The 57671-nt window shown below is 39.2% G+C and carries 63 protein-coding genes, 2 pseudogenes and 2 riboswitches (2 of these 67 running past the window's edge); of the genes and pseudogenes, 35 read left to right on the top strand and 30 right to left on the bottom strand.

Translation table 11 applies throughout. The features are described 5' to 3' along the window. On the bottom strand, positions 1-307 hold the start of the coding sequence (locus tag AA980_RS12625; RefSeq protein WP_024029891.1) for a Na+/H+ antiporter. It extends 1730 nt beyond the left edge of the window; the window shows 307 of its 2037 coding nt (coding positions 1-307); its start codon is at positions 305-307; the stop codon falls past the left edge of the window. A 310-nt stretch (positions 308-617) separates the two neighbouring features. After that, positions 618-806: a hypothetical protein gene (locus AA980_RS12620; protein WP_024029890.1), complete on the bottom strand. Its 189-nt coding sequence runs from the start codon at positions 804-806 to the stop codon at positions 618-620. 313 nt (positions 807-1119) lie between these two features. On the opposite strand from AA980_RS12620, the gene AA980_RS12615 reads away from it, so the two are divergent. From AA980_RS12615 to AA980_RS12605, 3 genes are all read left to right on the top strand, one after another. Next, a complete protein-coding gene (locus AA980_RS12615; protein WP_024029889.1) occupies positions 1120-1932 on the top strand; it encodes a VOC family protein in 813 nt (270 codons plus the stop codon). A 238-nt stretch (positions 1933-2170) separates the two neighbouring features. After that, positions 2171-2383: a hypothetical protein gene (locus AA980_RS28155; protein ID WP_024029888.1), complete on the top strand. Its 213-nt coding sequence runs from the start codon at positions 2171-2173 to the stop codon at positions 2381-2383. Between the two features lie 232 nt (positions 2384-2615). Further along, a complete protein-coding gene (locus AA980_RS12605) occupies positions 2616-3194 on the top strand; it encodes a hypothetical protein (RefSeq protein WP_024029887.1) in 579 nt (192 codons plus the stop codon). A 67-nt stretch (positions 3195-3261) separates the two neighbouring features. Here AA980_RS12605 and AA980_RS12600 read toward each other — a convergent pair whose 3' ends face one another. Further along, complete coding sequence (locus tag AA980_RS12600; RefSeq protein WP_024029886.1) at positions 3262-3852, bottom strand: guanylate kinase; 591 nt, start codon at positions 3850-3852, stop codon at positions 3262-3264. A gap of 580 nt (positions 3853-4432) precedes the next feature. Between AA980_RS12600 and AA980_RS12595 the strand changes: the two genes are divergently transcribed. Beyond that, a complete protein-coding gene (locus AA980_RS12595; RefSeq protein WP_024029885.1) occupies positions 4433-5071 on the top strand; it encodes a hypothetical protein in 639 nt (212 codons plus the stop codon). A gap of 100 nt (positions 5072-5171) precedes the next feature. Here AA980_RS12595 and AA980_RS12590 read toward each other — a convergent pair whose 3' ends face one another. Both AA980_RS12590 and AA980_RS12585 read right to left on the bottom strand, forming a co-directional pair. Continuing rightward, a complete protein-coding gene (locus AA980_RS12590; RefSeq protein ID WP_047771624.1) occupies positions 5172-6254 on the bottom strand; it encodes a branched-chain amino acid aminotransferase in 1083 nt (360 codons plus the stop codon). Between the two features lie 209 nt (positions 6255-6463). Next, complete coding sequence (locus AA980_RS12585; protein WP_024029883.1) at positions 6464-7642, bottom strand: MFS transporter; 1179 nt, start codon at positions 7640-7642, stop codon at positions 6464-6466. Between the two features lie 134 nt (positions 7643-7776). After that, positions 7777-7876: riboswitch (purine riboswitch) on the top strand. 62 nt (positions 7877-7938) lie between these two features. On the opposite strand from AA980_RS12585, the gene add reads away from it, so the two are divergent. Beyond that, positions 7939-8943 (top strand): adenosine deaminase, encoded by a 1005-nt coding sequence (gene add / locus AA980_RS12580; RefSeq protein ID WP_024029882.1) that lies wholly within the window; start codon positions 7939-7941, stop codon positions 8941-8943. 148 nt (positions 8944-9091) lie between these two features. On the opposite strand, the gene AA980_RS12575 is transcribed toward add, so the two are convergent. Further along, positions 9092-9619 carry a phosphatase PAP2 family protein gene (locus AA980_RS12575; protein WP_024029880.1) on the bottom strand — a complete coding sequence of 176 codons (528 nt, stop codon included), beginning with the start codon at positions 9617-9619 and terminating at the stop codon, positions 9092-9094. Further along, positions 9616-9888, bottom strand: coding sequence for a UDP binding domain-containing protein (locus tag AA980_RS28260; protein ID WP_152681147.1), 273 nt, complete (start codon positions 9886-9888; stop codon positions 9616-9618). Before AA980_RS28260 ends, AA980_RS12575 begins: the two co-directional genes overlap by 4 nt. Positions 9889-10222: 334 nt before the next feature. Here AA980_RS28260 and AA980_RS12570 point away from each other — a divergent pair, with 334 nt between their 5' ends. Further along, complete coding sequence (locus AA980_RS12570) at positions 10223-15787, top strand: metallophosphoesterase (protein ID WP_047771621.1); 5565 nt, start codon at positions 10223-10225, stop codon at positions 15785-15787. Positions 15788-15964: 177 nt separating this feature from the next. Here the strand turns inward: AA980_RS12570 and AA980_RS12565 are convergent, their stop codons facing one another. The 4 genes from AA980_RS12565 to AA980_RS12550 form a co-directional block, all read right to left on the bottom strand. Further along, positions 15965-16648, bottom strand: coding sequence for a DUF4386 domain-containing protein (locus tag AA980_RS12565; protein ID WP_024030603.1), 684 nt, complete (start codon positions 16646-16648; stop codon positions 15965-15967). Positions 16649-16686: 38 nt separating this feature from the next. Beyond that, complete coding sequence (locus tag AA980_RS12560) at positions 16687-16917, bottom strand: helix-turn-helix transcriptional regulator (RefSeq protein ID WP_024030604.1); 231 nt, start codon at positions 16915-16917, stop codon at positions 16687-16689. 2 nt (positions 16918-16919) lie between these two features. Further along, positions 16920-17366 carry a hypothetical protein gene (locus AA980_RS12555; RefSeq protein ID WP_024030605.1) on the bottom strand — a complete coding sequence of 149 codons (447 nt, stop codon included), beginning with the start codon at positions 17364-17366 and terminating at the stop codon, positions 16920-16922. Positions 17367-17511: 145 nt separating this feature from the next. Beyond that, a complete protein-coding gene (locus tag AA980_RS12550) occupies positions 17512-18582 on the bottom strand; it encodes a BMP family lipoprotein (RefSeq protein ID WP_024030606.1) in 1071 nt (356 codons plus the stop codon). Positions 18583-18840: 258 nt separating this feature from the next. Here AA980_RS12550 and AA980_RS12545 point away from each other — a divergent pair, with 258 nt between their 5' ends. Then, positions 18841-19293 carry an NUDIX hydrolase gene (locus AA980_RS12545; RefSeq protein WP_034724961.1) on the top strand — a complete coding sequence of 151 codons (453 nt, stop codon included), beginning with the start codon at positions 18841-18843 and terminating at the stop codon, positions 19291-19293. A gap of 48 nt (positions 19294-19341) precedes the next feature. Then, complete coding sequence (locus tag AA980_RS12540) at positions 19342-19680, top strand: DUF6054 family protein (protein WP_024030608.1); 339 nt, start codon at positions 19342-19344, stop codon at positions 19678-19680. 262 nt (positions 19681-19942) lie between these two features. Here the strand turns inward: AA980_RS12540 and AA980_RS12535 are convergent, their stop codons facing one another. After that, positions 19943-20287, bottom strand: coding sequence for a hypothetical protein (locus AA980_RS12535; protein ID WP_024030609.1), 345 nt, complete (start codon positions 20285-20287; stop codon positions 19943-19945). Positions 20288-20421: 134 nt separating this feature from the next. Here AA980_RS12535 and AA980_RS28255 point away from each other — a divergent pair, with 134 nt between their 5' ends. The 4 genes from AA980_RS28255 (at position 20422) to AA980_RS12515 (ending at position 24025) form a co-directional block, all read left to right on the top strand. Next, a complete protein-coding gene (locus AA980_RS28255; protein WP_407937462.1) occupies positions 20422-20691 on the top strand; it encodes a TOBE domain-containing protein in 270 nt (89 codons plus the stop codon). A gap of 300 nt (positions 20692-20991) precedes the next feature. Further along, a complete protein-coding gene (gene argH, locus AA980_RS12525) occupies positions 20992-22482 on the top strand; it encodes an argininosuccinate lyase (RefSeq protein ID WP_024030611.1) in 1491 nt (496 codons plus the stop codon). Between the two features lie 270 nt (positions 22483-22752). Beyond that, positions 22753-23748: a hypothetical protein gene (locus tag AA980_RS12520; RefSeq protein ID WP_024030612.1), complete on the top strand. Its 996-nt coding sequence runs from the start codon at positions 22753-22755 to the stop codon at positions 23746-23748. A 13-nt stretch (positions 23749-23761) separates the two neighbouring features. Next, complete coding sequence (locus AA980_RS12515) at positions 23762-24025, top strand: helix-turn-helix domain-containing protein (protein ID WP_024030613.1); 264 nt, start codon at positions 23762-23764, stop codon at positions 24023-24025. A gap of 89 nt (positions 24026-24114) precedes the next feature. Here the strand turns inward: AA980_RS12515 and AA980_RS12510 are convergent, their stop codons facing one another. The 6 genes from AA980_RS12510 to AA980_RS12485 form a co-directional block, all read right to left on the bottom strand. Further along, positions 24115-24897, bottom strand: coding sequence for a GNAT family N-acetyltransferase (locus AA980_RS12510; protein ID WP_024030614.1), 783 nt, complete (start codon positions 24895-24897; stop codon positions 24115-24117). Positions 24898-25095: 198 nt separating this feature from the next. Then, positions 25096-25860, bottom strand: a complete 765-nt coding sequence (locus AA980_RS12505) for a TatD family hydrolase (protein WP_328586719.1) — start codon at positions 25858-25860, stop codon at positions 25096-25098. A gap of 124 nt (positions 25861-25984) precedes the next feature. Further along, positions 25985-26800 (bottom strand): ABC transporter ATP-binding protein, encoded by an 816-nt coding sequence (locus tag AA980_RS12500; protein WP_152681146.1) that lies wholly within the window; start codon positions 26798-26800, stop codon positions 25985-25987. A gap of 2 nt (positions 26801-26802) precedes the next feature. Beyond that, entirely contained in the window at positions 26803-27564 is a 762-nt protein-coding gene (locus AA980_RS12495) for an ABC transporter permease (protein ID WP_047771617.1), read from the bottom strand. Further along, positions 27564-27854: a thiamine-binding protein gene (locus tag AA980_RS12490; RefSeq protein WP_024027310.1), complete on the bottom strand. Its 291-nt coding sequence runs from the start codon at positions 27852-27854 to the stop codon at positions 27564-27566. Before AA980_RS12490 ends, AA980_RS12495 begins: the two co-directional genes overlap by 1 nt. A gap of 11 nt (positions 27855-27865) precedes the next feature. Then, positions 27866-28861 (bottom strand): ABC transporter substrate-binding protein, encoded by a 996-nt coding sequence (locus AA980_RS12485; protein WP_024027311.1) that lies wholly within the window; start codon positions 28859-28861, stop codon positions 27866-27868. Between the two features lie 73 nt (positions 28862-28934). Continuing rightward, positions 28935-29044: riboswitch (TPP riboswitch) on the bottom strand. Between the two features lie 239 nt (positions 29045-29283). Here AA980_RS12485 and AA980_RS12475 point away from each other — a divergent pair. From AA980_RS12475 to AA980_RS12450, 6 genes and pseudogenes are all read left to right on the top strand, one after another. Then, positions 29284-30055, top strand: a pseudogene (locus AA980_RS12475) (isocitrate lyase/PEP mutase family protein). Between the two features lie 22 nt (positions 30056-30077). After that, positions 30078-30668 (top strand): bifunctional transcriptional activator/DNA repair enzyme AdaA, encoded by a 591-nt coding sequence (locus tag AA980_RS12470; RefSeq protein WP_024027313.1) that lies wholly within the window; start codon positions 30078-30080, stop codon positions 30666-30668. 24 nt (positions 30669-30692) lie between these two features. Then, entirely contained in the window at positions 30693-31175 is a 483-nt protein-coding gene (locus tag AA980_RS12465) for a methylated-DNA--[protein]-cysteine S-methyltransferase (RefSeq protein WP_024027314.1), read from the top strand. Between the two features lie 527 nt (positions 31176-31702). Further along, a pseudogene (tnpA, locus tag AA980_RS12460) lies at positions 31703-31954 on the top strand (IS200/IS605 family transposase); the annotation flags it as partial. 281 nt (positions 31955-32235) lie between these two features. Continuing rightward, on the top strand, positions 32236-32439 hold the full coding sequence (locus tag AA980_RS12455) for a hypothetical protein (RefSeq protein WP_024027316.1): 204 nt from the start codon (positions 32236-32238) through the stop codon (positions 32437-32439). Positions 32440-32545: 106 nt separating this feature from the next. Then, positions 32546-32767: a YdbC family protein gene (locus AA980_RS12450; RefSeq protein ID WP_024027317.1), complete on the top strand. Its 222-nt coding sequence runs from the start codon at positions 32546-32548 to the stop codon at positions 32765-32767. Between the two features lie 96 nt (positions 32768-32863). On the opposite strand, the gene AA980_RS12445 is transcribed toward AA980_RS12450, so the two are convergent. The 4 genes from AA980_RS12445 to AA980_RS12430 all read right to left on the bottom strand — a co-directional run bounded on the left by AA980_RS12445 (position 32864) and on the right by AA980_RS12430 (position 34448). Further along, a complete protein-coding gene (locus tag AA980_RS12445) occupies positions 32864-33223 on the bottom strand; it encodes a GIY-YIG nuclease family protein (protein ID WP_024027318.1) in 360 nt (119 codons plus the stop codon). Positions 33224-33280: 57 nt separating this feature from the next. After that, a complete protein-coding gene (locus AA980_RS12440) occupies positions 33281-33574 on the bottom strand; it encodes an RNA polymerase alpha subunit C-terminal domain-containing protein (protein WP_024027319.1) in 294 nt (97 codons plus the stop codon). Positions 33575-33647: 73 nt separating this feature from the next. Next, on the bottom strand, positions 33648-33830 hold the full coding sequence (locus AA980_RS12435) for an SE1832 family protein (RefSeq protein ID WP_024027320.1): 183 nt from the start codon (positions 33828-33830) through the stop codon (positions 33648-33650). A gap of 177 nt (positions 33831-34007) precedes the next feature. Then, positions 34008-34448: a cell wall hydrolase gene (locus tag AA980_RS12430; RefSeq protein ID WP_024027321.1), complete on the bottom strand. Its 441-nt coding sequence runs from the start codon at positions 34446-34448 to the stop codon at positions 34008-34010. Positions 34449-34673: 225 nt separating this feature from the next. Between AA980_RS12430 and AA980_RS12425 the strand changes: the two genes are divergently transcribed. From AA980_RS12425 to AA980_RS12415, 3 genes are all read left to right on the top strand, one after another. Further along, entirely contained in the window at positions 34674-35120 is a 447-nt protein-coding gene (locus AA980_RS12425; RefSeq protein WP_024027322.1) for a YaiI/YqxD family protein, read from the top strand. 161 nt (positions 35121-35281) lie between these two features. Further along, positions 35282-36217 (top strand): HPr(Ser) kinase/phosphatase, encoded by a 936-nt coding sequence (gene hprK / locus AA980_RS12420; protein WP_034723460.1) that lies wholly within the window; start codon positions 35282-35284, stop codon positions 36215-36217. 42 nt (positions 36218-36259) lie between these two features. Continuing rightward, entirely contained in the window at positions 36260-37057 is a 798-nt protein-coding gene (locus AA980_RS12415) for an ABC transporter substrate-binding protein (protein WP_024027324.1), read from the top strand. 130 nt (positions 37058-37187) lie between these two features. Here AA980_RS12415 and AA980_RS12410 read toward each other — a convergent pair whose 3' ends face one another. From AA980_RS12410 to AA980_RS12395, 4 genes are all read right to left on the bottom strand, one after another. Continuing rightward, complete coding sequence (locus AA980_RS12410) at positions 37188-37838, bottom strand: FusB/FusC family EF-G-binding protein (protein ID WP_024027325.1); 651 nt, start codon at positions 37836-37838, stop codon at positions 37188-37190. A 143-nt stretch (positions 37839-37981) separates the two neighbouring features. Next, positions 37982-38251: a CD3324 family protein gene (locus tag AA980_RS12405; protein WP_024027326.1), complete on the bottom strand. Its 270-nt coding sequence runs from the start codon at positions 38249-38251 to the stop codon at positions 37982-37984. A gap of 516 nt (positions 38252-38767) precedes the next feature. Further along, complete coding sequence (locus tag AA980_RS12400; protein WP_024027327.1) at positions 38768-40069, bottom strand: NCS2 family permease; 1302 nt, start codon at positions 40067-40069, stop codon at positions 38768-38770. Between the two features lie 249 nt (positions 40070-40318). Next, positions 40319-41662 (bottom strand): nucleobase:cation symporter-2 family protein, encoded by a 1344-nt coding sequence (locus AA980_RS12395; RefSeq protein WP_024027328.1) that lies wholly within the window; start codon positions 41660-41662, stop codon positions 40319-40321. A 312-nt stretch (positions 41663-41974) separates the two neighbouring features. Here AA980_RS12395 and AA980_RS12390 point away from each other — a divergent pair, with 312 nt between their 5' ends. Further along, positions 41975-42952, top strand: coding sequence for an aromatic ring-hydroxylating oxygenase subunit alpha (locus tag AA980_RS12390; RefSeq protein WP_024027329.1), 978 nt, complete (start codon positions 41975-41977; stop codon positions 42950-42952). Positions 42953-43237: 285 nt separating this feature from the next. Beyond that, complete coding sequence (locus tag AA980_RS12385) at positions 43238-43486, top strand: hypothetical protein (RefSeq protein ID WP_024027330.1); 249 nt, start codon at positions 43238-43240, stop codon at positions 43484-43486. Positions 43487-43561: 75 nt separating this feature from the next. On the opposite strand, the gene AA980_RS12380 is transcribed toward AA980_RS12385, so the two are convergent. Then, positions 43562-43846 (bottom strand): hypothetical protein, encoded by a 285-nt coding sequence (locus tag AA980_RS12380; protein ID WP_024027331.1) that lies wholly within the window; start codon positions 43844-43846, stop codon positions 43562-43564. A 3-nt stretch (positions 43847-43849) separates the two neighbouring features. Continuing rightward, on the bottom strand, positions 43850-44050 hold the full coding sequence (locus tag AA980_RS12375; RefSeq protein ID WP_024027332.1) for a hypothetical protein: 201 nt from the start codon (positions 44048-44050) through the stop codon (positions 43850-43852). Between the two features lie 187 nt (positions 44051-44237). On the opposite strand from AA980_RS12375, the gene AA980_RS25815 reads away from it, so the two are divergent. Beyond that, positions 44238-44735 (top strand): hypothetical protein, encoded by a 498-nt coding sequence (locus AA980_RS25815; protein ID WP_024027333.1) that lies wholly within the window; start codon positions 44238-44240, stop codon positions 44733-44735. A gap of 4 nt (positions 44736-44739) precedes the next feature. Here the strand turns inward: AA980_RS25815 and AA980_RS12365 are convergent, their stop codons facing one another. Further along, positions 44740-45123, bottom strand: coding sequence for a hypothetical protein (locus AA980_RS12365; RefSeq protein WP_024027334.1), 384 nt, complete (start codon positions 45121-45123; stop codon positions 44740-44742). 222 nt (positions 45124-45345) lie between these two features. Here AA980_RS12365 and AA980_RS12360 point away from each other — a divergent pair, with 222 nt between their 5' ends. The 6 genes from AA980_RS12360 to AA980_RS12335 all read left to right on the top strand — a co-directional run bounded on the left by AA980_RS12360 (position 45346) and on the right by AA980_RS12335 (position 51092). Next, the gene (locus tag AA980_RS12360; protein ID WP_024027335.1) at positions 45346-45633 is read left to right on the top strand and encodes a hypothetical protein; all 288 of its coding nucleotides are present in this window, start codon (positions 45346-45348) and stop codon (positions 45631-45633) included. Between the two features lie 156 nt (positions 45634-45789). Then, positions 45790-45981, top strand: coding sequence for a hypothetical protein (locus AA980_RS12355; protein ID WP_034723466.1), 192 nt, complete (start codon positions 45790-45792; stop codon positions 45979-45981). A gap of 218 nt (positions 45982-46199) precedes the next feature. Further along, a complete protein-coding gene (locus AA980_RS12350) occupies positions 46200-46769 on the top strand; it encodes a TetR/AcrR family transcriptional regulator (RefSeq protein ID WP_024027337.1) in 570 nt (189 codons plus the stop codon). 55 nt (positions 46770-46824) lie between these two features. Next, positions 46825-47763: an SDR family NAD(P)-dependent oxidoreductase gene (locus AA980_RS12345; RefSeq protein WP_024027338.1), complete on the top strand. Its 939-nt coding sequence runs from the start codon at positions 46825-46827 to the stop codon at positions 47761-47763. Between the two features lie 229 nt (positions 47764-47992). After that, the gene (locus AA980_RS25810; protein WP_024027339.1) at positions 47993-48853 is read left to right on the top strand and encodes an alpha/beta hydrolase; all 861 of its coding nucleotides are present in this window, start codon (positions 47993-47995) and stop codon (positions 48851-48853) included. Positions 48854-49085: 232 nt separating this feature from the next. Beyond that, positions 49086-51092, top strand: a complete 2007-nt coding sequence (locus AA980_RS12335) for a catalase (protein ID WP_024027340.1) — start codon at positions 49086-49088, stop codon at positions 51090-51092. Positions 51093-51194: 102 nt separating this feature from the next. Here AA980_RS12335 and AA980_RS12330 read toward each other — a convergent pair whose 3' ends face one another. Continuing rightward, positions 51195-51992: an AIM24 family protein gene (locus AA980_RS12330; protein ID WP_024027341.1), complete on the bottom strand. Its 798-nt coding sequence runs from the start codon at positions 51990-51992 to the stop codon at positions 51195-51197. 362 nt (positions 51993-52354) lie between these two features. On the opposite strand from AA980_RS12330, the gene AA980_RS12325 reads away from it, so the two are divergent. The 5 genes from AA980_RS12325 to AA980_RS12305 form a co-directional block, all read left to right on the top strand. Beyond that, positions 52355-53356 carry a sensor domain-containing diguanylate cyclase gene (locus AA980_RS12325; RefSeq protein ID WP_024027342.1) on the top strand — a complete coding sequence of 334 codons (1002 nt, stop codon included), beginning with the start codon at positions 52355-52357 and terminating at the stop codon, positions 53354-53356. Between the two features lie 167 nt (positions 53357-53523). Next, positions 53524-54708, top strand: a complete 1185-nt coding sequence (locus AA980_RS12320; protein WP_024027343.1) for a sulfite reductase subunit alpha — start codon at positions 53524-53526, stop codon at positions 54706-54708. A 305-nt stretch (positions 54709-55013) separates the two neighbouring features. Then, a complete protein-coding gene (locus AA980_RS12315; protein WP_024027344.1) occupies positions 55014-56219 on the top strand; it encodes a hypothetical protein in 1206 nt (401 codons plus the stop codon). Between the two features lie 173 nt (positions 56220-56392). Further along, on the top strand, positions 56393-57622 hold the full coding sequence (locus AA980_RS12310) for a Zn-dependent hydrolase (protein WP_024027345.1): 1230 nt from the start codon (positions 56393-56395) through the stop codon (positions 57620-57622). 1 nt (position 57623) lies between these two features. Further along, positions 57624-57671, top strand: the 5' portion of a protein-coding gene (locus tag AA980_RS12305) for an amidohydrolase (protein ID WP_024027346.1). The gene runs 1128 nt beyond the window's last position; only the first 48 of its 1176 coding nucleotides appear in the window; it begins with the start codon at positions 57624-57626; its stop codon lies beyond the right edge, outside the window.

The following is a 57671-nucleotide window of genomic DNA, read 5'->3' as shown; positions in this document are numbered from 1 at the left end:
TTAAGTAACCAATTGCGAATACGGTGACAAACACAAGTCCAAGCGCAAGAAATAATATCGGTTTACGTAATTTCCATAACGCCTGCCGTGAAACATTTTTTCCATCGTGAAATAGTAACGGGGCAATAAATAGGACGAAGAACAATTCTGGATCCATCGGGATATGAATGCCTATCGGGAGTGATGCAAGCAAAACTCCGAGTGCAATTTGTATAAGCGGCACGGGTATGTACGGCAAAAAGTGGTTGATAAAACTAGACAATCCAATGATTGCGAGCAGTATTAGTATAAGTAGAAAAAATTCCATGGCGTGTCTCCTCTAATCTATGTAGTGTGAAATAACTGTTTGTGGGGGGGATTAAAGAATTACTGTAGCGGACTTCTCCATTATTGGAAGCATCACCATTTTTGAACAAAGTGATGAACCATTTTATTGTTATAAGAGAAATTTTAACATAAACCCAGGGAGGAGTAAAAAAATTGAAGGTAGAAATCGGCATCGCTAACAATAGCTGTAACCTCAGGCGAACAGTGGCTGGCACTGTTCGCCTGAGGTTACTATGTGTAAAACGAAACAAAGTATTAATGGTAGAAACATGATTGAACTGGAACTGAAATTATGATTCAATAACGAGTTGCTTTTCTTTTTCCACTTCCATTGCCGATACAATATAGGCAAACCCATTCAATAAAAAGTAAATGACATTGGATTGCACCCGTTCGTTTTCCCCTAAATAAGTATTTACAATAATTGTGAAAGAATATAAAACAACAAAAAATAAAGCGATCTTATTAAAAATTATCATTCGATAACAACCCCCTTATTAGGATTCTTTTCTTTATCATATTTGCGTTAAGCTGGTATTATGCTAGTCGTGATTCATAAGCTGTTTTGGATTTCTCCAAAAGTCTACGTTTATTAGCCCGTTTAGAGTCCCATCGTTAGAAGAGGATGTAGTTAATAAATCTTGAGAATCCTTTGCCACCCAGGCACTACATTTACCTAACCCCTAATGTGTTAGCGTATTAATGGACAGGGATTCAGGTACTCAATAGTGGATTTTGGTATAATAATGAAATAATTGATTTTAGTGAAAAAGATTAAGAAAGGAGAACCACATGCAATTTTCCTTTGACCACCTAGTCTGTTTTTTGAAGAAACCAGAGGAGGCTATTCCCTTGTTAAAACAAAGGGGAATTCATGCTGAGAACGGAGGGCGCCATGAATCTTGGGGAACCTATAATTCGCTAACTTACTTTGGTTTAAGCTACATTGAGTTTTTGGGAATTGAAAATCAATCAATCGCTGCGAAACAAGAGGAGAACCGGCTGATTACTCAAATCGTGGAGCAGCATTCCAAACAGGGTCGGGAGGGTCCTGCGAGGATTGCTATTCGTACAAATTGTATTGAACAATTAGCAGTAAAGCTTAAAACAGAAGGCTTTACAGTTTATGGTCCACTCCCGGGCGAACGTGTTCGAGCAGATGGGCAGGTAATCAGATGGTCGCTGCTTTTCCCTGAAAACGAGGATACCGAGCTAACTCTGCCATTCTTTATCCAATGGGAAAAGCCGGATGAGCAAAGGATTTTAGATTTAGAGGAGCAAGGATTGATAGACTCACACACAGCGGGAAATCCGAAGTTCGAAAGTGTTGGATTTGTTATCCATAACTTAGAGGAAACAATCATAAAGTGGGGGAATTTATTCAACCTTAAACAGAGTGAGGAGTTTGTCGATTTAACCATCAATGCGCGATGCAGAAAGCTAGAATTGCCCGGCGTGCGGCTGTTGTTCTGTACACCAATAGGAGAAGGCCCTGCTGCGAAGATTCTAAAAGGAAAAGGAGAAACCCCCTTTTTAATAAACCTCACAGGAACAGGCCAAAACCACCTTTTTGAAATGCTGAATGGCCTTTGGAGATTTCAATAAGTCTTCAAATGACGGTCATTAAAGGTTGTTAAATTAAAGGGTGCCTGACACCCTTTTACTTATAATGGCAATTAGGGAATGTTTGAATAGACTAAAATTAATCTTTTCCTTCATAAATTTGTTGATTACCCTAAAACTGGGTGTCATCCGGGGAGAGGTGAATTATAGTTTATTAGGAGGTTATCACTGTTGCAAGTGCAAATACCTATACAGCAAAATGTGAGACAAATGTATAGCTATGGTGGCGGCTACGGAAATCCTTATCAAAGACTCTACTACCATCACAATCCTTACCATTATTACCCGTATTTTCATTCTTATTACTATCCAAGCCCTTATTATCCATTCTATCCATATCCTTGGTATGAAAATGGTAATGGCAATGGCAATGGTTTTGATTACGATTTTGATTACGATTAATTTTAAAACGAAGAAAAGGGGACTTGGTTAAAAACCAAATCCCCTTTTCGATACATCATTCAAAATGGAACGTTCATATTTATTGATCTGCATGAGGGGACTATTTTTGTTGAAAGTGAAGAAGGGGAAGGAACCACTTTTACGATATCAATCCCGCTTAACCGGTAGCCTCCTCTAATAAGTTTTAGGAAATTTTAAGAAGATTTTAATATAGAAAGGCTATACTATAGAGAAGTAAATCAAAACACTAGGGGATTTGAGGAATGAGAATGCAGAATGCAAATCAAAAAACTCGCTTTTTAGCCAGCTATATTCCTAATCCAAAAGAACGAAGGACCATCCTTACATGTTTCATCCTCATGATTTGTTTATTTTTCATTGGGATTGTAGTCATTTCACTAAATCATCAGCAGCTAATGGTGCAAGAATACAAACACTATAAAGGATTACTAAAGCAATTTGGATCCGTTTCAAGAATAATTTATTTTGCCGTTTTAGCCATTTATCCTGTTTTTCTTTTAGTGAAATGGAAAGGTTTGAAGACAATCCAATGGAGAGGTTTTCAGTTAAAAGGGTTCATCCAGTTAATCGCTAAGTTGGTCAGAAAGTGGCATGTGCCGCTTGCGCTCACAGCTACTGGAATTGTTTTGCTACACGGGTATTTGGCCATCATGAGAGGGTTTAAATGGGACTTTACAAATATAACGGGAATTTTGTCTTTTATACTGTTAATATTTCTCCTTTTCATGGGACTAAAGCGATTCAAGAAAAAAGACAATAAATGGCATTTGAAGCTTGCTATCGGATTTCTAGTTTTATTCATGATTCACGCCACTTTTTAAAAATTCTTGGTGCCTGACACCCGATTCGTTAACACATTAACGCAGTGGGTGTCAGGCACCATTTTCTTTAATAATCAGTTACAGTAAGATTTCTGTCCAAAAAGGTTTCAATTAGTTCGCTAATCTGATAGGCAGCTTGTGGGGAATCGAAATTTTCAAACACATGTTCACAGCTGTTTTTATAGCTCATTGTCTCGTCATAATGGGACATATGCCGCTCGATAACTTCATTACTGTCTTGACGATTCTGGTGTCTTTGGATAACCGTATCTCGATCTGAATAAATAAATAAACGCACGACGCTATCACCATACATCTTTTTCAACTTTTCAGTACCTTCGGGATTTAAAGTCAAATAGACAAGGTCATGATTTTCAAATGCTTTAACAATATCTTGTTCGCGAATTCCATAATGAATTCCATCGATTTCGACACTCTCTAGAAATTCCTGTTGTGCCTGCATTTGTTTGAAGGTATCTTCATTAACAAAGTGGTAGTCTTCACCATTTTTTTCATAATGTCGGGGAGAGCGAGTGGTGTAAGAGAGAACGGTTTCCATATCGAATGCGGTAGCGACCATTTTAGCGATGGTTTTTCTTCCTGAGCCATCAGGACCTGTGTAAACGAATATCTTTTCTTTTCCTTTGATTTCAAACATAGTGGAGCCTCCTTTTTTTTGATTAAAACAAGAAATGGCCCAAATCAGTGGGGACTTTGACTTGAAGTGGGGTGGGTTACTATTATTATATCAAAACGTCGTCACTAAGTGGAAGGCGAATTGTGACATCACTTGGATAATTACCAATTAATATCCAGTGGATGTCGTAAGTTCTAAAATATAGGTAATAAGTGAGAGGAAATACGTCGTAAGCGGCTAGAAATATGTCGTAAGTTTTCGAGGTTCGAGGTGATTACCAATTAATATCCAGTAAATGTCGTAAGTTCTGAAAAACAGGTAATAAGTGAGAGGAAATACGTCGTAAGCAGCTAAAAATATGTCGTAAGTTCTCGAAGTATGAGGTGATTACCAATTAATATCCAGTGGATGTCGTAAGTTCTGAAATATAGGTAATAAGTGAGCGGAAATACGTCGTAATCGGCTAGAAATATGTCTTAAGCGGCCAAAAATGCACATCAAATTAATCTAGGATTCCAATCTCCAAGTAATTTTATAAAGAAGTCTCATTAAAGCCATGTATAATAGGGTAGATAAGAATATGACATCTAGGAGCAGACTAATGGATACAAAAGAGTTATCGTTACTGAATTATTACTATGGTAAGTTGAATGAAAATACCTTTGATGAGAAGGATATCTATGCTTTCTTACAATTAATCCGTAATCGGAGTAAAGAGATTCGCTGTATCAATGAGCTAACAGATTTTGTTGTGCAGCGGGAGGAGTATAGAGGTTTTATCAAGGACTATCTATTTGAAACGAGAAAAAAGTTTGAGAGTCTCGGGAAAACGAACAAGACTCTTAGGATTGAAGATGTATTTTCCTTTAAAGAATTGAAGAATGGCATTAACAAGGCTTTAGAGAAAGGGCAGTTAACAGGTTTAACGAACGAGAAGCTGAATGATTTTGTCACTTGTCTCATTTCCATTCTCCAGCAGATCAACATCACCGACGATGGCAGGGAGATTGGAAAGCTCTTTTTTGCCATTTCTAATAAACAGATTATCTTGATGGCAGAAATAGAGGTTTATCAAAATGTTTTCAAAAAGACTAATGCGGTCTTTCCAGTCCTGACCGCCAATAATAGTTATCTGGATTTCAAAAAGCAAGATCGATTTGATACGCCTTATTTGTTTGCTGACAAGGTGATAGAAATTACTAACCATGATGGGGAATTGAAGATTATTATTCCGGAATAGATGATAATTTAAACTATCATGTGGCAATTTTATAAAAAAATGCAAAACACCTTTCAAAAAAAACTGAAAGGTGTTTTGCATTCTATTCAACAGATGTCTTTTAAACCTCAACCGGGGCGACTTTAACTGTCCAGTTAAATGGGTCCGCTTTTTTTCCAATCTGTATTCCAGTTATTTCTTCATAAATACGCTGTGACAGCTGGCCGATTTTATTATCATTAATTGTGATTGAGCGCTCATTCCAATTTAATTCGCCAACGGGTGAAATAACGGCAGCTGTTCCTGCACCGAAGACTTCCTCAAGTTCACCGCGCTCATGTGCGGCAAAAATCTCTTCAATTGAAATTTTCGCTTCGTGGACAGGTATGTTCCAATATTTTAATAATTCAATAACTGAATCACGTGTAACACCAGGTAAAATACTGCCATTCAATTTTGGTGTTACCACTTCGCCATTGATTTTGAAGAAAATATTCATACTGCCGACTTCTTCGACATACTTATTCTCTTTTGCATCAAGCCAGAGAATTTGGGCGAACCCATTTGCCTCAGCCTTTTCTTGTGCCTTCATGCTGGCTGCATAATTGCCGGAGGTCTTCACATGGCCAACCCCGCCGATAACAGCCCGAACATATTGCTCTTCTACATAGATTTTAACAGGGCTTAATTGGTCGCCATAATAGGCTCCTGAAGGCGAAAGGATGACAAGCAGTTTATATTGGTTTGCAGGACGGACGCCGAGATAGGGTTCAGTCGAGAAAATAAATGGGCGTATGTAAAGGGATGTCCCTTCACCATCTGGAATCCAATCCTTTTCCGTAAAAATTAATTGTTTAATTGCACTTAATAAGAAACTCTCATCAATTTGTGGAATACACAGTCTGTCGCATGAATCATTTAGTCGCTTCATGTTTTTTTCAGGACGGAAGAGTTGAATCGTCCCATCCGCTGACTTATAGGCCTTTAACCCTTCAAAAATGGCTTGTCCATAGTGAAAAACCATTGCGGCCGGGTCAAGTGTTAATGGTGCATAAGGAATAATCCGCGGATCATGCCAACCGTTTTCGACATGATAATCCATCACAAACATGTAATCGCTGTAATACTTCCCAAAACCAAGTGAAGCGGTATCAGGTTTTTCTTTTAATACATCTCTTTGAAAAAAAGTAATTTCTTGTTGCATGATGACACCTCATTTCCATTTTCTAATTAGACTACGCCATGTTCAGCTAAAATTCAATTGAAAATTAGTATTACATGGATGGATTTTAAATCTACTCATCCTCCTTCCACGGCCTGATGGGTATACTTTTATAAAGTAAATGTAATGATATACCTGACACCCGAAGCGTTAACACATTAATTTGCAGGTGTCAGGCACCTTCCATAAAGTTAAAGTACTTCCCTATGTTTCCTTTTCTTCTTTGTCCAAACAAAGGTGAGAATGAAGCAGCCAAGTAATATAATTGCACCTACTGTAAAAGGAAGATTCATATGCCAGTCAAAAAGCGTCCCTGCTAATGCAGGTCCAATCATGTTGCCTAAACTCATGTATGAATTATTCATTCCGGCTGCATAACCTTGTTCATCTCCGGCTGTTTTTGAAATTAAGGTATTAACGGCAGGACGTATTAAAGTAGAGGCGATCGAGAATAGGGTGGCGACCAATAGAATGATGAAAAAGCCGCTGACATATAACATGCCATATAGACTAAGCGCTGCAACAAGTAAACCAAATAGAATGATTTTCATTTCACCAAACACAGTAAAAAGCTTATTTAGGACAAAGGCTTGAACAATGACTCCGACAAAGCCGCCAACGGTCATGACAATGGCAAGGTCATTTGGGGTGTAATGAAATTTATACGTTAAAAACATCGTTAATGTTGATTGGAAGTTAGCAATCCCGAAGGAGAATACAAACACTACGATTAATAAAACAAAGTAGCTTGTTTTGAAGGAGCGGGCCATTTGTTGGAATAAATTTTCTCCCTTAACCTCCTCTTTCATAACAGGTTTAATGGATGGAAGGATTATGATAGATAGAATTCCAGCAATGATGGTTGCAGATCCTCCAAAATAGAACGGAAAGTGGAGACTGACATTGGATAGAAATCCACCAATCCCAGGCCCAATCATAAAGCCTAATGAAATCGCCGCACCAATCCAGCCCATCGCTTTCCCGCGTTCTGCCTTTGTTGTAAGATCCGCCACATAGGCCATAACTGGAGGCACGATAAAGGCTGAACCGACACCAGTAAAGAATCTGCAAACAAAAAGCATCCATAGGTCTGTAGAAAGTCCGAAACAGATTTGTGAAAGACCATTCACGAAAAGCCCGAAAATGATTAAATTTTTTCGGCCATGGCGATCGGATAAATTCCCAGCAACCGGTGAGAAAATAAACTGGGCTAAGGCGATTACTGCAATAATAAAGCCTAATGCCTGCCCCGCTGCTCCAAAGGTTTTCAAATAGGCTGGCATAACGGGGACGATGAGTCCAACTGCACTAAAGGTGATAAACATATTAAACATTAATATATATAATGCTAATTTTTTTGAGGATTTCATAAAAATCTCACTTTCTTGTTTATTTCGCATTCCTAAGTAAAAAGTATAGCTCTATTTAAATGCTTAAACAATTAAAAGGAATTTACAGTTTTTTGCAGCGGCTTACTTGACAATAAAAGTATATTTTATTATCCTTTATAGAAAATAAAAAACTTCGTATAACTCCAAAGATATGGTTTGGGGGTCTCTACCAGGAACCAATAATTCCTGATTACGAAGAAGGTACATGTACTTTGTGCTTTCTTCGTAATCAGGAATTTTTTTTATCGAAAAATTGATGAGGAGGACACACAACAATGAATTTTTCTACATTACCTAAAATAGAACTTCACTGCCATTTAGACGGAAGTCTAAGGGCTGAAACGATAATTGATATAGCGAAAAAGGAAGGCATCCCTCTGCCTGCAATGGTGAAGGAAGAGATTCAAAGCGAGCTTGTTGCCCCTTTGGACTGCGAATGTCTTGACGATTATTTAAAACGATTTGCCATCCCGAATTTGGTTATGCAGTCCATGGAGAACCTAAGAAGGATTACCTTTGAGCTTTTTGAAGATGCTGCACAGGAAAATGTAAAATATATGGAAGTTAGATTTGCCCCGCTGCTTCACACGGCCAAGGGGTTAACTGTCGAGGAAATCATCCAAAGCGTCTTGGACGGAATGAAGGATGCGGAAGCGCAATTCGATATAAAAGGAAATATCATTCTGTCATGTATGAGAACCATGTCAGTTGATAGCGCTTTTGAAGTCGTAGAAAAAGGGAAGGCGTTCCTTGGAAAAGGGGTTGTGGCAATTGACCTGTGTGCATCGGAGGAGGAAGGGTTTTGCGGCAAATTCGTTGAACCGATTGCTCTAGCGAGAGAATATGGATACCGGGTCACAATCCACGCAGGTGAAACAGGAATTGGGAAAAATGTCCTCGAGGCTGTTGAGCTATTAGAGGCTGAAAGGATTGGGCATGGGGTATTTATTAAGGATTGCGCAGCAGCGTATGACATCGTGAAGGAAAAACAGATTGTGCTTGAAATGTGTCCAACAAGTAATGTTCAAACAAAAGCAGTGAACCAATTTAGTGAACATCCAATCTATCATTTTCATCAGGATGGCATAAAAGTAACCATTAATACCGACAACCGGACAGTATCAGATACCACAATGGCGAAGGAATGCACCATCGTATTTAATGAATTCCAGATAAGTGAAGCGGATTATCGGCAAATTTATCTTACTAGTGTGGAAGCAAGCTTTGCAGATGCTGCGACAAAGGAAAAACTAAGGAAATATAAAATGAAGTTTAATTGATAAGAATAGGAAAAAGGTGCCTGACCCCCGTTGCGTGAACGTATTAACGCGCTGGGGGTCAGGCACCTCCTTTCTCGTTGATGTCTGGATAAAAGGTATCTGTGAAAATGGCAATCTTCATACAATCCCTCCTCACTGAATCTTCTAATTACATAAATAAATAAAAGCATAAACTCCCAGCAACCGTACCAAGGATTCCTCCAGCAATGACATCTGATGGATAGTGAAGACCTAAGTACATTCGAGATATACCTACGCAAATCCCTAGTGGAATTAGCACAAAAGAAAGCTGTGGAATAAATAAGAGATATGGGGTCAAAACGGAAAAAATCGCCGTTGTATGTCCCGAAGGAAATGAATGATCTTGTAATGGATTCTTATGAGTCTTTGTTTTTTCTATCAACAAATATGGCCGTTTTCGGGGAAACAGCTGCTTTACAATATGGACCGGTATATGACTTGCTGATAAAGCGAGTGCGCTGGCGAAAGCAGTCAATCTAGCCTCCCCTGATGATAAAAGAATGAGAAGAAAAGTGGCAGCAATGGTAATGTCTGCTCCTCCTAAGTGTGTGACCGAGCGGAAAAAGAGATTTAAAAGTTTTCTATCAAAATGGCGATTTACCTTCTGAAGTAGCTGGCATTCTAAGCTGTAAAATACATGGAGCATTCTGCTCATTCTCCGCTCTCCTTTACTAATGAATCATTTGGTCTATCTTTAAAAACATAAGGCCTTCCTATTGAGAAATAGGTAATTGGATACTTTTGAATCTCCTGGAGTGAATAACAGTTTCGCCCATCAATAACAATCGAGTCTTTCATATGGGTACAATATACCTCCAGCGGGACATGTTTGATTTGGTCCCAATCTGTTGCGATAATCGCCAGTTCTGCTTCGTGCAGTGCAAATCGAATGTCGTATGCGTATTCAATGGTATTTCCTAATATTCGCTTAGCATTATAACTATTATATTAGAGAATTGAGGAGCCTTTCTTAACCTAGTGTAAAAAGAGTGTAAAGACTTCATTAAGGTTCATGTGCGCAATAAAGTAAAAGGAGGTCTCTCAATTTTCAGAGAGACCTCCTTTTATTAAACGTTCAGCATCGGAATCATACTTTCTAGAAAAAACCCAAAATCAACAATATTTACCTATTATTAATATATATATGAATCAAAATTAACAATCTGCAGAGATAATATAAGTTGTATCTTTTGATGAAAGGAGTTTAGTAGGTGTACCAGAAAAAATCAATGCCTAAAATGAGAGGAGTTTAATAGGAGTGACCAGAAAAAAAGAATCACTATCAAAACTAATTTCAGTACTTTTAGCAGTGCTTATAGCTGTTGCTGGACTTGTAACGCCAAAGCCAGCATCGGCAGCAGCACCTGCGGGAATTCCGTCACAAATTGCCATGAGTATAGGCGGAGGGGCGGAAGCAGGTAAATCGGCGATGAGTTTTAATTGGGTAACCGGTCCATCGGTGGCCAATTCAGAAATAATTTATGGTACGTCACCGAACTTGGATGATGGTGTGAAAAAAAGCGCCACAAAGACTACTCCAGTTGCCACAGATATTTTTCCAGAGAATAGGCGGACTGACTTTAAAGCTATCAATTCCTTTAATGTTGTGATTAAGGATCTTACTCCTGATTCAAAATATTATTACAAAGTTGGCAACATCAGCGACGGGTATAGCGATATTGCTAGTTTTATAGCACCTGCGGATCCTGCTGCAAACAAGCCGTTTTCTTTTGTAATTACTCCGGATACACAGGGAACATCTGTTAGTTCGTTTGATAACACTAACAAGTTATATGACTATATTAAGGAGAATGAACAGGATGCTGCATTTCTTCTTCATATGGGTGATGTGGTAGAGGATGGGCATGTTTCAGATCAATGGCAGTTATTCTTTGATGCAGCTCAAAACCTTTTAGATACGCTGCCAATCATGGCAACTCCAGGTAATCATGACGGTGCATCCTATGACAGAGATTTCGTGCAGTATAAAGCAAGATTTAACCATACTTCTTTACATAAACCAGACGGGTTGTCTTCAGCTGCTGATGGGACGGTTTATTCCTTTGAATATGGAGATGCCTTGTTTATTTCTCTTAATTCTTTTGCTTCTTCCACGGACAAAGATATCCAATGGAAGTTTTTAGAGAAAGAAAGTGCAAATACCTCAAAGGCATGGAAAATAGTATATTTTCATGTTCCACCCTACGATCCAGGTGCAAGTCACTATAATATGGACAATGTAATTGGTAAAAAGCTGACCGATGCAGGCATCGATTTGGTATTCCATGGTCATGAACATGCCTATGCCAGAACCACTTTAAAGACAACTTCTACTGCAGCAGGCACAGGAAGCATTGAAAAGGAAAAATTCGGTGAAGCGCCTACCTATGTCATAGGGGGATCAGTTTACGAATACGGTTACAGCCTCGACAACCGTGACACGTCTTGGAATGATTATTTTTATGACCTTCGCATTGATAAAACAGGTACAGGCGGCGGTAAAATTTATGCACCGGGTGTGTACAGCAAGGTAGAGGTTACGAGCAATGCGATAACCTATAAAGCGTACTATAAAGCTACAGGCTCCGAGAATCCTTTCCGTGTCATTGATAATTTCACGATTACAAAATCAGAGGATAAGATTACCCAGCCGACAGGCGGCGGTACGGAACCAACCTCTGTAACCTTCTTGTATGATTCATTTAAACAAGAGGAAGGCAAGTATATCGCACGCTTTAACTGGGTAACGCCAGTAGCAACAAAAACAACACAACTCTATTATGCTAAAAAATCAGACTTTGAAAGCAATGGCGGAAAGTTTACAAATGTTGTTGTCGGAACAAATAACACGGTAGATCTTTCGGATGCCATTTCAGAAGCGAACTATAATGGTGCTGGGACTGAGTACTCTGTTGCGCCAGTACAAAGTCATAAAGCGGAAACAGCTGTACTTGAACCTGGTACGAAATATGTATATGCAGTTGGTGACGGTGCGAAGAATGTCTCCAGCGTAGAATCACCGGCTAGTTTTAAAACACCTGACAGCAATTTGGATACATTTAACTTTAACTGGGTTACTGACGTACATGCAGCACCTGATTCTAGTCACAATGACAAAGCTCTTAACCAAGCATTTACTGATTTTCCGGATGCTGCATTTATTTTGAGTTCGGGTGATCAGGTTTCTTATGCATTTGATACAGATCAATGGGATACTTTTTTTGAGGCAAATGCCGATAAGTTTGCCCGTGTACCATTGTATTTAGGAACTGGAAATCATGAGTATGATGGTGCAGGCAATAGCTGGGCGCCGGACAGCAACTGGGACTCGGTGGACCCAACATTGCAAAATCTTTTTGGACGCTACAATCCGCCTAAAAACGGCGCTTCATTTTATGGCGGCGGTAACGGGACTGAAAGAATGGTAGCAGGTATGGACAAAAAGCAATTTGAGTCAAGCAACTACTATTTTGTTTACGGTGATACACTTTTCATGATGATGGATTATCAGGATCAAAGCAGTAAAGAGCAAATAAAGGCTCAGCAGGACTGGATGAAGTCCGTCGTTAAACAAAACCCTACAAAGTGGCGTGTTGCTGTCATCCACAAATCTCTTTTCGGATATCGTATGGCAAACCCTGTGGCATCCTGGACAACCGCTTTTGATGAAGCTGGAGTTGATGTGGTGCTTGCGGGACACGATCATCTCTATGTCCGTACAAAGCTATATGCAAATGGCGCAAACATTGAACCACAGACTTACGGTGACGGAACAACCTATATCACAAGCTATTCTGGAAATAACGACAGACGCGGGCCTTATTTCGAAAGTAACAAGAGAGACCCCGAAAAGGTCGCCTATGTAGATGTTAGACCTATTGGTCTAGGCTTTTCGAATATTTCTATTTCGCCAAAGGAAATCAGAGTAACAAGCAAAGGATACGATAAAGAAGGGAACTTGGTTACAGGGGATGACAACGTACTGGTTACAAACAAACCACGGACCCATAATTTAGCATCATGGAATTATCCGTCAGTCCCAAAAGATGCTGATGAATTGACCATTACAGATGTAGCCATCACAGGGATTGCGAAAGAAGGACAAACACTGAGTGCCTCTGTTAGTCCTACAAGTGCTACCGCGTCTTTCAGATGGGAGAGCTCAAACGATGGCACGACCTGGACAACAATTGCAGGTGAAACATCATCGAAATATACCATAAAAGCAGAAGATGTAGGTTTGTATTTGCGCAGTGTTGCCACCGGAACAGGCTTTTATAACGGAGAAGCAACAAGTGCTGCCACCGCTAAAGTCACACCACTTGCTGGCAGTGGCACAGTTACGGTAAAAATCGGAACAGCAAATGAGCTAGATGCATTGTCAAAAGGGTTTGGCACATCCGCTTATCCGATTGACGGTAAATACGTGTTAACTGCAGATATTGATATGAGTAATGTGCCATTTTCTGCAATCGGAGGGGGCACCACACCAACTCCGTTTTTAGGCACATTTAACGGTAATGGTTATACCATAAGCAATATGAAAATCGAGAGTAACAACAATAGCACAGGCTTCTTTGCTTATGTAGGCACAGGTGGCAAAGTAGCAAATCTTAAATTGGTGAATGCTGATATTACCGGAAGCAATAGCACAGGCGCTATTGCAGGGACTTCCACAGGCACGATTGAAAACGTCTATGTGGATGGAAAAGTAACTGGCGGCAGCAATATCGGGGGAATTGCAGGTACACTCCATGCAGGTACTTTGCAAAATTCTAAAGTTCATACAGATATTCATGGCAATACAGTTGGAGGCTTGATTGGAAGTACAAACTTTAATGCTTCAGGTTCGCCGCTTTCCGTCAAAGACGAAAAAACTGGAAGTGTTATCCTTAATAACGTTGTGATGGGTACGGTCACAGGTGGAAATGATTATTCCGGTGCCCTTGTTGGTGATATGGGGGGATCTTCAGGCTCTCTACTCCAAACTTTAAACGGCAATGTTGTCGCCAATGAAGTAAAAGGGGTTACTCCTGGAAAAATTGGAGGCTACTGGTCTGGCAGCAGGCCGATTATCGACACAGACCAAATAAACTACTATAACAGTGACAAGTTAAGCACAAGTGGACTGCCATCAGGAATTGTCCCTGCATTTACTGGAAAGACGGCATCTGATTTTACACAAAAAGCAACATTCGAGGCTTTGGGATGGGACTTTAAGGACGTTTGGGATTGGGATGCAACGAATAACGTTCCTGTACCTAGAGTGATTGATGTTGGTGGAGAAGGAGCTGAAGATAACTTAGTCACGATTATCACATCGGCAGGCTCGGGAGGGACGATTTCTCCAGAAGGAAATGTGTTAGTCGAGCGTGGGCAGAGTCAAAAGTTTATCTTTACACCAAATAAATATTATGAAATTGACACCGTTAAAATAGACGGAGAAAAAAATCCAGAAGCGGCTGCGGCAGGCGAGTATACCTTTGAAAATGTTAGGGAAGTACACAATATTGACGTCACATTCAAGCTTTCGGATTCCGTTTCTGGTGTTGCTCCAAGCCTTGTTTCAACAAGTGCCTATTACAACAGAGCAGTTGAAAAACATATTGGGGTAACGGTAGACTTTGGAGAAGGCGCTCTGGGAATTCAACCAGAGAACTATCGAAAAGCGGTCAAAAGCGTCAAGATTATGAAGGATAATAAACTAGTTCTTGATGCCCAAGGCGGATATTGGTTCCCAAGCACAGGCAATGGTCAACCCGAGAATCTGCTTGAGATTTGTTGGGATGACATCATCAAGTTACCTGGATATGACGATTTAGTTGCAGGGACATATGACCTTGATATAACCTTTGCAGACTTGAACTCCTCTGGATACTCCATACCTTTGATTGTAGAAGACGGAATTGTCTCTTCTTTGACTGTGGATGGAGGAATCATTACGGTAGACGGAAATGAGGTAAACAGTCCTGCTGAGATTAAAAAGGACTCGCAAGTTACTGTGAAGGCTGTTGTTCCAAGCGGACAAAGGTTTGTAAAATGGACTGCGACAGGTCTTGAAAATGTTGAGTTTTCGGAAGATAAATTTACATTTACGATGCCAGCAAATAAGGTTACATTAAAAGCCGAATATGAAAACATACCAAGCAGTGAAGATAGCGAAAAAGGCTGGGTTTCTAAAGCTGGCAAGTGGTATTATTATGATCCTCAAACAGGGATGATGAAAACTGGCTGGCTACTAGATAAGAACAAATGGTATTACCTGCAACAGAATGGCGAAATGAAGACCGGCTGGTTATTAGACGCTGGCAAATGGTATTACCTTGATTCAAGTGGTGCGATGAAAATAGGCTGGGTAAACCTTGGATCCACTTGGTATTACTTAGAAAATAGTGGAGCAATGAAGACCGGCTGGTTATTAGACGCTGGCAAATGGTATTACCTTGATTCAAGTGGTGCGATGAAAATTGGCTGGGTAAACCTTGGATCCACTTGGTATTACTTAGAAAGAAATGGTGCAATGAAGACCGGCTGGTTATTAGACGCTGGCAAATGGTATTACCTTGATTCAAGTGGTGCGATGAAAATTGGCTGGGTAAAACTTGGATCCACTTGGTATTACCTAGAAAGCAATGGTGCAATGAAGACAGGTTGGTTGTTAAACGGAGATAAATGGTATTACTTGGATAACAGTGGTGCGATGAAAACCGGCTGGGTACTGGCAGGCACAAAATGGTACTACTTGTATGCGAGCGGACAAATGGCAGCAAACACAACTATTCAAGGATATAAGCTTGGGTCAAATGGTGCTTGGATAAAATAGCTTTATGATTGAATTCTAGTGCTAGGCCCTAATAATAATGTTGTTTTTAACATAAAAAATAGAGTTGACTATAGATATCAAGTCAGCTCTATTTTTTATCGATTCAAAAGGAGAATCTTTGAATAAATCTTAAAAATAATTAATATTCAAAATACTAGAAATGAAATATCTCGACAATTACTTTTTTGCAGAACCATTGAACCCTTTAACGATGAGCCATACAGCTAAAATCATTTCATTAGCTGCTACTGGAAGAGCTAAAATACCACCCCAAACAGAAAGTTGCTGAATGACACCGAACATGACTAACAGGGCACAAATAAAAACACAGATTGCTCCTGTCATACCTAAGATGGCGATAAACCTTGGTACGAGCTTGGATTTATAAAATATATAACTGTACATCATTGTATTGATACCCAGCATGAAATTGGGGCCAAGCAGAAAGGTCCAGTCATGTATTGCTTTTAATAATGTACCTGAAGCTTGAAAAGAGGTGCTATCCGGGACGCCTGCTGCTACAAATTCCCGGCTTAAGGTCAACAGGGACAGCACACTGATTACACCAACCGTAATAATAACCGCTTCAAGAAATCTGAAGCAAACATGCCAAAGCGCTATCGTTTCATTGTACTTTCGTAAAATTGGAAACATGGTCGTTGCCGTACCAACCACTGAAACGACAAGAATTAACTCCATAATCGCTCCCAGTATCACTTGGCTGGCATGTTCGCTGCCTTTAATCATGTAATCAGGGCCATTTAGGATGGGATCGTATAAAATTAGACCTATTATTGCCGTTATGGATGCAAGTATAAATAGTACTCCCACAATATTTGCCGCTTTTTTGTTTGAACTCATTTTATCTCCGCCTTTTAATAAATTCATAAACGGTAAAGCTATTTCTTAAACTCGGTGTTGTCCCCATAAAAGAATACCTCTTCCAAAGGCAAGTTAAAGGCATGAGCAATTCGAAAAGCCAGTTCTAGAGATGGGGAGTAGTTTCCTTTTTCAAGAGCCACAATCGTTTGTCTTGTTACTCCCACCTTGTCAGCCAACTGCTGCTGGGTCATTTCATCATGGTTGAATCGTAATTTTCGAATATGATTGCCGACAAGCGTTTTGCCCACTCTTACACTCCTCTCCGATAGTGATAAAATTTTGTAATGGAGCCGGTCACATCGGAAATGAATCCTGAGATAATCAAGATAATGAACATCGCCTGTAACGGCTGATAAATAATCAGCGATCCCATTGCAATAAGAAAGCCGAGGATAAACACAAAAAAAGAATTTCGGAACGCTTTCAACTCAATCAATTTATCAAGTTCATCCGCAAATCTGGGTTCCTTTTCACTCGTCGTAATTCTAAAGACAATATTAAAAATAATGCTGATAATGATATGCGCAACTATGGAAACGACAGTCAAGATGAGGACGAAGGATCCCCAATAGCGAAAGGTTTCAATTGACTCCAGACCCCCTTCAGGATACTGAGGGTACATGTACAAGCAATAAGATACGAAAATAAGTATCGCGCTTATCAATGATACGATACTTTTCTTTTCTTGATAGGTCATGTTTTACACCTCCTGTATGGTAGCTTTTACATCATGTAATATATTGTATGCATAATGTTAAGCAAAGTTTACATTTGATTTTGTATTTTTTACCCCATTAAAAAAGGCGAACAGTGCCTGGCACTGTTCGCCTTTTTTCGTACTATTATTTTCCAGTAAATGTTTTTGCTTCGGCTGGTGATTCAGGTACTTTGATGGCACCTGATTTTATTTTTTCAATCCATTCTTTAACTGTTGCTTCAATTTGGTCCTTGTTTGCGACTTTCGCATTGATTGGTGCTAATCCTACACCATCTTCATGTAAACCATATAAGGTAACTTTGCCGCCAGGGAATTTACCTTCTTTAGTTTTCTGAGCAAGATCTTGTACAGCGACATCAACGCGTTTGAGTGCTGATGTAAGAACGACATCTTCACCCATGTCGGCTTGGTCACGGTCTACACCAATAGCCCATATTTCTTTACTAGGATCTTTTTTCTTTCTGTCAGTTGCTTCTTTGAAGAGACCGTTACCAGTTGCGCCAGCAGCGTGGAAGATGACGTCTACACCGGAAGAATACATTTTAGAAGCGATTGCCTGACCATATTCAGCCTTGTCAAACACACCTGCAATTTGAACATCGACCTTTACTTCTGGTTTTGCAGCATTAACACCAGCTAAAAAACCAGCTTCAAATCGTTGGATAACAGGGACATCCATCCCGCCAATAAAGCCGACGTGGTTAGATTTTGTAGCAAGTGCAGCTGCTACACCCGCAAGGAATCCCGATTCCTGCTCTTTGAAAAGAATACTTGCAACGTTTGGCTGGTCTACTTCTTCATCAACAATCGCAAAGTGGTTATCTTTATGTTGTTTTGCGACATCTTCAACGGCATCAGGCATTAAGAAGCCGATACCGTATACTAAGTCAAACCCTCTGCGGACAAGAGTATTTAGATTTGTTGTATAATCGGCATCTGATTGGGATGGAAGGTAATCATAGCCGTCTTTACCTTTTTTCAATCCATTTGCTTTACCGAAGTTGACAAGTCCTTCCCATGACGATTGGTTAAATGATTTATCATCAACACCACCGACATCAGTAACCATGGCTACAGTGAAGTTTTTATCTTTGCCTCCGTCTTTAGCTGTGTCATTGCTTTTTCCACAAGCACTTAATAGTGTACCTGCTGCAAGAACAAGTGATAGCGCCAATCCAACTTTACGTTTTTTCAAGATAGTTTGCCTCCTAGGATTGATATTTGATAAAACTGAAACGCTTAATAAACTAAAGTTTATAATGTAAACTTAAGTTTACATTATACTTCTAACTAAACCGTAGGTCAACAAATTTGTTAATCATGCAATCAAGATTATATTTACCCAGTTAAGGATTATTCATTAGCAAAATTCATAAATAACAAAGGGATTGGTGATTATTTTTCGAATAAATAAAGGGAGGCTTCTATTTTGAGAAAGTTTGGAGGAAACAAATTGGGCTATATTGAGGAATTACGAGAAATAATCGGAACTAGACCGCTCATTTTAGTAGGTGCAGTAGTGGCGGTAATCGACTCACACGGGAAAATTTTATTGCAAAAACGACCTGAAGGCATCTGGGGTCTTCCTGGAGGTCTGTTAGAATTAGAAGAATCTGCAGACGAAGCAGGCCGAAGGGAAGTTTTTGAAGAAACAGGAGTCGAAATCGGCCAGCTTCAGTTGGTAGATGTTTTTTCAGGGAAGCAGTACTTTAGAAAACTGGCCAATGGGGATGAATTCTATCCAGTTACAATTGCCTATTTTTCTAAAGATATTAAAAACAGCACCATCAAAATTGATGGGGTAGAATCGATTGATGCTGGATTCTTCGATATTCGGGAATTGCCGGAAGATACGAGTCCTTTAATCAAGACGGTGATTAATCGATATCCTAAAATGTTCAGATAATTCAAGTCCTATCTACATAACGCGAGTAATTTTTGAGGGGGAAATATAGTGGATGTTAGTGAGATCAACGTGTCGATAACTCCTAAAGAGGCAAGTAACAAGGTTGAACAAGCCATTGTAAATGGAAGTATTTCAGGGACATTAATTGATCGTTACCATCGTTCAATTGGGGATAGAGAAATCATTGTATTGGTGTTAGAAAAATTCTATTTTCGGTCCAACAATCGTGGTTCCATGACGGTCACTATTGATAACTTTGAAGCGGCAACTAAAGTGCATGCAGCAGCATCCGGCACTGGTAGCGGAGCAATCTTCAGGTTTGATTGGGGAGCGGGAAATAGCTTTATAAACAGTGTCCTCGATACTTTAGAGCAGTATAAAGTGTAGTAAGAATGGTCTTTGTGTCTGACCGCGCTGCGTTAATACGTGCTAAATCCTTATAAAGGGTATAAGCTACCGAAACTGAGAAAGCGTTCCAATTTGGGTAGCTTATAAAGGGTATAAGCTACCGAATCCGAGAAAATCGTCCAAGTTCGGTAGCTTATAAGGGGTATAAGCTACCGAAACCGAGAAAGCCGTCCAAATTGGGTAGCTTATATGGGAATAAAACAGTCCCCCGATATAATCGCGGGGGACTGTTTTATTCATTTTATTTATTCGCTCCATAACTTATAAGGTTTGTGAATATTCGGTAACCGCCTGGAACTTGGCCTTGGATTTGGCGATAGAAGACTAGGTTTGTATAAAGGTATGTTCCTTTTCCGTAGTTAGCCATCAGAATTTCGCCATCGAATGGGTCTTCGCCTGGGTCTGCCATGCTGACAAATGTTTCGTAATGATTATCCCATGCCATTGGGAAATATAATCCTCTTTCTTGTACCCAATGATCCCAATCGCTATCAGCAATTTTATTTGGATAGTTGAATAAAGGGGAGTTAGGCTGCAACACCGTTACTTTTGCATTCTCATCGGTAACCCTCCACTTAATCGACACGTTTCCAATCGTTAATGGATATGGAGCCGTTGTTTGGGCGTTCAGCCATCACCAGGTTTATGGTATTGCACGACTAAGTGTCCGCCATTATTCTGTACCTGTGGATTCATAGGTGATGTTTGCTTGATTGGCCGGTGTTTTATAGGTATGGTAATACTCGGAAAAGGGATATTACCTTACCCATTCGACCAGAGGCAATAAAAATTTTTGAACAGAAGTCAGACGGAAAGAATATATTTATAGGAAAAATTGAGGAAGTTGAGTTTTTTGGTTCGGTCATCAATCTCAGTGTAAATGTTGCTGGGCTGCCTCTTATCTCCAAGCCTTATGGAATTCGGTTTATATATCTTCTTAAGCGTACTTGTAAGTGCACTCATTGGTATTCCTCTCGCGTTTATCTTTAATCGTTATGATTTTCCCGGCAGAGGCTTTTTGTCCTCGATCCCATTATGCCAATCGTTCTCCTATCATTGGTAGGGGTTATGGCATTTATGTTTTTTATATGGGAAACAGGCTTAATCCCCAATCTAATCAAGGATTTATTTGGTCTGTAAAATGTCCCTTTTTAAATCGGTGGGGTTTCGGGATTTATTTCAAATAAGGTTTTCGGTGTAAAAGCTGAACAATCATTGTCTTAAAATGAAACTTCAATCATTGGCGGGTCTGTCCGGCTGCTTGTTAGTTGAATCAACGGAGATGAAAATATGAGTAAGCTAGAGGAATTTATCAAATCTGAAGGAACGACTTTTCCGGGAAAAATGTATGTGGAAGAGCTGCTGAAGCCGGTATTTAACGATCAGCGCGATTTCTTGTTCGAGGTTATGTTTGATATTCATCGTGCCCATGTGATCATGCTTGAAGAACAGAACATCATTAAAACCGATGAAGCTAGAGAGATGTTAAAGGGTATTAATAAAGTAGCCAAGACGGATATTAGCCAGATTTCATATCTGCCCCAGTTTGAGGATTTATTTTTCATGATGGAGGCCAAAATCGGCGAAGAAATCGGGTCGGAATTAGCAGGAAAAATTCATATAGGACGCAGCCGGAACGATATGGGTGTAGCCATGTACCGATTAGTATTAAGGGGGCATTTTTTGGAGTTGCTGCAAAGTGCTTATCGGTTGAGCGATGCCTTACTTGAGCAGGCTGAACAACATACCGAAACTTATATTACCGGTTATACCCATACACAGCCAGCACAGCCTACCACTCTAGGACATTATTTATTGGCGATTTATGATGTGTTACAGCGGGATATAAAACGTTTGTGGTCAGCCTATGAGACCGTTAACCAATCATCATTAGGTGCCGCTGCGTTGACTACAACTGGTTTTCCGATTTGCCGCACGCGGACTTGTGAGCTTTTAGGCTTTGATAAAGTAATAGAAAACTCCTATGACTCTATTGCTGGGGCCGATTATTTACTGGAAACCTCATCCGTCTTGATGACCTGCATGGTGAATACAGGGAGATGGATTCAGGATTTCTTGCAGCATGTGACAAGAGAATTTGGTTCCTTCTATGTGGCCGACCCCTATGTGCAGGTCAGCAGTATCATGCCGCAGAAGCGAAATCCGGTATCGATTGAACATTCCCGCTCGATTGCAAGTAGTGCCTATGGTGATGCGCTAGCGGCGATGAATATGATTCATAATACCCCGTTTGGCGATATTGTTGATACCGAGGATGATTTGCAGCCTCATTTATATCGGGCCTTTACGAATGCAAATCGGGTCATGAAATTAATGTACGCCGTGATTACAACCCTTAAAGTAAACGATGAGCATATGAAGAAGATGGCGAGTAAATCAAGTGTGACAATTACTGAACTAGCAGATACGTTAGCGCGGGACTACGGCATTTCATTTAGAAAAGCCCATTCGGTTGCAAGCTTTATTTCGAAAAAAACAATCAGTGCCCGGAAAGAATTATATGAGTGGAAGATTGATGAAATTAACGAAATGATCAGCGGATTCGTCGACGTGGCACTGATAGAGCAGGAATGGAAAAAAATCATTTCACCGGAATATTTCGTTGAGATAAGGAGCATCCAAGGCGGCCCGAGTCCAAAAGAAGTCGTTCGGATGATTGGCGAGAGAAAGCAGAAGCTAGGCATTCAGCTGAAGGACTATGAAGGCCTAGTGGAAAAATTAACTGCTTTGCGGAACAAATTAGTAGAGTATTCGATTTGAACCTTTGATACGTTTTGATAGAAATAGGGGGATTTTATATCTTCCTATTTTTTGTGGCTTTGTGGTGGTGCCTGACACCCGAAGCGTTACTACTTTAATAAAAGGGGTGTCAGGGACAGTTATTCAAGGCGATAAAGGACTAATCTGTTAAGGGAACAAAGACACTTTCTTACTTTACATTCTTTTCCATATTTGATATCATTAAATCGTAAGTAGTATGTAGTAAGTAGTAAGTAATTACACTTATTTTTTGAACCAGGGGGGACGTTTATGAAGGAACTCAGTTTTGCGCAAAACTTTTCCGTAATAGCACTCAACGCCCAGGATAGTCTTCATTTAACGACAGCAAAGAAGGTATTTTTGCGTTGTATGGCTGCAGCAACGATTTTAGAATTATATTTGGATAACGGCTTTAAAACGGAGGGTGATTTCCTTATTTTAAATCAGGAGGATTTGAACTCTCCAGAGATTTCGAGGTATCATAAAGCTGTTTTAAAAACACTTTTTAGTAAAAAGGAAACATTAAGTGAACAGCTTCCTCAATATCTTAAGAAGGTAACCAAGCTATCGAAAAAAATGTTGAAAGAAGTGGAGCACGCTTTTGCCGTTGCTCTAACTGAAGCTAACGCTTTGGAAGAAATCCCAGCGCTACTTGGTTGTGATTTGGAATATGTCACAGCTGGCATCTCAATGAAGGAATACCGCAGTAACTCCGAGCTGTTTTCAAGATTGACGGAAAGCCTTCGTGCTGAGACATTAGAAACTGGGCCAATGACAGACGAAGCCATCCTAATGCTTTGGTTGTTAAGGGAAAGCGGTTGTATTCATGATTTCTTCTCAAGAGAGGAATTGAAACGGGTTGCGGAGCGCATCTTTGAATTACAAGGGAGCAGCTCGCTGGCTAAACAGGTCTTCCCGATTACGATTCATAAAACCATAGAAATGGGAATAAAGAATTTTTTAAAATCAAAAAAGGATGTAATGTCCACAGCTTCAGGGTCGGGAATCAATTTTGTGTTTCCTGTTATTGAACGATCCCAATCAGTATTTATTGATACGGAAAAGGTCTTTGCCAATAAAGAGGAGCGTTTACGTGATATAAAAGCGAGGCTGGAAAGTAAAGGTCATATCTTTACGGTGATACGTGAGGGTGAAGTACCGCTAATCAAGATTGATAATGTCCTATATGAAGCTGTACCATCTGCCAAGCTATATCGAATACCTGTTCATGGTGTCCGGTTAAGAAAATACCCACTATCCTTATAACAGGGGGGAGAAAATGTCCCGTCAACGTTCGATGGAAAAAATATTAGCTTCCGAATTTGTCTCTATTGGGGAGCTAGTACGTCTTAGCGGATGTCGTTACAGTACTCTAAAATTTTATACAGAAGAAGGGATGCTTCCTTTTAAGCAGGAACAAGAAAACCTAACCCGACGGTTCCCCAGAGAAGAAACATTAGTCAAAATCAAAGAAATACAAGACTTGAAAAAACAGGGGCACAGTATTCCAGAAATAAAAGAAAGACTAGCTAAAAAAATGTGAGGAAATGAAATTAAAGATGCCTGACACCCATTGGGTGTCAGGCACCTTTTTGCTTATATTTTTAATTAGGCTCCCTGTCCCAATAATCATCAGCGATACATTGTCCACAGCCCAATATCCTTAAAGCCAAGTCGTTTATAAATCCGGCCTGCTGCAGGGTTATCGTAAAAAAGACAAAGTGTTTTCCCTTCGTCGAGTACGTCCTTAAATAACTTTTGCATGATTGCGGTTGCGAGTCCCTTACGGCGATATTCCTTGCGAGTACAGACGCCAACAATCATGGCCGACATCGAATTTTCTGCTGTTGTTGACACACATGCAGTCATGACATCATTTTCAACGGTATAATAGGTTCTTGTTGTATTGGATTCCATTGCTTGAAAAAGGATATCGCGTGCATCACTTCTAACATTAAATTCTTCAATTGAACTGCGCAATTCAATTATTTGATCTACATCATCGATAGTCGCCTTTTTAAACTCGACGTCATCGGCACTAAGACATTCATCCGAAAGGCATTCTGCAAAGAAAGTAACTTGTTTCTTACCAAGTGCTAGTTCAGGAAAGGCTTCGAATTTCTCAATGATGTCACTCTTTCCAGATAATGGAAGGGGTTGGTTGTACTGTTTCATAATGGAAACGAATCCCTCTGTATCGAATTCACCCTTAGCATAGGGAATAAATGAATGATGAAATCTTAGAAGAACAGCTTTAATTGTGTTCTGTTCAGCAAACTCTGCCCAAATTTCCTGGAATTCGGAATCATATCCGAACACTTCTAAATCCCCTATGATAAATAGATTAATAGATGGTTCCTCACTTAAAAAAGAGAGAACCTGATGATGGTCTTGGTCTGTAAGCTTTCTAATCACGTGACATTCCTCCTTGCTTTTTAATAGAGTATACACGCAATACAAATATTTCAAGACCTTTTTAATATTCTATCTTCTTTGATGCGGCAGTTCTTATGGCGAACAGTGACTATCACTGTTCGCTTATTATTGTGATAACAGGGTCATGGAGATTATTCACCCTATAATAAAAAAGAGAAAGCAGTAATCCTGCTTCCTTTAAATAGAAAAGAAAGATTTAGCACTCTTAAAAATGTGATGAAATACCTCATCTATTGAAAGCTTCTTAATTTGGGATATGGTTTTAATAGATTCTTTCATCATGAAAGGATGGGTCATCTTTCCAGTGAAAGGTCCTTCAAAAGGCCAAGGGCCATCTGATTCGACCATTATTTGCTGAAGTGGATAGGATTGAACAAGATGTTGAATTTCCTCCTCATACAAAACATCGGGCGTGACAGAAATGTAGTACCCGTTATCTGCCATTCGCTTTATCGTTTTGGAATCACCTTTGAACCAATGGAAATGGGCTTTTGGAAGGGAGTATCTCTCCAAAAGATCACAAACGATCGGTGCATCTTCATAAACAGCATGAAGGACGATAGGTTTTTCTAATTCCTTACTTAGTTTAATAAATGCTTCTAATAGTTCAATGTATTGGCTACGTTGAAGAGTCGTTAGTTTTTGTTCTTTTCCTAAATAATAAGGGAGCCCTACTTCACCAATTGCGACCATATCATTTTGATGACTCTTGATCCAACTGAAAAGTTCAGCCATTTGTTTCTCTGTAGGGGGAGTTTGTTCAGGATGATAGCCAAAAGCTGGTTTAACCTTTGAGTATATGTTGGCAAGATCCTTATTTTTTTTACTTGATTCTAAATCAAAAGAAACGGATATTAGTGCTTCTAAAGATGAGTCCCTTTCAATGATATCCTTTATTTCTTGATCGTTATAATGATCCAAATGAATATGCGCATCAATCATTTTTAGCAACGTAATCACTCTCCTGTATTTGAGAAAATAAGAAAGTATATAATTTTTACTTTGAGAATTGTCCAGCTCCAGCGCCCTAGCGGCTAGTGTCCTTCGCACTCCGCCCTACGATAAGTCAACATCGGGCAGCGATGCTCACCGTGTTTCCTTTATCTCGGTTGGAATGCTCCAGGCCATACGCCGCTGAACAGGGCGCTTGCGCTTTTCTAAGAGAATAGTAAATTTTCCTTTTCCATTCTAAGAACTCGTCTTCTAGAAATAGACTTTCCTCTCTGGGACGTGAAAAAGGAACATGAAATTCGGCTGCCACCTGAGAAGGTTTATTCGATAAAACAATAATTCGGTCAGATAGAAATAATGCTTCTTCAATATTATGTGTCACGAATAGGATGGTTCTTCGATGTTCTTCCCAAATAGATAAAAGCCATTTTTGCATATCAAGTCGTGTTAATTCATCTAGTGCCGAAAAAGGTTCGTCCAAGCAAATGATGGATTGGGGACTTAATAATGCTCGAATAAAGGAAACTCTTTGTTTCATACCACCTGATAATTCATGAGGATACGCATTTTCATAACCCGTTAATCCAGCGATATCGATCATGTCTAATGCTGCTTCTTTTTCTTTTTTTCCTTGAAGCTCTTGCCCAAGCAATACATTTTCGACAATCGTTCTCCAAGGAAGGAGAGAAGGGGTTTGTGGCATATAGCTAATAAACCCCCGTTTTCCGTTAATGACTTGATGATCTAAGTGAATGGTTCCTTGATCCGGTGAGAGGATTCCTCCGATTAGACTGAAAATGGTACTTTTCCCGCTGCCAGATGGACCAAGAATTGAGACAAACTCATTCTTTTCTACAGTGAATGCGAGATTTTTGATCACTTCATTCTTGTCAAATTGCTTAGAAATATTTGAAACAGTAAGATGACTCACTTTCATTTCGCCCCCTTCAACTGCCACCGAACGAGCCAGCGTTCAATCAGAACGATGATAGAAAAAAATAATAAACTTAATGCCACAATAGCAAATATGGCTACAAAAACTCTATCTGTACGGAAGGAAGAGGAGGCAAGCGTCATATAAACACCGATACCCTCCTTAGCACCAAGCCATTCAGAAATAACTGCACCCATGACACTATAAGTAGCGGATATTTTTAAACCTGAAAATAGGGAAGGAAGGGCATAGGGAAGCTCTAGCTTCCAAAATAATTGCTTATTCGATGCTCCTGCCATAATCATGTAATGCTTTAACTCATTGGAGGTTTGCTTAAAGCCATCTAATGCGGCAACTGTAATTGGAAAAAAGCAAACGAGAGTGATGACGATCATTTTTGGTAATAATCCAAAGCCAAACCAAATCACTAAAAGAGGAGCTAGGACGATAATAGGAATGTTTTGTGAGATGATTAGCAACGGGTAAATCGATTCCCGAATGAAAGGGAGCAAGTGCAATAGAATAGCTGTTAGTAACCCGATTAATAAACCTAATGCAAATCCTAGTAAGGATAATTTGATTGTTGATAATAAATTTGGGTAAAAGTTAAACCAACCATTGAAACCCTCATAAAATATTTTTGTCGGAGTGGGTAAAAGCCAATCCGGAACTCCAGATTTAATCGCAACCGTTTCCCATACAATGAATAAAAGGAGGAGAACCGTTAACGGTCTCCACCCTTTCGCTATGATTTTCACCATTATCTATATTTCTCCGTAAGCTGATCCATGGAGATGCCTGATGGCTGGTACAATACTTTTATTTGGGAAATAACGTTACTGCTGCCCATCTCAATCATGCGCTCATTCATTTTCGTGATCACCTGCAGTAATTGCTGTAAATCGCCTTCCATTGTGGTTTCAAGAGGATGTACCTCGAATTTTACCCCAGACTCTTGAATCACTCGGATTGCTTCATCTACATAAGGAATAACACTTTCGCCATTTTTTGTTTTTGGTATGATTTGAATACTGATCAGTGAATTTGTCATTTTATAACCCCCTATTGTGGTAAAAATTTATTTGTAAATGCTTTTTTAGCATCAAGCTTTTTCTCAAGAAGTCCATTGTCAAACATCCATGAAGCATAATTTTCCCATACTTTTTGTTTTTGCTCGCCCCATCTTGGTGCATCATCCTGATATTTAGATGCTAGCCATTCTTGACTTTTCTTAACAAGATTGGGATCCAAGTCAGGCATATCTTTAATTAAAATGTCGGCAGCATCGGATGGATGTTTAATTGCAAATTCATACCCTTTGGAAGCAGCTTTTACAAAAGCTTGTACTGTATCTGGGTTTTCTTTTATCATGTTTTCATTTGTTGCGAGAACTGGTGTGTAATAATCGAGTTTATCAGAGTAGTCTGTTAGATATACCATATTGAGCTTTTCTCCACGTAACTCTGCCTCAACACCAGTCCAGGCATAATAAATCCATGCGAAATCGATGTCTCGTTTCACAGCTGTAAAGAAATCAGTATCTCCCATATTGACAATCGAAACTTTATTTACATCGGCATTTTCTTTTTTCATTAAGGAAGAAATAACCGATTTTTCAACTGGTGAGCCCCAGCCACCGTATGTTTTACCTACAAAGTCCTTTGGTGAGACAATGTTTTTTGAAGCGGGTGAGGCAAAACCAGATGTATTGTGTTGAATTACGGCCGCTATAGAAACAAGAGGAACACCCTGAATCCGGGCTTGTGTGATCGATTCTTGATAGCTGACGCCAAACTCTGATTTACCTGAAGCCACAAGCTGATCTGCTCCAGCATCACCTGGCATAATGATGTCCACATCTAATCCTTCATCTTTAAAATAGCCTTTTTCTTTTGCCACATATAAACCGGTATGATTCGTGTTTGGTGTCCAATCTAGTACGACAGATACCTTTTTCAGAGAATGTTTGTCTTTCTCTTTCGATTCTGATGCTGAATTCGAATTGCTACAGCCAGCAATCATGAATAATGAACATATTGCGATTATCCACTTCTTCATTCCTATTCCTCCTATGTACATAATAAAAGCGCCCTAGGGGAGAACCCAGGGCGCATATAAGCAAACAATTTTATTTGTTTAAGAATATGTTCCCTCCGCTGGTCTCAACCAGATCAGGTTCTAAGAGTCAACATCTTAAGGATGCTATCTCAACCGGCAACACCGGTCCCCCTACAATTCTAGCTATTAAATTTTATTCCAAACACATTATAACAGAAACCTATATTTTGAACAGTGCAAAAAATGGAAATTTGTTAGAAAGGAGTATAACAAAGATTCTTTTTGAAGATAGGAAATGGTATGGTTAAACAGCATCACATTAGAATTTTTGTTTCCATGGACCATAAGAGCAAGAATGAGGACGAAATCGACTGTAGTTACTTGTTAAAATGGCTTCAAATAAATGATTTGGAGGAGTTAGAATGAGTAAAATACAGGAATTTAATGATCTGCATACAGTGAAGGATATCCTTTTTTTTGGGAAATGCTTGGGATTTGCTATCCGCTTTAACATTAGAGAAAGCAGGATTTAAAGCGATTGGAACGACGAGTCGGGGTATAGCGAATTCGCTTGGATATGACGATGGTGAATTAATTGATTTTGAAAGACATCTTGGCATCATCAAAACCATTGCTGATAATGTGAACATACCTGTCTCTGCTGATATTGAGGCAGGCTATGGTGAAAGTACAGAAGACATTGTTGACAATGTATTAAGAACAGCTGCGGTTGGAGTTGCGGGAATCAATATTGAAGATTCATTCAAAAAGCAAAAAGGGTTAAGATCAATCTCCGAGCACAGTAACCTTTTAGCTAAAACTAGAAGCGCTTTAGATAATAATGGTTATAAACATTTTTATATTAACGCTAGAACGGATACTTATTTTCAGAGGGAAAACCCATTATTGGAAACCATTGATCGAGCCAAGGCTTATGTGGAGAGTGGGGCAAATGGAATATTTGTCCCTGGATTGGCCGACCATGATGAGATAAGGATCATTACGTTGAATGTAAATGCACCACTTAACATTTTATCTTTACCTGGATTAACGAACTGTAATAAGCTAAAAGAATTAGGAGTGAAACGATTTAGCTTCGGAAATGCGCTATCTGACAAATATATGGCCTTTTTAGAAAAAAATGCTGAGCAATTAGTAGAGTCTAGAGATACCTCAAATTTATATGAAGGCTAAACAAGAAAGGACGGAGAGGATAATGGCTGCTGGTATCAATCTTTCTTTCGAAGAAATGTGGGAGAAAATCATTGCTTGTGATAGTAAATATGATGGGTTATTTTATACAGCAGTGAAAACGACCAAGATATTCTGCCGTCCTTCTTGTAGATCAAGGAAGCCGAAAAAAATAAATGTGGAATTCTATCATGACATTAATGAATTGGAAAAATCCGGTTTTCGGGCATGTAAAAGATGTCAGCCAAAATCAGATCAATCCCCGCATATTGAACTTGTAAGAAATGTCATTGCCTTCTTAGTAAATCAATATAATCAAAAGCTGGAATTACAGGATATTGCTAATCATGTTGGTGTAAGTTCCTATTATCTTGAACGATTATTTAAGCAGGAAACGTCCGAAACTCCGCGCAGCTATTTGGAAAAAATCCGAGTGGATAAAGCGGCACATATTCTAACAAGCACAGATCGATCGAACCTTGAGATTTGCTATGAGGCTGGATTCCAAAGTCCTTCTAATTTTTACAAGGTGTTTCGCAGTTTAAAACATTGCTCACCAAGTGAATATCGAAAGTTGAAAAATAATGAAAATAATCAATCAAGGCTCATCGATTAGGTTTATTGATATGGAGGTTTTTATATGGAGCAACTACACAAATTAGATTATAGATCACCAATTGGAGTAATCGAGATATGGGGAACAGCTGAGGCGATCTGTTCAATCATGTTTTCTGAGCGGGAGCAAGCTGAAAATAGTAAGCATGACGAGACTCCTAATGTATTAGTGGAGTGTTTTGAACAACTTGATGAATATTTTAAAGGGGGGCGTCAAGAATTTACATTCCCTTACAATTATGAAGGAACCAATTTTCAAAAAACAGTGTGGAACGCGTTAACGAAAATCCCCTATGCGGAAACGGGGTCCTACAAAGATATTGCTGTTTCGATTGGAAATGAAAAGGCCATCAGAGCAGTCGGAAGTGCAAATGGCAAAAACAAGTTAAGTATCGTGATTCCATGTCATCGGATTATTGGTTCAAATGGAAAATTAACCGGATATGCTGGTGGATTGTGGCGAAAGGAATGGCTGCTTAACCATGAAAAATCTATTAAAAGTATCTAAGCTAGCAGAAACAAGCACGCAGGCTGTAGTTCCTAAGGAAGTACAGCCTTCAGGCTTTCCAGCAGGAGTCTCACGGTGCTCCTGCCGCTTGTGATGAAGATAAGCCTATCTACTAATTTTTAGACAGCCTCATTTACATTAGGGGGTTCAAAATGAAATGAATTAAGCGTTATTTTTTCTCGAAAATTTTAACAACACAATGAACTAATTAATCCTCTTCAGTATATGCTTCTGCTGTCGTATCTCTACACTCCCAGCATTCAGTTCGATTCCGCTCCATAATTGATAATTCCTTTCCACAAGAAATGCAATGATCCATAGGTAATGATTCCCCTTTCTAGTGAAAATGTTTTATAAATATATGTTTGCAGAAATTCAAATATGCCCATTAAATCTCAAGGTGTGGCCAAAATAAACAACCGCAAGCCCCTGCATTCATGTATGGGTTGGTTGTTTTTTTAAATATTTTAGAACAAACGTTCCATTAATTGTGGAATTAGTTTGAAATTTTTGATATAATATAATATATGAAGAGTCTAATACAATATAAAAGCAATAATAACGTAGTATATTCTTGTAAATATCATGTGGTTTGGTGCCCCAAATATAGAAGAAGTGTCTTAATAAATGGAGTAGATGAAAGACTTAAATCTATTGTTTTGGAAGTTGCAGAAGAAACTCGTTCTGATGTGATTGAAATGGAGATTATGCCTGATCATGTTCATCTCCTTGTTGAATGCGACCCGCAATTTGGAATTAACCAAGACATGCGTTATATAGCTGTTTTGCACAATCAGACAACACCAAAAGGAACGGATCTATACTATACAAGGAAACCATTCAATTATCAAAAACGTCGAAAGGCGATGTAGAATTACGCAGGGCTAATTTTAAAGATCTCAATGAGACGTACGGATTTAAGAACGCTTCCATTCAATCATTTGGGACAAAAACGAAAAATGATTCGAAGTTTATTTGAATGGGAGAGCGTCAGACCCTTCTCTCAAAACTTTTGGCCAGCGAAATCAGAGTACCAATTGAATCTTAAGGAGATGCTCGTATGAAATTCGGAATGAGAAAGCCAAGCTTGAAGAAAAGAATTTCAGCTAGAACAAGCATAAAAAGACAGATTGTTCACAGAGCAGGATTGAAAATGCCCAGGGGGTATGGATGGTTGAGAAATCCCAAGAAATATGCGTATAACAAAGTTTACAATCGAACAACTTTTGATATTTTTAGCCTGATAAAAAAGCTATTTAAATAAAGGCGAGAAAGGACGAAAGGAATAAGCATAAATCAACCACAATCTCATTACACCTATGCTGATTATCTTAAATCTCCACCACCTATTCTAATGGAGGCAAATAGCAATGGCAGAAATCAAATTTGAAATAAAAGAAACCGTGGGGACGTTATCACAGTCCCCTAAAGGCTGGAACAAAGAACTGAATCTGATCAGTTGGAATGGAAAAGAGGCAAAATACGATTTGCGCGATTGGGCACCTGAGCATGAGAAAATGGGGAAGGGAGTTACGTTAACCATTGAAGAGTTAAGGTCATTGAGGGATTTGTTGAATGGGATGAAGTTGTAAATGAGAATTAAAGAGACAATGGGACCTTGTCTCTGCAAAGTAGTGCCTGACCCCCAGTGCTCTAAAGCTTTTAATCACTGGGGGTCAGGCTAACTGTCATTCAGTTGGTCGCTTATTATACCCTCTATTCCCGTAAGGCTGCAATTTTTCCAGCCATGGCTTTTTCATTTGCTTTAGTTCCCAACGCCTGTCGTTCACTTCGCTAGCATCCTTCTTTTCTAGGACTTCATAGGTAAATGCGTCTGCCCCTAGTTCCTTCCAATCTTTTTGTAACTGAAAATTGGCGAACATGCCCATATCAAGCTGCCCCTGTAAGGTAAGCCACTTGTTTTTTAAGTTTGGACAGCTATCAATATATATTTTTTCGTTGGTTTTGTTCGTTATTTGGTACACTCCCATGTAGATCTTAACTTGCTTGTATGCCTCTTTTAGCTCCTTACGCCTGTCCTTATCCATGGTTGTCTCACCCTTCGCGGTCAATAAATTTTTATTTACTTTTTCTTCAAACAAAGTTTAGTTTCTAAATGCTAATCCATTTTCCTGCAAAGCAGATCTAAGTTTTGGTAAAGAAGCAGGGCCCATACCATGAAATTGTAAAATCTCTTTTTCACTATATTTTGATAGCTTCTGTAAGGAAGTGATTCCATTGTTTTCTAATGCTCGTCTTGCTGGTGCCGAGAGTAATGAAAGAAATCCATGATTTGGTTTGCGCTCTTGCTCACAAGTTGGACAGGTTGGACAATCGCTGCTTTTATAATAGTTGTGTCCTTTGGTGCAAGTTCTCAAATTCTTTTTCGAAGGTGCCATTTAAAATATCCCCACTTCTTATAAAATTGGCTAATGTACCGGCTCGCGACAACTTGTCTCCGCTCTTTTAGGGTTATAATTCCTTTTTTCTCAAAGCTTCGTTAAGTGAATGGAGTTCAGTCTCGATGGCTGCTAACTGTTTTTCAAGAGGAGATAAATTCCCTTTTACATTCTCCAATTTTTCTAAGTCATTCTGTAGACGAACATATTCATATTTTAATTCGCGAATTTTATATTCAATTTCTTTTTTATCCACTTTCATTCTCCCTCATTTTTGTAAGTTTAAATGATTATACCATTTAATATAACGATCAAAAACAGTACAGGAATAGCTAGTTCCAAAAATGAAAACCCGATCAATTTCTAGCTGATAAATATTTTATTTTGTCTAAATATCCTTCAAGTATGTAAAAAGCTTACTCAAAGAGTAAGCTTAACCTCGATAAACACTATCACATGTTCCAGCTTTTGGTTCATAATAACAATGATTTTTAAATTGACCAGAATGAGGTTGACCGTACCATGTTGGAGGGCATGGAGCATACGGATTAAAATACCAAAGGGCATATTTCCCTGGGTGTTCTCTCCAATATTCCAAATTCTGTTTTGCTAATCTTTTTTCAGAAGTCCGCGCTCTTTGATAAAATACATTCCCTTTCTGAACAGCTTCAAAGGAATAATTTCCTCCTTGTACTTGAAAAATGACTTTGGGAATCGTTCTTACTTCTTTAAAGTCTAAACAATCTGCTATTACACGATTCACAATTACATTTCCAACATATAACATTCCTTGTTTTCCTTCACCTTCAGCTTCAGCTCTCATCATCCTGGCCATTAAGTCAACGTCAGAACTTCGATAATTTACTCGTGGCATTTTTTCACCTCCAAAATATAGTATGAACTGTTGCCTACATTGATGTAGATTTTTTTACCCTTTATGAAAATCGTGCTTTTATTTGTTAGTTAAATTAATGCTGATACATTTTTTTATCCTTGTCGCCGGGAAGAGAACGCTATAAATGAGGGCATTTTTTTTGACTTATGTAAAATTTTTCAATAATATCATTAGCAATTCGATTTTTTTATAGGAGTGATAAAGATGAAAATTTATGTTGATGCAGATGCTTGTCCAGTAAAAGATATTATTATCTCAGAAGGGACGAATGCGGCAATTCCTGTCATCCTTGTTACGAGCTTTTCCCATTTTTCTACTGTGGAACAACCATTAGGAGTGGAAACCATTTATGTTGATTCTGGAGCGGATGCTGCGGATTATCGGATTATGAAATTAGCAGACAGAGAAGATATCATTGTAACGCAAGATTATGGCCTTGCTTCGCTCGGATTAGCAAAAGGGTGTAGAGTCCTCCACCATAAAGGCTTTACCTATACAAATGAAAACATTGATCAATTATTACAAACACGTTATTTAAGTGCCATGGCTCGAAAAAGCGGAAAGCGGACAAAGGGGCCAAAGCCTTTTACTGCAGAAGATAGGGAACAATTTAGAGAGCTTTTTAAAAGAGCCATTGCTGACAATACATAACCACAAGCTATATTCTTCATCGCCTTCTACATAATTGGCTGCGTTCTGAAATATACTCGAATGATATGATCTGACCTTCAAGAATCAGTTAGTAGATGGATGACGTTTTCATTGTTCTTAAGTATAATTCAAATAAAGGCTATTATGGTGGTGAGAAAAGGGTGAAAAAGGTAACAGTTGAAAACATAGTTCGGAAGTTTTCATTGAAAGTAGTGGCTGGAGAAAGTCAGCTGCAGAAAATAATAACGCAATCACGGGTGCATCGTCCGGGCCTGGAATTTGTTGGCCATTTTGATTTTTTTCCAACAGAACGAGTTCAAATATTAGGAAAAAAGGAAATCACCTATTTACATAAGTTAAGTCATGAGGAACGCAAAATACGAATTGGAAATATCGTCCACTATCATCCACCATGTTTTATTGTAACGGCTGGGGAAGAAGGACTTACTTATTTAACCCACCATTGTGTTGAGCAGGGTATACCCTTATTAGTAACAAACAAGCCTGAGTCAACTTCAGAGTTTATTACCAAATTGGATGCGTATTTAGTGAAGGAATTAGCACCGGAAATTGCTGTGCATGGAGTTTGTATGAATGTGTCGGGCATTGGGATCTTACTTCGTGGTCATTCAGGGGTAGGGAAAAGCGAGACGGCGCATACGTTAATCCGCCGCGGACACCGCCTGGTTGCGGATGATATCGTTGTCCTAAAGAAGCTTAGCGCGCAAACCATTTTGGGTACGCATGATGAAAAAACCAAGGAGTTTTTGGCTCTTCGTAGTATCGGGTTGTTAAATGTGGTTCGCTTGTACGGTCGTAAGGCATTTCAAGATGAATCACGAATTGCTCTTGATATTAATTTAACGAAATGGGAAAAAGATGGCTTGTATAATGATTTGGACCAGGAACTTCACTATACAGACTATATGGGCGTTAAGATTCCATCAATGGAAATCCAACTCCAGCCTGGACGTGATGTGGCGGGGTTAATTGAAGCAGCGGCAAATAACTGGTATTTGAAGCAGCAGGGATACAGTGCAGCGGAAGAATTCATGAGCAGGATTGAGGCTGATATTACCAATTCAGGTAGGGAATAACGATTAATCTAATAGTTAGCTAGATGACTGGAGGGGAATTTGATGTCACTTTTAGTAACGGATCATCTGGGGAGGCATGTAAATCTCTCCGCTGTACCCAAACGCATTATTTCCATTTGTCCTGCCATTACTGAGACGCTCTTTGCCCTAGGTCTTGAAAAAGAAATAGTTGGACGTACAAAATATTGCATTTTTCCTAAAGAGGATGTAGAAAACGTTCCAATCGTAGGCGGTACAAAAGAAGTGAATGAGGAAACCATACGTGATTTACAACCTGATCTCATACTAGCTGAAAAAGAAGAAAACACAAAAGAAATTGTACATGCACTAGAAAAAATTGCTCCAGTTTTTGTTTTGGAAGTTCAAAAAATCGACGAGGCCTACCGGCTGATAGAAACGCTGGGATTACTGACAAATAGAGAAAAGCAAGCTAAGAGCCTCATCACAACCTGCAAAACATCCTTCCCTGACCGTTCATGTAAACAGAATCTAAATGCAGCCTATGTCATTTGGAGAAAACCATATATGGTAGTTGGCGGAACGACATACATAAATGATGTATTACATACACTTGGCTTCCGAAACCCCTTCGGAAAGGAAGAATCAAGGTATCCCATGGTTACAAAAGAGGAGCTTGCAGATGCAAATCTTGATGTGCTTTTGCTTGCTTCCGAACCATTTCCATTTCAAGAAAAACATCTAGCAGAATTTCAAGCATTTCTACCGAATACAAACATCTTCTTAGTGGATGGTGAAATGTTTTGGTATGGAGCGAAAATGGTGATAGCGGGCGCGTATTTAAAAAAATTAACAAAGAAAATAGAGAAAGGCACTATGTAGGGGCGGTATTAGCATTCTACAAAGGAAAAAAAGATTTAGACGATTAAAAGAGGTGCCTGACCCCCGTTGCGTTAAAGCTGTAAAACACTGGGGTCAGGCTCCTCCTTTACTTTTTAGTCCTTTTACCAACTTAGATTCCTAGTGAGTCTCTTAGAAAAGTTGTTAAATATTCGGTATCGGTTATTTTTTTATTGCATTCGCTGCTATCGGTACAAATAAGATTGCCGATGGCCCTGTAATAGTCGGAGTTTTTATGTTTTTTCTCTTTTGTTACTGTGGAAAAATAGGAAACCTCGCTAAAACAATTACAGAAGGAACAAATATTTTTTTTACTAGTCGGTGAAAATTTACATTCAATGCCGACCATTTTTCCATCTAGCTCATATACAATTAATTTTTTATTGGAGCTCAGATCGTTCCAGCTTAAATAGGTCAGCTTGCTGTGGTCCAGTTTTGATAAATCAGGCAGCTTTAATTTTTTATTCTTCGGAAACATTTTTTTCAGATGCTGCTCGGTGATTTTTGGAAATGGCAGCAAAAAGGCAGAAAGACGCTGGATATATTCCTCATACTCGGCATCTGTTTTCAGTCTGGAAAGATCCAGCATTTCTTGTTGAGCCGATGCTGCATTTGGAAAGAGGTCCAAGATTTTGGCATTGGCTAAGTCAATCACAGCTGCCAAAACGGTTGGGGCTACATTTTTTTTGGTGCTGTCCTTAATGAAAGCAATCTGTTTTTTTATAAAATTTAACTGTTCGTTTTTAATAAATTTTTCAATCATTACGTGTAACTCCTATCATTTTGCCGTATCTCTTACCACTTATTATAATGAGTACGGCAAGCTAATAAAATGGAGAAAATAACTGTGAAACGTTTTTTACATAAAACAGCACTGATGAAGGATTTTCATCAGTGCTGTTGCGCCTACTTTTTATGTGAATAAACAATTTTCTTAATGGTTTCGGTTGAGAGATAATATTCCTCAGCTAAATGTTGGATAGTGCTGCCACTAATAAAAGAATTTCTAATTGCAGCATTACGGCGATCAAGCAGCCGTCTCCCGCCACTTGAGGTTCCCCATTTCCGATACTCCGTTTCCGGCTTAGGAATGTAAAGGGTTTCCCCCTGGACATACTTTTGGATTTCCACGATTAGCTTCTCGGGTAAAACTTTGTTTGCATTCATATATTTCAATTTTGCCCGCTCCTTATTTTGATTTTTGAAAAATAAGGTGCAAAGCCAAAATAGTAGAAAAGCTTGTTCAGCGATATAATTAAATATTTCGCCCCATGCAAAGTATCGCCTTTCTAATAATAGGCTTTGCATGAGTAGAAGTAGTACCAGACAATCTTAAGTGATTCTCCAACTGTAAGCACCCCCGTTAACGTTAATGCTTGTATTATATCATTTTTCCATTAATTTAGGCTGTGTTAAAAGTGAATGTTGATTTCCGTTCCAGGCGCTTCGCTTTCCGCGGGGTGGGCGGTGAGCCTCCTCGGCGAATTGCACGCCTGCGGGGGTCTCGCCTGTCCCACTGCTCCCGCAGGAGTCTCGCGCCTTCCACTCCAATCAACATTGTGCTCAAAATCAACAATGTTCTTTAACACAGCCTTATTTTAAGTAAAATGCACTATTGTGGCGTTACCATTATTAATACAATAAAAGGTGCCTGGCCCCCATTCACGTTCAATGGGGTCAGGCACCGTCTTTTTAATGCTGCAGGAATGCCAGTTGATAAAAAAACAACAGCGCAAACAAGTAAAGCAGTGGATGGACTTCACGCCATTTTCCTTTGACTACCTTTAGCAGCGGGTAGCTAATGAAACCGAGGGCGATACCCGTTGAAATGCTGGATGTAAGCGGCATGCTTAGGATAATTAAGAATGCCGGGAAGGCTTCTTCAAGTTTGTCCCAGCGGATTTTTGAGATGCTGCCCATCATTAAGCTGCCGACAATAATGAGAGCTGGTGCGGTAATCGCAGAAAGACCCGATACTGCACCAACAAGCGGCCCAAAGAAGGCCGATAATAAAAATAGAATCGCAACCGTTAAAGAGGTTAAACCAGTTCGACCTCCGGCTGCGACGCCTGAAGTCGACTCAATAAAAGCAGTTGTCGGGCTCGTTCCAAACATTGCGCCAATGGTAGTACCAATCGAATCGGAAAGCAAGGCTTTGCGGGCACGCGGTAATTTGTCGTTCTTCATTAACCCCGCCTGATTCGCGACACCAATCATGGTGCCGGTTGTGTCAAAAATCGTGACAAGAATGAAGGAAAATACAACGGTATAAAGGCTGTGCTGAATGACATCTGTCAGCGCCGTTATTGGATTGGCAACAATTAGTCCCTCGGGAAGGGAGGGAACCGACATAAATCCTTTGTCGAAGGAAAGTTGGTTGGTAAAGTAGGCGATTAAGGCCGTAATAACCATTCCGAAAAATAAGGCACCATTCACGCCAAGCACCATTAATACAAGGGTGACGGCTAGTCCAACAAGCGCCAGAATTACTTCCGGGGAGTGAAGGTCTCCCAAAGTGACTAAATTGGTCGGATGAGCCGTAATTATCTTTGTAAGGCGCAGGCCGATAAAAGCAATAAATAAGCCAATCCCTGCCGTAATCCCGTGTTTCAGGTTTTCCGGGATAGCCTCCATTAATTTTTCTCGAAACGTAGTTAACGATAAAATGACAAAGATAATCCCAGCAACAAAAACAGCTGCAAAGGCCGTTTGGTAGGTGATTCCTTGATGGGCTCCGACAACGGAATAGGCAAAGTACGCGTTAAGTCCCATTCCCGGAGCGATAGCGATGGGGTAATTAGCAAAAAGTGCCATCCAAAGTGTAGCAACAACAGAGGCAATAATGGTCGCTGTGAAAACTTGTTCAAACGGAACGCCTGCATCAGAGAGAATAATCGGGTTAACAACCACAATATATACCATGGTGAAAAAGGTTGTGATTCCGGCAATTAATTCCGTTTTTGTATTTGTTTGATTTTCTTTTAACTTAAACATCAATGTTTCCTCCAAAATACGAACTATTTTTTAAGAACCTATATATATTATTCGTTTTTAGATAAAAATTCAATAGTTAAATGTTATTTTACCCAATTTGATGGGGTTTATTATGGGGGGGCTTAGCTTACGCTGGGTGTCAGGCACCCTTTTCATGAAGGACAAAATTAATCAAGGCGAACAGTGTCTGACACTGTTCGCCTTGATTTAAAGGATAATTAAGATCTATTTTAGTGTGGATACCACTGACTATGTTAATGATTCTTGATTTGCTGAGGCTGTTTTTCTTCGTTCTTGTGGGATAATTAGATTTAGAATTACCGTGGCGATCGCCCCAACAGCTGTTCCGGAAGATAAGATATAATTTGCAAAGTCCGGGACACTGTTTAGAATTTCTTTGGGAAGAACCATAGTACCAACTGTTAAGAGGATAGGTACCCCAATTACCATCATATTGCGGTCATCAATGACAACACGCTGGATGACCTTTAATCCGTTCATGACAATTGCTACACAAACGACACCGAAAATTCCATTGATCACTGGTTGGGGAACGCATGTAATAACAGCTGATAATTTAGGGATTAAGCCCAATGCGACTAGTATAATTCCTGCACTGATGATGGCCATTCTGCTTGCTACTCCAGTAATAGCAATGATTCCTGCGTTGGAGGAATACCCAGTCATAGGGGTTCCTCCGAAAAGCGAACCTACGAAACAGCCAATTCCTTCACCGACAGATGCTCGGTTCAATCTCTTTTCATCTAATTCACTGCCAGTTACAGTTGATACTACGAACCATGTCCCGGTGGTCTCAATTAAGATAACCAAATAGATAAATATCATTGTTACTATTGCTTGTAAATTAAATATAGGTTTCCCGAATGGAAAAAGACTAGGAAAGGAAACCCAAGATGCCTCTTTTACAGAGGAGAAATCAATGGTTCCAAAAAGTGATGCCGTAATGGTCCCAGCGATAATGGCAAGGATGACAGAAACTAAGCGGAAAAATGTGCCATACCCTTTTTTCTTTCGACCAAGAAGAATACAAATGATTAACACTGCAGCAGAAACAAACGCAATCAATACATTGTGTCCTACGTTTCCGGGTGCACTATAAATGCTTGTAAATGCACTTGGCATTAAGGAGATCCCTACAATGACAATAACCGTTCCTCCGACTAGCGGCGGGATAATTTTATGAACAGCTTTAGAAAACCATTTTAACGGGTATCCAAGGACGGCAATAATTAATGCACCAGGAAGAAGGCTCCCAAAAACGGCTCCCAATCCAAGCTTGCCTCCAATTGCGGCCAAAGCACCTATCGGGACATAGGAGGGCCCCTGAACTACCGGCAACCGCAGGCCGCCAATTGTTTGAATAAGTGTCGCAAGTCCTGCTGCTAGAAAACACATTTGAATGAAAAACGTAGTATTCATCGAATCTAGCGAAAGTAATCCAGCAATGATGATGGGAGCAATATACAGATCCATCGCAAGTACATGCTGCATACCAAGCAAAAAGGCCTTACTATAACTAATTTTTTCATCGATGTTTACAACAATGTTCGTGTTTTGCCCTCTTTGTTCCACGGGAATATTCCCCTCCATTTAATATATATTTTAAAAATAACAAACGGAATACAAGGAAAAATAGCATTAAATCATAAAGGATAAGTGAATCTTTAGGTGTTTTTCGCTAATCTTTTTCATTTTGTAATTTGATTATCACTATCGATATAGTTAAAACTATACTTGCATTATAAAGAAGGATTACCTAGATGTAAACATCTGAATACGTATATTAAAAATGTTTTTCAAAAAAATGTTCGTGTTTTTTATTGACTATTTATAAAAGGCTTCATAGAATATAGGTATCATAGGAATTATGAAAGGAAGTTCATAATGATATTGGAAGATAACGTTTTACGCAGTGATTGGATCGTTGTTTGTAAGATAGATGACGTGAAAGAAGAGCCAATGCAAGTTACGGTAATGGGTGAGAGGATTGTCCTCTTCCGAAATGAAGAAGGCATCCATGCCTTTAAGGACTTATGTATCCATCGCGGTGCTGCTCTTTCCCTAGGCTGCGTGAAAGACGGAAATCTCGTATGTCCTTACCATGGCTGGGAATATAATTCTGAAGGTACATGTACAAAAATTCCACAGCTCCCTGAAGGAAGATCGATTCCTTTAAAAGCAAAGGCAATAAAATATTTATGTAAAGAAGCGTATGGATTCGTATGGATTAATCTTAATAATAACAATCCGGAATTCTTCTCGTATCCTCAATATAACGATGCGATTTACAGAAATGTATTGTGGGGACCACAGGAAGTAAATGCTAATCCGCCAAGAATCGTCGAGAACTTTCTTGATGTTGGTCATCTTTCCTTTATACATGAAGGATTTCTTGGGGTTCAGGAGCATCCAGTTATTAATGATTATCATGTTCATTCGGAAGCAGACAGGATTTACTCTGATGAAATCGCCGTATTTCAGCCAGACCCGGATGGCACCGGACAATCTAAGGATGTTTTTTATACCTATGAAATTATCCGGCCACTGACAGTTCTTTTCACTAAAAGAGACCCGGATACTGAGAATGAGATGAAGATACTGCTAACAATCCTTCCAATTGCTGAATGTAAGTCCATTGCCTATGGAGTTATGTCGTTTAACTATGAAACTGGTACAAGTAACGAGGAAATTATCGAGTTTCAAGATATGATTTTCGCACAGGATAAGCCAATCGTCGAAAACCAGAAACCGGAGGAATTACCTCTTGATTTACAAGTAGAACTTTCATTGAAATGTGATCGGATGAGTATTGCCTATCGACAATATTTAAAAAAACTCGGCGTTACACTTGGGACGGAATAAATTTTAAAAAGGTGCCTGCCCCCTGCAGCGATAAAGATTTAATACGCTGGGGGTCGGGCACCGATTTTCTTTCCACAACTCAACATTTGAGTGAAGTGAAATCTACGGTTTCCTGTATGGTCTATATCATTTTTCAATCAATAACAATCAGGGGATATGGGAAGTGGAACCCAATCCTGAAAAAAAGTGAAAGAAAGCTGTCCAAAGTCCCCTCATTCACAGAAGAAAATTTAAAACATAAGATGGATTACAGAAAAGAATGAGAAAAAAGGGGAGGACTATGGAGTGCCTTCAGTCATTAATTTAGGAATATTTAATGTTAACTCTCCACAGCCCAGCGCAGCCATCTTTATTGGTGAATCGATTGTTACCGGGATGGATGCTAATAGAAAATATAATTTAGGCTTCGGGGGTATTTATGGATTTGGAAATGTGCAGGCCGGCAACTTAGTCAATAATATAGATAGCTTTGAGGTCATAGACGGGGCAATCTTTGACAATGATATTAAACCAAATTTTGGTCCGAATATATAATGATTTGAACGATATACCTCAATCCATCTCTATGGCCAAGTTTTGGATTGAAGAAAAAAACAACAAACCCTGATTTTAACTGGGGTTTGTTGTTTTTTCTTGTCGGTCCTTTTCTTCCATTTGTTCTTGTTTGATTCCTTTCTTTTTCTTCGGGACGCGCTCATAATTGGTTAATGAGGCAGTAGCATGATCAAAGGTGTTTCGATCTCCGTGGATATTCCCTAAGCCCTGGTTATGTTTTTTGCTGCTCTTGAAGTCCTCAATAAAATTGTTTCCGATACTAAAGCAAGAAGCTTCCTCAATGGTCCCGATTTTGATGGTCCCGATATGAAAGGTCGGGGATAAAATGGGGGAAGACATGAACTATTCATCCTCCCATGTTTCTTTGTTTTTCACCCAACAATTATAGGTTAACTTATTTTCATTTCCCGACAGGGTTCCAACCGCTTCATTTATCGTCGTTTCACAAGAAAAATGTTTGTGTCGGTTTTTTTCACCAATGAAAATACCGGCAGCTGTTTTCATTTGATCAACGGTAATATTCCCGAATGTTATTTCAATCATATGCAGGATCTCCTTTCTTATCTTTAGTAGCTTATTCAATGATTTGGGCGTTTGACACCTTTGTTTGCTATTTCTTAGGCGATCGTCACCATCCTAAATCCAAACACATAAGGTATATTAAATAGAAGGAAAGATGTATAGGAACGAGACATGAACAAGATCTTAACGGAAACGTGGTGATCAGGATATGAAAAATTCGTCACAATTTAATTTTATCGGAGATATCAATGTCCAAACGATGCAAAGGCAATGTGGTATTTTTATCGGGGAAGAAAATAATGCCATCGGCTGGAGTACCCATGGTAAAGAAAATAATGTGATTGGCGGGATTAGTGGTCAGTCTAATCTTCTCTTTCAAAATGTTTCTATTCTCAATGATCCTGATGTTATCGATACTCCCATTGATGACCGTGATATTAATATTTCATTTGAGAATCCTATGGAAGATGCTTCGAGCATCACGCTTGGATCCGTAAATGTCAATACGATGGAGCAAAATAGCTCTGTATTCCTTGGAAATTCTCATGTGACGGGGATGGACGCCAATGAAAAAGTGAATTTTTCACAAGGTGCTATATTTGGAAATCAAAATCAGTTGTTAAATAATTCAAATACAAACAATGACCAAGATTTTATAGATGGCATAATGGAGGATCAAGATATCAAGATTGCTAATTTAAGGTAAAAACTCAATTATTGCTGAAACGATAACCTTTGGCTGTTTTGGTTATTTTTTTTTGAGTTGATTCGTTAGTTTCTGACATTGTTGTTTGCTTCGCCTTTTCTTTATCCATTTTTAAAATGTAAGGGTGGGAAAGGTCTTCCGTGCTTCCAATATTATTTCCAATAATAAGTTTGCCACTCAACTCGTCAATTTCTAGATTGTCCAGTCGGAAAATAATGTTTTCTAAATAATCAATTTGGACATGCTCAAATTGGATGTTTTTACCATTCTCCTCCTTTTGTTTTTGCTCAAGCAGTTCAATAATTCGATCTAATTTATTGAGAAGAAGAGAGTCTATTTTATTTTCTTTTTCGATCTGTTTCTTTTTAAAAGAAAAAAATTTAAACATAAACTCCCTCCAAACGGATAAATGGGGGAACTTAAAATCAATAGGAGTCCGTCCATTTTCCGCTTTTTGCATGATTATGTACAGGCTGCATTTTTCGTATCGCTTAAGACACCTTTTTTTAATTTATGCGGTGGATAGTAGACATATTCCGGTGCCTGACATTGCCTAGAGGGAATGATTTAAACCAGTTTAATTTGTCTAGAATGGTAGTGAGGTGGTTTGATGAAATTTCTATTAATCTTCGGCAGTTTTTTTGCACCAGGTCTCATGTTCTTTGCGATGAAAATCAAGCCTAAATTACGTCTGGTTTTTAATTTATGCGCCATAGTATCTGCACTAGTTTTTGGGAATATTTCCTCTCTCGCCATATACGAGATTATTAAAGATAAAACCGTATTCATGACCAATATCCATGGTATATTCCTGAACCCACTTTTCTTACTAACGGGCGCCTATTTGGGTATATATTTTATCAATCGAATGGTGCTATGGGTAGTAGATGAAAGATAGAGAAGTGTGCCTTAATACTAATGCCTGAGCCCCGATTTTCTATTCAACTAACTATGAAAGCCCGCTTGTATGAATAAAATGGCCATGTATAAAAAACATACAATTATTTGTGCTATACTTGGGGAACAAATTGGGTTCGGAAAGGAGTTAAATATTTTGAAGTATATTAAATCGCAAATGCAACAGCTAATCAAGGATAATAAAGAATTGCATACACGCTTAAAAGAGTTGAAGGTAGAACATGGCCTTGAAAAGAATAATGCCCTCAAGGCTTTGTATCATTCAGAAGTTGCAGACGGGGGAAAGTACCAGTTAGCCTACCAAGCACTTGACCAACCGAAAAAGTAGACGTACTTAAGTACAAAAAGAGCATCTGTGAAAAAAATATAATTTGAAGAAGAAGAATGCAGGAGGCTTTACCATTCCGGGGCGTGACTAGGCACGGAAATTGAAGGAGATTGCTTTATTGAACAGAATTCCCTCGAAAAGATAATGGTAATTCTTTACAAGTGGTGAAAAATACGGTATAATCTTAATTAACCAGTGGTCAATTAAGGAGGAGGAACATGTCGCCGCGAAAGTCTGTCCAGAAAGAATTAACACGAGAAATGATTATGGATGCTGCAAGGGACTTATTTGTAAGCAAAGGCTACCAGCATGTTTCCATGAGGCAAATTGCGAAAGAACTTGGTTATAGCCATGGATCTATCTATTATCATTTTAAGAATAAAGCTGAGTTATTTTATGCCTTAGTGGAGAAGCATTTTGAGCTGCTTGATCAAAAGCTTCATGATGTACTCAAGCAAAAACTTGATCAAAAAGAAAAGCTTAAACAAATTCTAGTCGGATATATACAATTTGGTCTCAATCATCAAAGTCACTATGAGATTATGTTTTTAATCAAGGATGAAGAAGTCAGGAATTTTATCAATCAGGGGGGGAATAGGAGCTACGAAAACTTTGCCCAGAGTGTTTCCCTTTTAAGCGGGAAGGAGTTAAAGGTACAGGAAATATGGTTATTGTTTTTGTCCCTTCATGGGTTTGTCACCCACTATTGCCGGATTGTGAACAGTTATGAAGAGGTAAGGGGTCTGGCAGAAGCTCATGCTGATTTTTTATTAAAATCAATTCATTAATTTTTTTTGAATTTAATTGAACGATGGTCAATTAATTGATGGGGAGGAATTAATTATGAAAAAGGCATTAGTTTTAGGCGCATCAGGTGGAATGGGGTATTCGATTGTGAAGGAATTATCGGCTAGAGGGATTTCGGTGATTGCTTTTGCCCGAACAAGGTCTAAATTGGAAAAATCGTTTGCGGCGGATTCCAAGGTTACGATTTTTCCAGGAGATCTCTTTAAGCTTGACGATTTACGGGAAGCCGCCAAAGGTGTAGATGTCATTTTTCACGCGGCGAACATTCCGTATGAAGAGTGGGAAGCAAAACTGCAAGGTTTAATCAGTAATATATTGACTGTCGCAAAGGAGGAATCAGTAAAACTAGCTATGGTTGATAATATTTACGCCTATGGAAGAGCAGCCGGAAAGAAAGTGAATGAACTTTCACCGAAAAACCCACATACGAAAAAAGGGAAAGTCCGTCTTCAAGTAGAAACAACAATTAAGGATTCATCTGTTCCAACTTTAATCGCCCACTTTCCAGACTTTTATGGACCCAATGCGGAAAACACGCTTTTGCACCATACACTAAAGGATATCGTAAGGAACAAGAAATCCCGTTACGTTGGAGACCAAAAGATTGCCAGAGAATTTATTTTCACTCCTGATGGAGCTAAAGCAATTATCAACCTGGCCTTGAATGATGAAGCTTATGGGCAAAATTGGAATATACCCGGCTATGGCGTCATTTCGGGCGAAGAGTTAATTGAAACACTCAGACAAATTCGAAATTATGATAAAAAGGTTTCGACCATAACCAAAAATATGATTCGGTTCCTTGGTTTGTTTAATGCGGGAATGCGTGAAGTGGTTGAAATGTTCTACTTAAATGAAGAGCCTGTTGTGTTGGATGGACAGAAATATGAAAGGTTTATTGGTCCTATACCCAGAACCCCTTATAAAGAAGGTTTGGAGAGAACGCTGAAGTATATGATCTCCCCTGAAAACTAACCCAAAATTCCTGTGCCAAAAGCTTCCTATCCAAATATTTCTTCAGCTTGGGTGCCTGATCCCCAGTATGTTAAAGCTTTGACGCATCGAGAGTCAGGCACCTATTTTATGTTACTTTTGCATTGATTTATACTAAAATGAACTTAACAAGCTTTCTAAACGGGATAAGTATTTTAGACAAGGACAAATACATTTTTTACGATCGTTAGCATCAGGAGGATTACTTGGAATGATAACAGAAGGGAAATTTAATGGTGTCGATGGAATAGAGCTATTTTTTCGAGTGATCGAACCATTAACCGCTCCAAAAGCAGCAGTTATAGTTGTGCACGGACATGGAGACCACAGTGGGGGGCTGCGAAATATTAGTGCAAGCCTGGTTGATAAAGAATATATTGTGTATGCCTTTGATTTGCGCGGTCATGGAAAAAGCGCTGGGAAAAGGGGATATATACAGTCTTGGGATGAATTTAGAGGAGATTTACACGAGTTTCGTAAGCTCGTTTCTCTCGATCAGCCCGAATTGCCCTTGTATATCGTAGGACATAGCATTGGCGGTCTGATTACTCTTGAATATGCTTTGGAACATAGTGCAGGTATTTCAGGAATTATGGCGATTTCGCCTGCCATCTCATATGAAGTAACACCATTTGAGCAATTGGGTATAAGCCTAATGGGTAAGATTAAACCAGACTATAGGATCAAAAAACCGGGCAGGATTCGATTGCTAAAGAAAAAATCAGCGATGCAGGCAAAATACGAATCTGACAGTTTACGTCACAATTTCGTGACCCCTGGTTTAGGACGCAGCTTAATCGAAGCTGTTTCACGGGTGGTAAATAAAGCACCGTCGATTACCCTGCCAATTTTATTGCAATACGGTCTGGATGATAAAATTACTCCCCCAACAAAGCTGCGCCACTTCTTTAACCTTGTTTCCTCATCGGATAAACAGCTATATGAGTACCGTTCAGCTAGGCATCGTCCGTTTGATGAAGTAGGAAAAGAGAAGCCTTTAAGCGATTTAGTCGACTGGTTAGATCAACAGCTTGATAAACAACAAAAGGTGACTTGCAGAGAGTTTGGTTAAAGGGGCAAGCTGACTAGTGATTCAATGATTAACGTAGCTACATTTTAACACACTGTCGGCAATGTATTTCTGATGTAGGGTTTTATTGGAGAGAAAAATTGAGCTTTCAACCTTTCATAGATATTAAAATGTTTTATTACTGGTATAAGGGGTATCGAGAAGAGTGGGTAATTAATTTTACCTGCTTTTTTCTTTTTTAACAGGTACATATTTTCGTTAGGAGGTTTATTTTATGGAAAATAAGAAGGCAGTACAATTAAAGAAATTTACCATCGATAACGAAGAACAAGCCGGCTTAACGACTAACCAAGGATTAAGAATGGCGGAGGATGAATTTTCATTAAAAGCTGGTTTAAGAGGCCCTACCATGATGGAGGATTTTCATTTTCGAGAAAAAATGACGCATTTTGACCATGAACGAATCCCAGAACGTGTTGTTCATGCACGCGGAGTGGGGGCACATGGCATCTTTCAGCTCTATGAATCTTTATCCGAATATACGAAAGCTGATTTTCTAAATGACACCTCTAAAATAACCCCGGTATTTGTACGTATTTCCACCGTACAGGGCTCGAGAGGGTCAAGCGATACCGTCCGAGACGTCCGTGGATTTGCGACCAAATTCTATACGGATGAAGGCAACTTTGATTTAGTTGGTAATAATATGCCTGTTTTCTTTATCCAAGATGGAATTAAATTCCCTGACCTTGTACACGCTCTAAAACCTGAGCCTCACAATGAAATTCCTCAAGGGGCCAGCGCCCACGATACGTTTTGGGATTTTATTGGCCAAAATCCTGAATCAGCCCATATGATTCTGTGGTTAATGAGTGACCGCGCTATCCCGCGGAGTTTACGCATGATGGAAGGCTTTGGTGTCCATACGTTCCGACTTATCAACGCTGATGGTAAGGCACATTTTGTGAAGTTTCACTGGAAACCTCTACTCGGCATCCATTCTCAAGTCTGGGACGAGGCACAAAGGACTGCCGGTAAAAATCCTGACTTTCACCGACAAGATTTATTTGAAGCAATTGAGAAAGGTGATTTTCCTGAATGGGAGCTAGGTATACAAGTGATTGCTGAAGAAGATGAATTCAACTTTGATTTTGATATTTTAGATCCGACAAAATTATGGCCAGAAGAAGAAGTCCCTGTAAAAATCGTTGGCAAAATGACATTAAACCGTAATGTCAATAACTTCTTTGCAGAAACAGAACAAGTCGCTTTTCATCCTGGACATGTTGTGCCGGGGATCGATTTTTCCAATGATCCTCTGTTACAAGGACGTTTATTTTCTTATACGGATACGCAGCTTTCCCGACTTGGAGGGCCCAACTTCCATCAAATTCCGATTAATCAACCGGTGTGTCCTTTCCATAACAATCAACGGGATGGAATGCACCAAATGACGATTCATCATGGTCAAACAAGCTACCATCGGAACGGTTTAAATGCCAATCAACCTGAACCTGTGCCAGTTGAACTGGGCGGTTATGATCATTATCAAGAAAAAATCGACGGGCGAAAAATTAGGGGCCGCAGTGATAGTTTCCTAGACTTTTACTCGCAAGCGAAGTTATTCTATAACAGTCTCGCTCCCTTTGAACAAGAACATTTAATAGCTGCATGTAGCTTTGAACTTGGCAAATGCAAATCAGACTTGGTAAAAAATAATGCTGTGGCCTTGTTCAATCATATCGATCGGCAACTGGCCAAAGAAGTTGCCGAAAACATAGGCGCCGAACTTCCTGAAGAAAATCTTGAAGTCAAATCCGATAAAAAATCGCCTGCCCTTAGCATGGCAAACACGGTTAGCAAGCCTGATACAAAATCTGTGGCAATTTTGCTAAATGGTGAACCCGCTAATGAAAAATTAACAGAATGGGTTAAAACGTTAGCACAATATAATATAAATTATAGTATTATCGCTAAAAAGATCCATCCCATTAATACTGTACTAAAAGTGACAGATACCTTTGATACAGCAGATTCTAGTCTTTTTGATGCAGCATTATTGATCAGCACAGAGCCTGAAATTGAAACACCTGTATTGGAATTCATTGAAATCACCTTCAAACATTTTAAATCATTGGCCTTAGCTTTAAGTAATAACCAAGCATTGGAGCAAAGTCGTGTCCATTTAAACACGGCTGGTGTGTACGATTTAACACAAGCAGACATTCACCAATTTGTTGAAGGGATTGGACAAGGCCGTTTTTGGGAACGCCAACTATGAAGATTTTTTAAATATAGAATATAGTTCATTATAAGAACGGTGCCTGACACCCGATGCAATTATGCTTTTTTACATTGGGGGACTGGCACCGTTCTATGTTTTTTATTTTGACGATGGTGTTGTGTTAAAAACATGACTTAACTTTTCATAAACGGGTAATGTCGGTGCGATAATCACTTTCCCGGTACCTCTAAATGTTTGAAGCAGACCCTCGCCGGAAGCAACAGAGCCGAAAATGCTTTTTGTTGATTTTTCAACGGAAAAATCAATGTTTCCGAGCCGGAATAGCGTGAAATTCCCGTCTACTTGAACCATTTCATTTTGAAGTTCAAACTCCACTAGTTCCTCTTCCGGAACAGGGATTTCAAATAGGCAAAATCCGCTTCCAGATACTTTTGTTTGAAATAATCCTTCACCGCCAGCAATGGCTGAGGAAACATTTTTCATTGCCTGAACAGAAACTGATACGCTCGATTCACAGCAATAAAAGAGACCTTTATCCGCAGTAATTTCTTCGTTATTAAGTTCTACGATCATAAAGTGTTTAAAACTTGGTTCCAAGTAAATAATCCCGCTGCCCTGGTATTGTGGTTTAATCATCGATTCTTTGGCTAAAACACTGGAGGCTAATCCTTTTAAAAGCCCTTTTGCACCAGTTCCTCCTAAACTTTTTAACGTAATATTCCCTTTCATAAACTGCAGTGCACCGGATTCAGCTGTAAGGGAGCTGTTTTTTAGTGTAACCCTAACTTGTCTTAGTTTAATATTTGTTTTTTGCGCAAAATATAGCTTTTCGGCAACAGAAAAATTATCATTTCCGCCTAAATTCTGATATTCTAAAACCTCAATTTTTATATTTTGATTTTCGACGAAACTAACCACTTGATATGCTTCAGACATCTCAATTTCTCCTTTTTCACTTTTTATGTATTTTGAGTAAATTTCCTAAACTATTTGCCAAAGAGTTCTCCTTTAAAAATCAATTTTTATAGATATGTAAATTATACATAATGATGGATGTACGTCACAATATTTGGAAATGGGGGTGAAAGAAATATTCCCACTAATCTGTCAAATAGGAAGTAAATCATGACAACAAAAATTAAACAGTAATACACAGTAAAGTTCAGTAAATTGAAAAGGTTGTAAGGGAAATTTAAAGGAAACTTAGTTATACTTAAAGGTATATAGTAATATTTACCCATGGAACAATCCTAAATGTTGGAGGAGCACATGTACAAAGTTGAGATGAAAACAAACATATGAATATCGTGATAATTAAAAGATTGATCGCCATATTCAAGAGAATTACTCGTAGTCATAAGAAAGATTATGAAAAAAGATACTTTGATACCTTAAAAAATCTTCAAGATTTAAAATTTGCCTTGGATGAGTCTAATCTTGTTCAAATAGTGGATAAACATGCGAATATCTTATATGCCAATGACAAATTTTGTCGTCTCTCCGAGTATTCCTTTCAGGAACTCGAAGGAAAAAACATGCGGATGCTAAACAGTAATTTTCATTCAACGGAATTTTTTAAAGATCTTTGGACTACCGTAACTCAAGGTAGAGTATGGAGTGGGGAGATGCGGAATAAAACAAAAACCGGCAAATACTTTTGGGTCAATACAACAATTGTTCCATTTTTGGACAAAGATAAAAAGCCATTTCAATATATTGTTATTCGAAACGACATTACTAAAAGCAAAGAAAATGAGAAAAAACTGGAATACTTATCAAATGTGGACGGTTTAACAGCGCTGTATAATCGGAGATACTTCGATAGCATGCTCGATTATTATTGGGAAACTTTATCCCAAAAGCAGAATTCGCTATCAGTAATATTATTTGATGTGGATTATTTTAAATGCTTCAACGATACCTATGGCCATATATTGGGAGATCAATGTTTAATTGACATATCCCATCAAGTCAAGGATTGCCTGAGTCTCTATGAGGCAGTATGTGCAAGATATGGAGGCGAAGAATTTGCGATCATCTTACCGGAGAAAGATTTACATGAAGCTTATTTGCTAGCGGAAAAAATTCGGTTAAGGGTTGAGCAGCTGAACATTCCCCATGAACTGTCTATAAAAAGCAAGTGGGTAACATTAAGTCTTGGAGTGGCTTCTATCATACCAAATCAAGTAATGAAGCCGAAAGAATTATTGAAATCTGCTGATAGAGCTTTATATCAAGCGAAAGATAATGGAAGAAATACTGTGGCACTTAATGATGAGAAACTGTTTTGCTTACATTGATATCCTCAAATTTTTATGAATTATAGATTGATAGAGGCATTGGTAATGGAAATGGTAAAATACTAAATACCGGCCCAATGGTCTCCGGGAAAAAAAGTTAAAAAGGTCACACCAGATTCCCCGTGCCAATGTTATTATATATGTATCACTTTTGGAGGTTAAGAAATATGCAAATAACTTTAGATAACCCTAAAACTGCCCTAAAAGACAAACTGGTTCAAACAACATTTTCACGAACAAATCCTTTTCAGGCAAAGATTCTTAAAAATATAAATATAAACGGAGCTGGCTCTAGTAAAGAAACGAGGCATATTGAGTTATCACTAGAAGGGTCGGGACTCTCTTATGTCCCTGGTGATGCCCTTGGGATCGTCCCTTCTAATGATCCAGAACTTGTTGCGTCTATTCTTGAGGAAATGCACTGGGATGAAGATGCGGTAGTAACCATCAATAAGCAAGGGGAGACACTTCCACTAAAGGAAGCGTTAACCACCTACTTTGAAATTACACTGTTATCAAAAAAGGTTTTACAGCAGGCAGCTGCATTTACAGAAAATGCAGAGTTACAAAAGCTTCTGCTGGTTGAAAATGTGATCCAACTGAAAGAATATTGCTATGGGCGTGATTTGCTTGATATGTTACGTGCATTCGGTCCATGGAATGCGACAGCACAAGAAATCGTCTCTTTATTAAGAAAAATGACGCCGCGCCTCTATTCGATTGCAAGCAGCATTACTGCTAATCCAGATGAAGTTCATTTAACCATCGGTGCTGTGCGCTACTCTGCTCATGGACGCGTACGTAAAGGGGTTTGCTCTGTATTATGTGCTGAACGTGTAAACGAAGGAGATACGCTTCCAGTCTTTGTTCAAGCAAATAAACACTTTTATCTACCAGAGTCTCATGAAAATGATATTATTATGGTTGGTCCTGGGACAGGTATAGCACCATTCCGTTCCTTTATCCAGGAACGTGCAGTGAATAAGGCAACAGGCCGGTCATGGCTATTTTTTGGAGACCAGCATGCTGACTCCGACTTCCTTTATCAAGAAGAGTTGGAAAAATTTCAACAAGATGGGGTACTGACAAAACTAGATGCTGCCTTCTCCCGAGACACAGCTCAAAAGGTTTATGTTCAACATAAAATACTGGAACATAGTAAAGAACTGTTTGATTGGCTTGAAAAAGGCGCTTATTTCTACGTTTGTGGGGATAAGGAATATATGGCTAAAGACGTCCATGAAACGCTTATTAACGTGATTGAAAAAGAAGGAGCGATGAGTCGCGATGCAGCAGAGGCGTATCTAAAAGATATGCAAAAGCAAGGGCGTTATCAACGTGATGTATATTAAAAGGTAAAAGTAAAAATCAAGGCTTGAGGAAACTGATCCTCAAGCCTTTTTTGGTTCATTAATTTTTGAGGGTCCCTATGGTCTCCGAAGTGTAATGGGGGCATTTTTTCATTTATATTAAAAAATTTTAATATTATCTTAAAATAATTAAATATTGAATTTGGTAACAAAAAGGTTTCTGAAAACGATTACAGAAAAATTTTAATAGTTGCAATTGACAGAATAATAAAACTATATTACTATCTTAATATAAATTAAACCTTCGTAACACGAAAAATATATCATAGAAAGTGAAGGTAATCGTTATGTCACAAATGCTAGCTTTAGTCATTGTTGTACTTATTCTATTAATTGGGGACTGGGTAGCGGTACGAACCAAAGCCTGGGTGCCCTCAATCTTTATCTCAGCCGTTTTATTTCTTATTGGTTATTGGACATTCTTTCCTAAGGAAATCGTTTCAGTAGCAGGGATACCGCCGGTTGTTGCAACCATGCTGATGTACCTGCTTATTACGAATATGGGAACATTGCTTTCTCTAAAGGAATTGAAGGAACAATGGAAAACCATTGTCATAGCCCTTTCGGGGATTTTAGGAATCATTGCACTATTGTTTGGGATTGGGACCTTTATTTATGGGTTTGAAACAATTGTTGTTGCCATCCCACCATTGGTTGGCGGTGTAGTATCGGCGCTGATTATGTCTGAGGGGGCCAAGGAAGCGGGCCTCGCATCCCTATCGGTGTTCGCTATCGTCATCTACGTTATGCAGGGGTTTGCAGGATATCCACTTACCTCAATCATGTTGAAAAAAGAAGGGAAAAGACTTCTTACTCAATATCGCCAAGGAGATATGGCAGTTAAAGGCCAACCGGAAGCGGCTGCAGAAGTATCAGCATCAGTTGAATCAGCTAAACCGGAGCTTAAGCTATTTAAAAGGCTGCCTGATAAATACAACACCGAGTACTTTAAGTTTTTTAGACTTGCTTTAGTTGCCTTTCTTGCCTACTTGGTTTCCACTCTATTGGCACCTATTGTTTCCATTAGCCCGTTTGTTCTTTGCTTATTGTTTGGGATTATTGCAAAAAGCATTGGTTTTCTGGAGAAGCAAGTCTTACAAAAGGCAAATGCATTTGGTTTTGCCTTAATGGGTCTTATGCTGTTTGTATTTGATGGGTTAAAACAAGCAACACCAAGCATGATGCTGGAAATTATTTATCCGCTAGTGGGTACAATTGTGATTGGTGTAATCGGAATGTACATCTTCTCCTTTATTGCAGGTAAAATCCTGAAGGTAAGCAAAGAAATGGCATTCGCAGTGTCCTTAACAGCCTTATATGGATTTCCCGCTGATTACATCATCACAAACGAAGTAATCAAATCATTAACAAACGATGAGAAGGAAAAAGAGATGCTGACAAGCCGCATGCTTCCGCCAATGCTGGTCGGCGGGTTCATCACCGTTACGATTGTATCGGTTTTACTGGCAGGCATCTTTGTGAAATTTTTATAAGAAAAGCGGAAGCGCCCTGGTCAGCTGCGTATGGCCTGGAGCGCTCCAACTGAGATAAAGGAAACACGAAGAGCCGGAGGCGATTCGATGTTGACTTATCGTAGGGCGGAGAGCGAAGGACACTAGCCGCTAGGGCGCTGGAGCTAGACATATATAATAAAGAGGCGATTTGAATGAAGACCCTTCAACTACGAATTGAAGAACATATTAATAAATTAAGTCAGTTTACAGCCACACCGGGAAAAGGGACTACGAGGCTGACTTATAGTAACGAAGACAGGCAGGCACGGGATTATATAATTGATAAAATGAAGGAATACGGTTTAGCGGTCCATGAAGATGGATTGGGTAACATTTTCGGAAAGCTGGAAGGTACGCTAAAGGATGCGCCGAGCGTTCTAATCGGTTCCCATTTTGATTCTGTTCCAAATGGAGGCTCTTATGACGGCCCCGCAGGTGTAGTCGCAGGGCTTGAAGTGGCTGCACTTTTTGCTGAAAAACAATTAACACCCAAATACCCTTTAGAAATTATTGCCCTTATTGAGGAAGAAGGAGCGCGATTCGGCGGCGGTTTGATGGGTTCAAGAGGTATTACCGGTTTGCTTAGTGAGGATGATTTTAAAAATTTAAGGGACAAAGATGGGATCTCCACAGAAGAAGCGATGGTGAAAATCGGTTTGGACCCATCGTTTCCTAAAAAAAGAGATCCCAAAACGATTAAGGCATTCCTGGAAATGCATATCGAACAGGGGCCAATTCTCGAGGAAAAAAATATACCGATTGGCGTAGTAGAGGCTATTGTCGGGCTGACCCAATTTGAAGTAACCGTAGAAGGTCAGGCAGGACATGCGGGTACGACTCCGATGGATCGCCGTTCGGATGCACTTGTGACCGCTGCTAAGATGATTGCTCAATTTCCTGGCCTCGCCATCGAAGAAGGGGAAGGAACCGTAATTACAACGGGGAAATTGAATGTTTTCCCAAACGGTGCAAACGTCATCCCAAAAAAGACTGTTTTTACAGTAGATATACGTTCCGGCAAGGAAGAACATATCCAAAATGTCATCCGGAATCTGAACAAACTAATAGAATCATATAGCACGAATGGAATTAAGATTACGGCTGTACAGCAGTTATTTATGCAGCCAAAAGCCATGAACCAAGAAATTGTCGCTCTTATGAAACAGATCAGCAGTGCATTGGAAACACCGTATTGTTCAATTAACAGCGGAGCCGGTCATGATGCCATGGTGTTTTCTGATGTTACGGATGTAGGGATGTTGTTCATTCCAAGTAAAGATGGACTGAGCCATTGTCCCGAGGAATGGTCAGATTCTAAGCATATCGCAAATGCCGTACAGATATTTTTTGAAACAGCTAAGAAACTAACGGAGGCGAAATAACATGATTAATGAAAAAATAAAACAAGCAATTCAACAATATAGTGAGGAA

The organism is Neobacillus vireti (assembly GCF_001026695.1).
Classification (GTDB): domain Bacteria; phylum Bacillota; class Bacilli; order Bacillales; family Cytobacillaceae; genus Neobacillus; species Neobacillus vireti.
This window is presented reverse-complemented; position numbering and strand designations above follow the sequence as displayed.

Coding starts and splice junctions, on each gene's coding strand:
- AA980_RS25815 (WP_024027333.1), top strand. CDS start 44,238: ATGAAAAATTCGTCACAATTTAATTTTATCGGAGATATCAATGTCCAA.
- AA980_RS12380 (WP_024027331.1), bottom strand. CDS start 43,846: ATGTCTTCCCCCATTTTATCCCCGACCTTTCATATCGGGACCATCAAA.
- AA980_RS12470 (WP_024027313.1), top strand. CDS start 30,078: ATGGCTGCTGGTATCAATCTTTCTTTCGAAGAAATGTGGGAGAAAATC.
- AA980_RS12410 (WP_024027325.1), bottom strand. CDS start 37,838: ATGATTGAAAAATTTATTAAAAACGAACAGTTAAATTTTATAAAAAAA.
- AA980_RS12315 (WP_024027344.1), top strand. CDS start 55,014: ATGTCACAAATGCTAGCTTTAGTCATTGTTGTACTTATTCTATTAATT.
- AA980_RS12345 (WP_024027338.1), top strand. CDS start 46,825: ATGAAAAAGGCATTAGTTTTAGGCGCATCAGGTGGAATGGGGTATTCG.
- AA980_RS12565 (WP_024030603.1), bottom strand. CDS start 16,648: ATGAGTTCAAACAAAAAAGCGGCAAATATTGTGGGAGTACTATTTATA.
- AA980_RS12555 (WP_024030605.1), bottom strand. CDS start 17,366: ATGACCTATCAAGAAAAGAAAAGTATCGTATCATTGATAAGCGCGATA.
- AA980_RS12600 (WP_024029886.1), bottom strand. CDS start 3,852: ATGTTTGAAATCAAAGGAAAAGAAAAGATATTCGTTTACACAGGTCCT.
- AA980_RS12415 (WP_024027324.1), top strand. CDS start 36,260: ATGTCACTTTTAGTAACGGATCATCTGGGGAGGCATGTAAATCTCTCC.
- AA980_RS12495 (WP_047771617.1), bottom strand. CDS start 27,564: ATGGTGAAAATCATAGCGAAAGGGTGGAGACCGTTAACGGTTCTCCTC.
- AA980_RS12605 (WP_024029887.1), top strand. CDS start 2,616: ATGAGAATGCAGAATGCAAATCAAAAAACTCGCTTTTTAGCCAGCTAT.
- AA980_RS12505 (WP_328586719.1), bottom strand. CDS start 25,860: ATGATTGATGCGCATATTCATTTGGATCATTATAACGATCAAGAAATA.
- AA980_RS12620 (WP_024029890.1), bottom strand. CDS start 806: ATGATAATTTTTAATAAGATCGCTTTATTTTTTGTTGTTTTATATTCT.
- AA980_RS12520 (WP_024030612.1), top strand. CDS start 22,753: ATGAAGGAACTCAGTTTTGCGCAAAACTTTTCCGTAATAGCACTCAAC.
- argH (WP_024030611.1), top strand. CDS start 20,992: ATGAGTAAGCTAGAGGAATTTATCAAATCTGAAGGAACGACTTTTCCG.
- AA980_RS12455 (WP_024027316.1), top strand. CDS start 32,236: ATGAAATTCGGAATGAGAAAGCCAAGCTTGAAGAAAAGAATTTCAGCT.
- AA980_RS12365 (WP_024027334.1), bottom strand. CDS start 45,123: ATGTTTAAATTTTTTTCTTTTAAAAAGAAACAGATCGAAAAAGAAAAT.
- AA980_RS12375 (WP_024027332.1), bottom strand. CDS start 44,050: ATGATTGAAATAACATTCGGGAATATTACCGTTGATCAAATGAAAACA.
- AA980_RS12360 (WP_024027335.1), top strand. CDS start 45,346: ATGAAATTTCTATTAATCTTCGGCAGTTTTTTTGCACCAGGTCTCATG.
- AA980_RS12515 (WP_024030613.1), top strand. CDS start 23,762: ATGTCCCGTCAACGTTCGATGGAAAAAATATTAGCTTCCGAATTTGTC.
- AA980_RS12310 (WP_024027345.1), top strand. CDS start 56,393: ATGAAGACCCTTCAACTACGAATTGAAGAACATATTAATAAATTAAGT.
- AA980_RS12320 (WP_024027343.1), top strand. CDS start 53,524: ATGCAAATAACTTTAGATAACCCTAAAACTGCCCTAAAAGACAAACTG.
- AA980_RS12425 (WP_024027322.1), top strand. CDS start 34,674: ATGAAAATTTATGTTGATGCAGATGCTTGTCCAGTAAAAGATATTATT.
- add (WP_024029882.1), top strand. CDS start 7,939: ATGAATTTTTCTACATTACCTAAAATAGAACTTCACTGCCATTTAGAC.
- AA980_RS12430 (WP_024027321.1), bottom strand. CDS start 34,448: ATGCCACGAGTAAATTATCGAAGTTCTGACGTTGACTTAATGGCCAGG.
- AA980_RS12465 (WP_024027314.1), top strand. CDS start 30,693: ATGGAGCAACTACACAAATTAGATTATAGATCACCAATTGGAGTAATC.
- AA980_RS12400 (WP_024027327.1), bottom strand. CDS start 40,069: ATGTTTAAGTTAAAAGAAAATCAAACAAATACAAAAACGGAATTAATT.
- AA980_RS12330 (WP_024027341.1), bottom strand. CDS start 51,992: ATGTCTGAAGCATATCAAGTGGTTAGTTTCGTCGAAAATCAAAATATA.
- AA980_RS12325 (WP_024027342.1), top strand. CDS start 52,355: ATGAATATCGTGATAATTAAAAGATTGATCGCCATATTCAAGAGAATT.
- AA980_RS12590 (WP_047771624.1), bottom strand. CDS start 6,254: ATGCAACAAGAAATTACTTTTTTTCAAAGAGATGTATTAAAAGAAAAA.
- AA980_RS12445 (WP_024027318.1), bottom strand. CDS start 33,223: ATGGATAAGGACAGGCGTAAGGAGCTAAAAGAGGCATACAAGCAAGTT.
- AA980_RS12450 (WP_024027317.1), top strand. CDS start 32,546: ATGGCAGAAATCAAATTTGAAATAAAAGAAACCGTGGGGACGTTATCA.
- AA980_RS12335 (WP_024027340.1), top strand. CDS start 49,086: ATGGAAAATAAGAAGGCAGTACAATTAAAGAAATTTACCATCGATAAC.
- AA980_RS12595 (WP_024029885.1), top strand. CDS start 4,433: ATGGATACAAAAGAGTTATCGTTACTGAATTATTACTATGGTAAGTTG.
- AA980_RS12585 (WP_024029883.1), bottom strand. CDS start 7,642: ATGAAATCCTCAAAAAAATTAGCATTATATATATTAATGTTTAATATG.
- AA980_RS12485 (WP_024027311.1), bottom strand. CDS start 28,861: ATGAAGAAGTGGATAATCGCAATATGTTCATTATTCATGATTGCTGGC.
- AA980_RS12390 (WP_024027329.1), top strand. CDS start 41,975: ATGATATTGGAAGATAACGTTTTACGCAGTGATTGGATCGTTGTTTGT.
- AA980_RS12615 (WP_024029889.1), top strand. CDS start 1,120: ATGCAATTTTCCTTTGACCACCTAGTCTGTTTTTTGAAGAAACCAGAG.
- AA980_RS12350 (WP_024027337.1), top strand. CDS start 46,200: ATGTCGCCGCGAAAGTCTGTCCAGAAAGAATTAACACGAGAAATGATT.
- AA980_RS12490 (WP_024027310.1), bottom strand. CDS start 27,854: ATGACAAATTCACTGATCAGTATTCAAATCATACCAAAAACAAAAAAT.
- AA980_RS28155 (WP_024029888.1), top strand. CDS start 2,171: ATGGTGGCGGCTACGGAAATCCTTATCAAAGACTCTACTACCATCACA.
- AA980_RS12440 (WP_024027319.1), bottom strand. CDS start 33,574: ATGGCACCTTCGAAAAAGAATTTGAGAACTTGCACCAAAGGACACAAC.
- AA980_RS25810 (WP_024027339.1), top strand. CDS start 47,993: ATGATAACAGAAGGGAAATTTAATGGTGTCGATGGAATAGAGCTATTT.
- AA980_RS12575 (WP_024029880.1), bottom strand. CDS start 9,619: ATGAGCAGAATGCTCCATGTATTTTACAGCTTAGAATGCCAGCTACTT.